This is a genomic window from Corynebacterium sp. S5S1, assembly GCF_001913985.1.
Lineage (GTDB): Bacteria > Actinomycetota > Actinomycetes > Mycobacteriales > Mycobacteriaceae > Corynebacterium > Corynebacterium marquesiae.
The window spans coordinates 34394-91434 of the sequence record NZ_MKXT01000001.1; the positions used below are offsets into that span (position 1 = coordinate 34394).

At 60.2% G+C, this 57041-nt stretch carries 53 protein-coding genes and 1 pseudogene (1 of these 54 cut by a window edge); 41 read left to right on the forward strand and 13 right to left on the reverse strand.

Annotation, left to right across the window (positions count from 1 at the left end; genetic code table 11):
- The 4 genes from nrdF to BKN05_RS00195 all read right to left on the reverse strand — a co-directional run.
- Positions 1–998: class 1b ribonucleoside-diphosphate reductase subunit beta (gene nrdF, locus BKN05_RS00180; protein ID WP_286687605.1), on the reverse strand; the 998-nt coding region annotated here is incomplete at its 3' end.
- Positions 999–1050: 52 nt separating this feature from the next.
- On the reverse strand, positions 1051–3246 hold the full coding sequence (gene nrdE / locus BKN05_RS00185; protein ID WP_286687606.1) for a class 1b ribonucleoside-diphosphate reductase subunit alpha: 2196 nt from the start codon (positions 3244–3246) through the stop codon (positions 1051–1053).
- A 50-nt stretch (positions 3247–3296) separates the two neighbouring features.
- On the reverse strand, positions 3297–3764 hold the full coding sequence (gene nrdI, locus BKN05_RS00190; RefSeq protein ID WP_005324049.1) for a class Ib ribonucleoside-diphosphate reductase assembly flavoprotein NrdI: 468 nt from the start codon (positions 3762–3764) through the stop codon (positions 3297–3299).
- A gap of 115 nt (positions 3765–3879) precedes the next feature.
- Positions 3880–4560 (reverse strand): metal-dependent transcriptional regulator, encoded by a 681-nt coding sequence (locus BKN05_RS00195; RefSeq protein WP_005324050.1) that lies wholly within the window; start codon positions 4558–4560, stop codon positions 3880–3882.
- Positions 4561–4698: 138 nt separating this feature from the next.
- Between BKN05_RS00195 and BKN05_RS00200 the strand changes: the two genes are divergently transcribed.
- From BKN05_RS00200 to BKN05_RS00225, 6 genes are all read left to right on the forward strand, one after another.
- The gene (locus BKN05_RS00200; protein WP_286687607.1) at positions 4699–5298 is read left to right on the forward strand and encodes an ATP-dependent Clp protease proteolytic subunit; all 600 of its coding nucleotides are present in this window, start codon (positions 4699–4701) and stop codon (positions 5296–5298) included.
- A 20-nt stretch (positions 5299–5318) separates the two neighbouring features.
- Positions 5319–5942: an ATP-dependent Clp protease proteolytic subunit gene (locus tag BKN05_RS00205; RefSeq protein WP_005324052.1), complete on the forward strand. Its 624-nt coding sequence runs from the start codon at positions 5319–5321 to the stop codon at positions 5940–5942.
- A 236-nt stretch (positions 5943–6178) separates the two neighbouring features.
- Positions 6179–7681, forward strand: coding sequence for a peptide MFS transporter (locus tag BKN05_RS00210; RefSeq protein ID WP_225746545.1), 1503 nt, complete (start codon positions 6179–6181; stop codon positions 7679–7681).
- A 316-nt stretch (positions 7682–7997) separates the two neighbouring features.
- On the forward strand, positions 7998–9296 hold the full coding sequence (locus BKN05_RS00215) for an inorganic phosphate transporter (protein WP_286687683.1): 1299 nt from the start codon (positions 7998–8000) through the stop codon (positions 9294–9296).
- A gap of 3 nt (positions 9297–9299) precedes the next feature.
- Positions 9300–9590: a hypothetical protein gene (locus tag BKN05_RS00220; RefSeq protein WP_049377224.1), complete on the forward strand. Its 291-nt coding sequence runs from the start codon at positions 9300–9302 to the stop codon at positions 9588–9590.
- A gap of 170 nt (positions 9591–9760) precedes the next feature.
- Complete coding sequence (locus BKN05_RS00225) at positions 9761–10009, forward strand: hypothetical protein (protein WP_286687608.1); 249 nt, start codon at positions 9761–9763, stop codon at positions 10007–10009.
- A gap of 95 nt (positions 10010–10104) precedes the next feature.
- On the opposite strand, the gene fabG is transcribed toward BKN05_RS00225, so the two are convergent.
- On the reverse strand, positions 10105–10872 hold the full coding sequence (fabG, locus tag BKN05_RS00230; RefSeq protein WP_286687609.1) for a 3-oxoacyl-ACP reductase FabG: 768 nt from the start codon (positions 10870–10872) through the stop codon (positions 10105–10107).
- A 227-nt stretch (positions 10873–11099) separates the two neighbouring features.
- Between fabG and clpX the strand changes: the two genes are divergently transcribed.
- Positions 11100–12395: an ATP-dependent Clp protease ATP-binding subunit ClpX gene (clpX, locus tag BKN05_RS00235; RefSeq protein WP_049377221.1), complete on the forward strand. Its 1296-nt coding sequence runs from the start codon at positions 11100–11102 to the stop codon at positions 12393–12395.
- A gap of 69 nt (positions 12396–12464) precedes the next feature.
- On the opposite strand, the gene BKN05_RS00240 is transcribed toward clpX, so the two are convergent.
- Positions 12465–13229: a TetR/AcrR family transcriptional regulator gene (locus BKN05_RS00240; protein WP_286687610.1), complete on the reverse strand. Its 765-nt coding sequence runs from the start codon at positions 13227–13229 to the stop codon at positions 12465–12467.
- Positions 13230–13602: 373 nt separating this feature from the next.
- Here BKN05_RS00240 and BKN05_RS00245 point away from each other — a divergent pair, with 373 nt between their 5' ends.
- From BKN05_RS00245 to ndk, 6 genes are all read left to right on the forward strand, one after another.
- Entirely contained in the window at positions 13603–14553 is a 951-nt protein-coding gene (locus BKN05_RS00245; protein ID WP_286687611.1) for a malate dehydrogenase, read from the forward strand.
- Positions 14554–14633: 80 nt separating this feature from the next.
- Positions 14634–17354, forward strand: a complete 2721-nt coding sequence (locus BKN05_RS00250; protein WP_286687612.1) for a valine--tRNA ligase — start codon at positions 14634–14636, stop codon at positions 17352–17354.
- Positions 17354–18889: a bifunctional tetrahydrofolate synthase/dihydrofolate synthase gene (gene folC, locus BKN05_RS00255; RefSeq protein WP_239273964.1), complete on the forward strand. Its 1536-nt coding sequence runs from the start codon at positions 17354–17356 to the stop codon at positions 18887–18889. The genes BKN05_RS00250 and folC overlap by 1 nt, the downstream gene beginning before the upstream one ends.
- On the forward strand, positions 18886–19398 hold the full coding sequence (locus BKN05_RS00260) for a DUF4233 domain-containing protein (RefSeq protein WP_049377216.1): 513 nt from the start codon (positions 18886–18888) through the stop codon (positions 19396–19398). The genes folC and BKN05_RS00260 overlap by 4 nt, the downstream gene beginning before the upstream one ends.
- Positions 19399–19452: 54 nt before the next feature.
- Entirely contained in the window at positions 19453–19764 is a 312-nt protein-coding gene (locus tag BKN05_RS00265) for a hypothetical protein (protein ID WP_049377215.1), read from the forward strand.
- 78 nt (positions 19765–19842) lie between these two features.
- The gene (gene ndk, locus BKN05_RS00270) at positions 19843–20253 is read left to right on the forward strand and encodes a nucleoside-diphosphate kinase (RefSeq protein ID WP_005324068.1); all 411 of its coding nucleotides are present in this window, start codon (positions 19843–19845) and stop codon (positions 20251–20253) included.
- Positions 20254–20522: 269 nt separating this feature from the next.
- On the opposite strand, the gene BKN05_RS00275 is transcribed toward ndk, so the two are convergent.
- A complete protein-coding gene (locus BKN05_RS00275; RefSeq protein ID WP_225746552.1) occupies positions 20523–20873 on the reverse strand; it encodes an ArsR/SmtB family transcription factor in 351 nt (116 codons plus the stop codon).
- 108 nt (positions 20874–20981) lie between these two features.
- Between BKN05_RS00275 and arsB the strand changes: the two genes are divergently transcribed.
- Positions 20982–22046, forward strand: a complete 1065-nt coding sequence (gene arsB / locus BKN05_RS00280; RefSeq protein WP_286687613.1) for an ACR3 family arsenite efflux transporter — start codon at positions 20982–20984, stop codon at positions 22044–22046.
- Here arsB and BKN05_RS00285 read toward each other — a convergent pair.
- The gene (locus tag BKN05_RS00285) at positions 22043–22810 is read right to left on the reverse strand and encodes a hypothetical protein (RefSeq protein ID WP_049377211.1); all 768 of its coding nucleotides are present in this window, start codon (positions 22808–22810) and stop codon (positions 22043–22045) included. The two genes, arsB and BKN05_RS00285, sit on opposite strands and share 4 nt — an antisense overlap.
- A 203-nt stretch (positions 22811–23013) precedes the next feature.
- Here BKN05_RS00285 and BKN05_RS00290 point away from each other — a divergent pair, with 203 nt between their 5' ends.
- The 18 genes and pseudogenes from BKN05_RS00290 (at position 23014) to BKN05_RS00375 (ending at position 41310) form a co-directional block, all read left to right on the forward strand.
- Positions 23014–26799 carry a translation initiation factor IF-2 N-terminal domain-containing protein gene (locus tag BKN05_RS00290; protein WP_286687614.1) on the forward strand — a complete coding sequence of 1262 codons (3786 nt, stop codon included), beginning with the start codon at positions 23014–23016 and terminating at the stop codon, positions 26797–26799.
- A 226-nt stretch (positions 26800–27025) separates the two neighbouring features.
- Complete coding sequence (rplU, locus tag BKN05_RS00295; protein WP_049377209.1) at positions 27026–27331, forward strand: 50S ribosomal protein L21; 306 nt, start codon at positions 27026–27028, stop codon at positions 27329–27331.
- A 42-nt stretch (positions 27332–27373) separates the two neighbouring features.
- Positions 27374–27652, forward strand: a complete 279-nt coding sequence (gene rpmA, locus BKN05_RS00300) for a 50S ribosomal protein L27 (RefSeq protein ID WP_005324079.1) — start codon at positions 27374–27376, stop codon at positions 27650–27652.
- Between the two features lie 237 nt (positions 27653–27889).
- Entirely contained in the window at positions 27890–29422 is a 1533-nt protein-coding gene (obgE, locus tag BKN05_RS00305; RefSeq protein ID WP_286687615.1) for a GTPase ObgE, read from the forward strand.
- A gap of 59 nt (positions 29423–29481) precedes the next feature.
- Positions 29482–30714, forward strand: a complete 1233-nt coding sequence (gene proB / locus BKN05_RS00310) for a glutamate 5-kinase (RefSeq protein ID WP_286687616.1) — start codon at positions 29482–29484, stop codon at positions 30712–30714.
- Positions 30715–30747: 33 nt separating this feature from the next.
- The gene (locus BKN05_RS00315; protein WP_286687617.1) at positions 30748–31677 is read left to right on the forward strand and encodes a D-isomer specific 2-hydroxyacid dehydrogenase family protein; all 930 of its coding nucleotides are present in this window, start codon (positions 30748–30750) and stop codon (positions 31675–31677) included.
- Complete coding sequence (locus tag BKN05_RS00320) at positions 31677–32582, forward strand: D-isomer specific 2-hydroxyacid dehydrogenase family protein (protein ID WP_286687618.1); 906 nt, start codon at positions 31677–31679, stop codon at positions 32580–32582. Before BKN05_RS00315 ends, BKN05_RS00320 begins: the two co-directional genes overlap by 1 nt.
- Positions 32582–32884 (forward strand): hypothetical protein, encoded by a 303-nt coding sequence (locus tag BKN05_RS00325; RefSeq protein WP_286687619.1) that lies wholly within the window; start codon positions 32582–32584, stop codon positions 32882–32884. The genes BKN05_RS00320 and BKN05_RS00325 overlap by 1 nt, the downstream gene beginning before the upstream one ends.
- 96 nt (positions 32885–32980) lie before the next feature.
- Entirely contained in the window at positions 32981–34249 is a 1269-nt protein-coding gene (locus tag BKN05_RS00330; RefSeq protein WP_286687620.1) for a glutamate-5-semialdehyde dehydrogenase, read from the forward strand.
- A 23-nt stretch (positions 34250–34272) separates the two neighbouring features.
- Positions 34273–34890: a nicotinate-nucleotide adenylyltransferase gene (nadD, locus tag BKN05_RS00335; protein ID WP_005329234.1), complete on the forward strand. Its 618-nt coding sequence runs from the start codon at positions 34273–34275 to the stop codon at positions 34888–34890.
- Between the two features lie 146 nt (positions 34891–35036).
- Complete coding sequence (rsfS, locus tag BKN05_RS00340; protein WP_179387589.1) at positions 35037–35480, forward strand: ribosome silencing factor; 444 nt, start codon at positions 35037–35039, stop codon at positions 35478–35480.
- Positions 35481–35486: 6 nt separating this feature from the next.
- Positions 35487–36185: a histidine phosphatase family protein gene (locus BKN05_RS00345; RefSeq protein WP_286687621.1), complete on the forward strand. Its 699-nt coding sequence runs from the start codon at positions 35487–35489 to the stop codon at positions 36183–36185.
- Complete coding sequence (locus BKN05_RS00350) at positions 36185–37060, forward strand: DegV family protein (RefSeq protein WP_286687622.1); 876 nt, start codon at positions 36185–36187, stop codon at positions 37058–37060. The genes BKN05_RS00345 and BKN05_RS00350 overlap by 1 nt, the downstream gene beginning before the upstream one ends.
- Positions 37061–37159: 99 nt before the next feature.
- The gene (locus BKN05_RS00355; RefSeq protein ID WP_198491919.1) at positions 37160–37858 is read left to right on the forward strand and encodes a ComEA family DNA-binding protein; all 699 of its coding nucleotides are present in this window, start codon (positions 37160–37162) and stop codon (positions 37856–37858) included.
- 18 nt (positions 37859–37876) lie between these two features.
- Entirely contained in the window at positions 37877–39289 is a 1413-nt protein-coding gene (locus tag BKN05_RS00360; protein WP_286687623.1) for a ComEC/Rec2 family competence protein, read from the forward strand.
- Position 39290: 1 nt separating this feature from the next.
- The gene (gene holA, locus BKN05_RS00365) at positions 39291–40268 is read left to right on the forward strand and encodes a DNA polymerase III subunit delta (protein WP_286687624.1); all 978 of its coding nucleotides are present in this window, start codon (positions 39291–39293) and stop codon (positions 40266–40268) included.
- 10 nt (positions 40269–40278) lie between these two features.
- Positions 40279–40668, forward strand: coding sequence for an ankyrin repeat domain-containing protein (locus BKN05_RS00370; RefSeq protein ID WP_286687625.1), 390 nt, complete (start codon positions 40279–40281; stop codon positions 40666–40668).
- Positions 40665–41310: pseudogene (locus BKN05_RS00375) on the forward strand (LysE family translocator). Before BKN05_RS00370 ends, BKN05_RS00375 begins: the two are co-directional and overlap by 4 nt.
- Here BKN05_RS00375 and BKN05_RS00380 read toward each other — a convergent pair.
- Both BKN05_RS00380 and BKN05_RS00385 read right to left on the reverse strand, forming a co-directional pair.
- Positions 41307–42581 carry a type II restriction enzyme gene (locus BKN05_RS00380; RefSeq protein WP_396334652.1) on the reverse strand — a complete coding sequence of 425 codons (1275 nt, stop codon included), beginning with the start codon at positions 42579–42581 and terminating at the stop codon, positions 41307–41309. The pseudogene BKN05_RS00375 and the gene BKN05_RS00380 sit on opposite strands and share 4 nt — an antisense overlap.
- Before the next feature lie 64 nt (positions 42582–42645).
- Positions 42646–43488 (reverse strand): DNA adenine methylase, encoded by an 843-nt coding sequence (locus BKN05_RS00385; RefSeq protein ID WP_286687627.1) that lies wholly within the window; start codon positions 43486–43488, stop codon positions 42646–42648.
- Between the two features lie 334 nt (positions 43489–43822).
- Here BKN05_RS00385 and BKN05_RS00390 point away from each other — a divergent pair, with 334 nt between their 5' ends.
- Entirely contained in the window at positions 43823–44401 is a 579-nt protein-coding gene (locus BKN05_RS00390; RefSeq protein ID WP_286687628.1) for a TetR/AcrR family transcriptional regulator, read from the forward strand.
- Between the two features lie 118 nt (positions 44402–44519).
- Here BKN05_RS00390 and rpsT read toward each other — a convergent pair whose 3' ends face one another.
- Together rpsT and BKN05_RS00400 are read right to left on the reverse strand one after the other, a co-directional pair.
- On the reverse strand, positions 44520–44783 hold the full coding sequence (rpsT, locus tag BKN05_RS00395; protein ID WP_049378501.1) for a 30S ribosomal protein S20: 264 nt from the start codon (positions 44781–44783) through the stop codon (positions 44520–44522).
- 269 nt (positions 44784–45052) lie between these two features.
- On the reverse strand, positions 45053–45589 hold the full coding sequence (locus BKN05_RS00400) for a type II toxin-antitoxin system PemK/MazF family toxin (RefSeq protein ID WP_049378502.1): 537 nt from the start codon (positions 45587–45589) through the stop codon (positions 45053–45055).
- Positions 45590–45607: 18 nt separating this feature from the next.
- Here BKN05_RS00400 and lepA point away from each other — a divergent pair, with 18 nt between their 5' ends.
- The 4 genes from lepA (at position 45608) to efeB (ending at position 52125) form a co-directional block, all read left to right on the forward strand.
- Complete coding sequence (gene lepA, locus BKN05_RS00405) at positions 45608–47458, forward strand: translation elongation factor 4 (protein WP_198491911.1); 1851 nt, start codon at positions 45608–45610, stop codon at positions 47456–47458.
- 258 nt (positions 47459–47716) lie between these two features.
- Positions 47717–49681, forward strand: a complete 1965-nt coding sequence (locus BKN05_RS00410; protein ID WP_286687629.1) for a phospholipase C — start codon at positions 47717–47719, stop codon at positions 49679–49681.
- A 3-nt stretch (positions 49682–49684) separates the two neighbouring features.
- Entirely contained in the window at positions 49685–50842 is a 1158-nt protein-coding gene (locus BKN05_RS00415) for an EfeM/EfeO family lipoprotein (protein ID WP_286687630.1), read from the forward strand.
- Complete coding sequence (gene efeB, locus BKN05_RS00420) at positions 50842–52125, forward strand: iron uptake transporter deferrochelatase/peroxidase subunit (protein WP_286687631.1); 1284 nt, start codon at positions 50842–50844, stop codon at positions 52123–52125. The genes BKN05_RS00415 and efeB overlap by 1 nt, the downstream gene beginning before the upstream one ends.
- Positions 52126–52201: 76 nt before the next feature.
- On the opposite strand, the gene BKN05_RS00425 is transcribed toward efeB, so the two are convergent.
- Positions 52202–53191, reverse strand: a complete 990-nt coding sequence (locus tag BKN05_RS00425) for an HNH endonuclease signature motif containing protein (RefSeq protein ID WP_286687632.1) — start codon at positions 53189–53191, stop codon at positions 52202–52204.
- Between the two features lie 156 nt (positions 53192–53347).
- Between BKN05_RS00425 and BKN05_RS00430 the strand changes: the two genes are divergently transcribed.
- The 4 genes in view from BKN05_RS00430 to BKN05_RS00445 are tightly spaced (at most 42 nt apart) and all read left to right on the forward strand, a layout consistent with a single transcriptional unit that may run on beyond the window.
- Positions 53348–54724, forward strand: a complete 1377-nt coding sequence (locus BKN05_RS00430) for a M20 metallopeptidase family protein (RefSeq protein WP_286687633.1) — start codon at positions 53348–53350, stop codon at positions 54722–54724.
- 42 nt (positions 54725–54766) lie between these two features.
- The gene (locus BKN05_RS00435; RefSeq protein ID WP_286687634.1) at positions 54767–56014 is read left to right on the forward strand and encodes a sensor histidine kinase; all 1248 of its coding nucleotides are present in this window, start codon (positions 54767–54769) and stop codon (positions 56012–56014) included.
- Positions 56011–56622: a hypothetical protein gene (locus BKN05_RS00440; protein WP_286687635.1), complete on the forward strand. Its 612-nt coding sequence runs from the start codon at positions 56011–56013 to the stop codon at positions 56620–56622. The genes BKN05_RS00435 and BKN05_RS00440 overlap by 4 nt, the downstream gene beginning before the upstream one ends.
- Positions 56619–57041 carry the 5' portion of a response regulator gene (locus BKN05_RS00445; protein ID WP_049378508.1) on the forward strand. The gene runs 243 nt beyond the window's last position, so 423 of the gene's 666 nt are visible here — the first part of the coding sequence; its start codon is at positions 56619–56621; its stop codon lies off the right edge, out of view. The genes BKN05_RS00440 and BKN05_RS00445 overlap by 4 nt, the downstream gene beginning before the upstream one ends.

A 57041-nucleotide genomic window follows, 5' to 3' on the forward strand; every position in this document is an offset into this window, starting at 1 on the left:
TCTTCAGCAGTACCAATGACATAGGAGGAACCAGATCCGGAGAAGAAGTCATGGTTCTCATCTGCTCCGGGGGCTAGGGCCGCGAGGATTTCTGGGTTCACTTCCGTTTCTTCGGGCGGGAAATAATCCGGGTAGCCCAAATTCATGAGTGCCTTATTGGCGTTATAGCGAACGAACACGGCTACATCATCCATGAGTCCCAAAGGCTCATATAGCTCGCCGGAATAGTCCAGCTCTAGTGCATAAAGCTCTTCGAGCAAAGAAATGGTGAAATCATGCATCTCCTTCTGCCGTAGCGGGGTCGTGGATTCCAGACCGCGCTGATATTTGTAACCCGAGTAGTAGCCGTGCACTGCCTTGTCACGCAGAATGAGGCGGATCATGTCTGCCGTATTTGTCAGGGTGGCGTGGACAGAAAAGTGCAAGGGAAGATAGAAACCCGCGTAGAGAAGCAGCGAGGAAAGCAACGTCGATGACACCTTGCGTTTGAGTGGATCCGGCCCAAAATAGTGCGCGAGAACTTTCTTGGCGCGTGCCTGGAGAAGGTCGTTATTCACCGCCCAGCGGTATGCTTCATCAATTTCCTTTGTACTGCTCAGGGTAGAAAACACTGAAGAGTATGAACGGGCATGGACTGACTGCATGAAGGCGATGTTGGTATACACGGCCTCCTCGTGTTCGGTGCGGGCATCTTGAATCTGACAGATTTCACCCACGGTGGCCTGGACAGTATCCAGGGTGGTGAGTCCCGTGAACACCCGCATGGTGAGGTTGCGTTCCTCGGGTGTCATCTTCTGCCACGCCGGGAGATCATTAGAAAGCGGGACCTTCTCTGGCAACCAAAAGTTGGCGGTTAGACGGTTCCACACTTCAAGATCCTTGTCATCGCTCACCCGGTTCCAATTGATGGCGCGGATGCGGGCTGAAGGATCATGCCGGTAGCTCGGCGGAGTAACTGAAATGCTGGTTAGTTCAGCACTATTCGATGTTGACGACATAGCTTCTTTCTTTCTGAGTGAATGGTTGTGGACAAGGGGGAGGACCGTGCTCCTACAAAGCACAGGAGACGCAGCCTTCGACCTCGGTTCCTTGGAGCGCGGATTGGCGTAAACGGATGTAGTAGAGGGTCTTGATTCCGGCTTTCCAGGCATAGATTTGTGCCTTGTTGATGTCCCGCGTGGTGGTATCAGCGGTAAAGAACAAGGTCAGGGAAAGCCCTTGGTCCACGTGTTGGGTGGCCATGGCGTAGGTGTCGATGATTTTTTCGTATCCCACGGCGTAGGAGTCATCGAAATACTCCAGGTTGTCGTTGGTCATTTCCGGCGCGGGGTAGTACACGCGCCCCAAGCGGCCTTCCTTGCGTATTTCAATTTTGGAGGCGATTGGGTGGATGGACGCGGTGGAGTCATTGATGTAGGAAATTGATCCAGTGGGTGGAACTGCCTGCAAGTAGGCGTTGTAGATGCCGTCTTGCATCACTTGATTCTTGAGCCGTAGCCAATCCTCGCGTTGAGGGATCTGCACGCCTGCTTCGTGGAAGAGCTGTTTTACGTGTTCAGTGGCTGGCGCCCAGTCTTGGTCGATGTATTTGTCAAAGTAGGCGCCAGTGGCATAGGTGGATTCTTCGAAGCCTGTGAATCGTTGACCTTTTTCAACCGCGAGTGCATGGGATGCGCGGAGCGCATGGTAGGTCACCGTGAGGAAATAGATATTTGTAAAGTCCAGTGCCTCGGCGCAGCCATAAGGAATACGCTGTGAAGCAAGGAAGCCGTGGAGATTCATTTGGCCCAGACCAATGGCATGCATGGAAGCATTTCCGTGAGCGATGGAGGGAACAGCTTCGATATTCGTCAGGTCTGAAACCTTCGTGAGGGCACGCACTGCGGTTTCGACGGTCTCCCCGAAGTCCGGCGATTCAAAAGCCTTCGCAATGTTGAGCGAACCTAGATTGCAGGAAATATCCTGGCCAACGGTGGTGTAGTCACCCGAAGCTCCGTAGGTCGATGGCGTGTTGACCTGGAGGATTTCGCTACACAGGTTGGACATATTGATATGTCCTTTGAGGGGATTAGCGCGGTTGACCGTATCCTCAAAGAGGATGTAGGGGTATCCGGATTCAAACTGAAGCTCAGCCAGCGTGGTGAAAAACTCGCGGGCCTTAATGGTCGTGTGAGAGATTCGCGGATTGGCAACCAGCTCGTCGTAGTACTCGGTGATGGACATGTCAGACATGGCTACGCCGTACTCGCGAGCGATGTCATACGGGCTAAAAAGATGCATATCCTTGTTCTCTTTGGCCAGACGGAAGGTTATATCTGGAATAACAACCCCCAGCGAAAGAGTCTTGATGCGGACTTTCTCATCGGCATTTTCCCGCTTGGTATCCAGGAAGCGAAGAATATCTGGATGGTGCGCATGCAGGTAGACGGCTCCAGCGCCCTGCCGGGAGCCCAATTGGTTGGCATAGCTGAAGCTATCTTCGAGAATCTTCATGACTGGGACCAGGCCGGAAGCCTGGTTCTCAATCTTTTTGATCGGGGCTCCGGATTCGCGCAGATTGCTCAGCAACAGGGCCACTCCACCACCGCGCTTTGATAGTTGCAGTGCAGAGTTCACGCAGCGGCCAATGCTCTCCAAATTGTCTTCGATTCGCAGGAGGAAGCAGGAGACCATTTCGCCGCGCTGGGCTTTGCCTGCGTTGAGAAAAGTAGGGGTGGCGGGCTGGAAGCGTCCGGTCATGATGTCATCCACCAGCTTTTCTGCGAGCTCTTCGTCGCCCTGTGCAAGGTATAAAGCTGTGGTGGCGACGCGTTCTTCGTAGCCTTCTAGGAATCGGGAGCCATCAAAGGTTTTCAGTGCATATGAAGTGAAGAACTTAAATGCGCCGAGGAAGGTGCGGAACTGATGCTTAACTCGATGTGCTCTGTCGTACATGGCGCACAGAAAGGCGTCATCATAAAGCTCAAGGAAATCCCGCTCGTAGTACTCGTTATCAACCAACCATTCCAAGCGTTGCTTGGTGGAATCGAACTGATGCATGCGGGGAGCGACATGGTGCGTGACATAGTCTTGTGCTGCCTGAATGTCCTTGTCAAACTGGATTTTTCCAGAAGCGTCGAACAAGTTCAGCTGCGCGTTGAGTGCGTGGTAGCTCTTGCGCTTGCCGACACCGCCGGCATTGTCTGCTGAAGCGGTGCGGGGCGTAGCGCCAATAGTCTGTGTGGGGGTGGCATCAAGAGGCCACATTGTGTTTTCCAATCTGTGTGATGCGGATGTGTTCTTCATCTTGTGGGGGATTAATGGGGTGTCATCGTTAGCTGCTTTTGCTGCTCCCAAAACTTCTGAAGGCCCTGCTTTACGGCGGCGATGTCCTTCTGGGTGCCGAGAAGCTCGAAGTGATACAGCTCCGGTACGTGGCACTTGGCGGAAATGATGCGTCCGGCGACGCAGTAAGCACTTCCGAAGTTGGTATTCCCTGAGGTAATAACGCCCCGGATAAAGGAGCGGTTGATTGGGTCATTGAGGAAGTCGATGACCTGTTTGGGGACTGCGCGTTTGAGCGAGCCGCCGCCGTAGGTGGGAACGATGAGTACGTACGGGTGTGAAACCTGGATCATCCCGGTTTTCTTGGGGCGCAGTGGAATGCGCACCGCGGGTCTATCTAAGCGTTCGACGAATCTTTTCGTGTTCTCTGAAACGCTGGAAAAGTACACCAAATCTGGTGAGTCTGACATGGCAATCCTGCTCATCCTGGCCTTAGCCATAAGTGGGGTAGGTGATATTCGAAAAGACTAACTACGCAATGCCGTAGTTGCAACTACGGTATAGCGTAGTTTTGAAAAGGGCAGGTGAGAGCAGGATTAATGCAAAGGGGAATGTCTAAAGGTTGTGGTGTGCTACAAACACTGCGTCGGTAGCTGGGCGTCCAAGTACTACCCACTGAGTGCCGCCGGCCACCTGTATTTCGAGAGAATCTGAAAAGGGCGCTCCCTCGCGCGTGCTAAGAACAGCCCCAGTGACAATGCCGCGCTCTTCAAGGAACTTCAGCAGTTGTGGGTCGGAATCAGAAATGCGTTCCACGGTCACCTGCGATTGTGCACCGCTGTCGGTGAGGCGATGCGCACTGGGGATGGTGATCTGTCCATCAACCGTAGGGATAGGATCGCCGTGCGGATCCCTAGTGGGGTAATCAAGGAACTTATCCACACGTTCTATGAGCATGTCAGACACCGCGTGTTCGAGATTTTCGGCTTCATTATGGACTTCGTCCCAGGTGTAGCCCAATGCTTGAACCAAAAAGGACTCAAGCAAGCGGTGACGGCGCACCATGACCAATGCGTACTGCCTGCCAAGTTCGGTTAACTCCACAGAGCCATAGGGCGTGTGTGACACGAGCCCTTGCTTCGCCATTTTGCGCACTGCATCGGAAACCGAGGAGAGCTTGAGTCCCAGCTGTTTCGCTATAAGCGTGGCGGTAACGGGCTCGGATGACCATTCCTTTAGCCCCCAGATAGCTTTCAAATAGTTCTGGGTACTGGTGGACAGCTCGGAAACAGACATGAGTAAATGTTAACCCAGCTTCCGTGTGCGCCTTTGGCGCTGTGGCCCAACGCTCATAGCGAACAGAGGCCAAGTTTGAGAGGAATGCCGGTAAGGTGGGGCCAGTTAAAGCATTCTTCACTTGAAGGAGAACCACTAATGTCTGAGAAGACTTCAATGAACTCGTCGTCTACGGGTATGAATCTGAGCGATAGCGTGTACGAGCGCCTGTTGCGCGAGCGCATTATCTTCCTGGGAACCCAGGTCGATGATGAGATTGCGAACAAGCTGTGCGCCCAGATCCTCCTGCTGTCCGCCGAGGACCCCACTCGCGACATTTCGCTCTACATCAACTCCCCGGGTGGCTCTGTCACTGCGGGCATGGCTATTTATGACACCATGAAGTACTCGCCGTGCGATATCGCCACCTACGGTATGGGCCTGGCCGCTTCCATGGGCCAGTTCCTGCTTTCCGGCGGCACCAAGGGCAAGCGCTTCGCGCTGCCGCACGCACGCATCATGATGCACCAGCCTTCTGCCGGTGTTGGCGGTACCGCTGCGGATATCGCCATCCAGGCTGAGCAATTTGCTCAGACCAAGCGCGAGATGGCCGAGCTCATTGCCGAGCACACCGGACAGACCTTTGAGCAGATCACCAAGGACTCCGACCGTGACCGTTGGATGACCGCCCAGCAGGCCAAGGACTACGGCATTGTTGACCACGTCATTGAGTCCGTCAACGGCCCGCTGAGCAACTAGGGAATAAGGAGAAAATCACTATGAATCAGTCCCAGATGCCAAGTTCCCGCTACGTTCTGCCGTCCTTCATTGAGCAGTCCGCACAGGGCACTAAGGAAACTAACCCATATTCCAAGCTTTTTGAAGAGCGCATTATCTTCTTGGGCACCCAGGTGGATGACACTTCCGCAAATGACATTATGGCCCAGCTGCTGGTTCTGGAGAGCCAAGACCCAGACCGCGATATCACCATGTACATCAACTCGCCCGGTGGTTCCTTCACCGCGTTGATGGCTATCTATGACACCATGCGCTACGTTCGTCCCGATGTGCAGACCGTGTGCCTGGGTCAGGCTGCTTCCGCCGCCGCTGTGCTCTTGGCTGCGGGTGCGCCGGGTAAGCGTGCCGCGCTACCTAACTCCCGTGTGCTCATTCACCAGCCGGCAACTCAGGGTACTCAGGGTCAGGTTTCTGATCTGGAGATTCAGGCCGCCGAGATTGAGCGCATGCGCAAGCTGATGGAAACCACCCTGTCTGAGCACACCGGTCGTACCGCTGAGCAGATCCGCATTGATACGGATCGCGATAAGATTCTGACCGCTCAGGAAGCCGTTGAATACGGCATCATCGATACGGTCTTTGATTACCGCAAGCTCAACGCTTAATTTGGAATAAACCATTCCAGGTAGCCCCTGCCGCTCAACCGAATTCCGGTTGTGAGGCAGGGGCTTTCAGCATTGTGGGGCAGGGAAGGGGCAATGCCCGGTAATTCTTGCTGCACCCGAATGGGGTAATTCTCTCTGCGCAATATCTGCAGGTCGTTAGGTTTATTTCTATCGTGCGACACTAAACTTATAATGACCGATTTGTGATTTAGACCTCCAAGTGGTCAGATATTTTTATGGAGAAACACACATCTGACGCGGCGGCCCAGGCTGCTACGCCCACGCCGCAGAGCGGCGAACGTACATTCTTTGGTCACCCTTGGGGTTTGGCAAACCTCTTCGGTGTGGAAATGTGGGAGCGCTTTAGCTTCTATGGCATGCAAGCTCTTGTCTTGCTTTATATGTATTACTCCACTACCGATGGTGGTCTCGGCCTCGACCGAGCGGACGCGACGTCTATTGTGGGAGCCTACGGTGGCTTGGTCTACATGGCCTGCTTATTGGCTTCTCTTGTTGCTGACCGTGTCTTGGGTGCAGAACGCACACTGTTTTACTCGGCCAGCATGGTGATGCTTGGCCACATTGCTTTGGCATTTGTTCCCGAAATAACTGGTTTGGCTATTGGCCTCGTCCTTATTGCCATCGGCTCCGGCGGTGTTAAGACCACCGCGCAGGTCGTGCTTGGTGCTATGTACAGTCGTGATGACCCGCGCCGCGATGGTGGCTTCTCCATCTTCTATATGGGCGTTAATATCGGCGCGCTTGTTGGTCCGCTGCTCACCACTGCCCTGTGGGGCTGGAAGGGCTTCCACTGGGGTTTTGGTATCGCGGCAATTGGTATGGCGCTTGGTCTGATTCAGTATTCCCTGATGCGCAAGACCACCATCAAGGATGCGGGGCATGAGGTTCCAAACCCGGCTAGCCCGAAGCAATTGCTCATGGGTGTGGTGGTAGTTGCAGCCATCATCGTGGTTATGGTGGTGGCAGTGGCTACCGGCGCTATTCAAGTAGATTGGCTGTCCAATATTGTCACCGCGGTTGCTCTGGTTGCAGCAATCTATCTGTGGGCGCAGATGTATACCTCGAAGTTGGTGACCCGGGAGGAAAAGAACCGCCTGTTGGGCTTTATTCCGATGTTTATTTCCGGTGTTTTGTTCTTCGGAATCTTCCAGCAGCAGTTTACGGTGATGACGATTTATTCGGATGTGCGCCTGGACCGCCACATGTTTGGCTGGGAAATCCCTCCATCACTCGTCCAGTCCATTAATCCAATCTTTATTGTTATTTTCTCCGCTGTCTTCGCAACGATGTGGACGAAGCTAGGGGATAGGCAGTGGTCCACCCCAGTAAAGTTCGGCGTAGCCAATATCGTCATCGGCATCTCCTTGTTCTTCTTCCTTCCTTTCTCGGGTGCGGAAGCGAACTCCACCCCGATGTTTGTCATCGTTTTCATCCTCTTCCTTTTCACCATGGCGGAGCTCCTTCTTTCGCCGGTGGGCAATGCGCTTGCCACCAAGGTGGCGCCGGTGGCATTCCCGTCCCGCATGATGGCGGTGTGGATGATGGCGGTGGCTATGGGTACCTCGCTGGCCGGCTCCTTGGCTAGCTTCTATAACCCGGATGATGCAGGCGCGGAGAATACCTTCTTCATCTCCCTTGGTGTTGTATCCATCGTGTTGGGTGCCATCCTGCTTGTTCTAAGCCGCTGGGTGGTAAAGAAGTTCTCTACCTTCCGCTAGGTGCTGTAAAACACCCTTAAAAGGGAGGTATGTCGGCGTGATGTTGGCATACCTCCCTAAGTGGTTTTTATCACCCGGGCTAAGTGGGGGAGGGGGGCATTTAATTAGCATTAGCTGGGGAAATTTTATCCCTTTGGAATCCTCTTGGGCTCGATTCTGAGTCTCAGCAGGTTAACAAAAGGTTAACCAAAGGAAATATTAAAGAAAAGCAATTGTCTGTGGATAGGCGCAGGAGTAATCTGCATTTCGTCCGCGACGTGTGAAGGCGCCGCAGATGCGTACCGTGTTCATCTTTTCTTTCCAAGGGGCCAACGCTGTGACAGCGACTCTGATTATCCTCGGCATTGTGGTGGTGACCGCCCTTGCCTTTGACTTTACGAACGGATTTCATGACACTGCCAACGCGATGGCTACGTCCATTGCCACCGGCGCTTTGAAGCCTTTTACTGCGGTAGCCATCTCCGCAGTGCTTAACCTTGTGGGTGCCTTCCTTTCGGTCAATGTTGCTGCGACCGTCGCAAAAGGCATTGTTAACCTTGATTCCTACGACCTGTCTGGCGCCGCCGCTGATACCGACGGCCAGGCACTGTTGATGGTCGTCTTCACTGGCCTTATCGGCGGCATCATCTGGAACCTGTTCACCTGGTTGCTGGGTATGCCGTCCAGTTCCTCCCACGCCTTGTTTGGTGGCCTTATTGGTGCCGCCTTCGCTGCGATGGGTTCGGCTGGCGTGGAGTGGTCCTCCATTGCCGGCAAGATCATCATCCCGGCCGTTGCCTCGCCTATCATCGCGGCGCTGGTTTCGGCGTGTGCCACGTTCCTTATCTACTGGGTAACCAACACCATCCCGAATAAGGCTAAGAACGAGCACTTCCGCCACGGTCAGATCGTCAGTGCGTGCCTGGTGTCCCTGGCGCACGGCGCTGGCGATGCACAGAAGACCATGGGCGTTATCTTCCTGGCACTGGTTGCCTCTGGGCATGCGGTTGCAGACGCCCGCATTCCAACCTGGGTTATCGTTTCTTGTGCTGTGGCTATCGCGGCCGGCACTCTGTCCGGCGGCTGGCGCGTTATCCGCACCCTGGGCAAGGGTCTGGTGGAGATTGAGTCCCCACAGGGCATGGCCGCTGAAGCTACTTCTGCAGCCATCATCCTCACCTCTGCTACCGGTGGTATGGCACTGTCCACCACCCACGTGTCCACCGGTTCCATTCTGGGTACCGGCCTGGGGCGCCGCGGTGCTGAGGTTCGCTGGGGTGTTGCCATGCGCATGGTGTCCGCATGGCTCATCACCTTGCCGTGCGCTGCGTTCGTGGGCTTTGCTACCTGGTGGTTGGCACACGGCGTCTCCTCCTTCACCAACGTCGCAACCGGTGCCATCGTGGACTTCGTCTTGCTGCTGGCAATGGCCGCGCTCATTGTCATCCGTTCCCGCATGAACCCGGTGGATGCTTCCAACGTCAACAATGACTGGGATCCAAACTCCGAGTCCGTGGATTCTTCCATGGGTGCGGGCTCTGACCGCAAGGAGCCAGTTGCTGCCGGCGCCGCACCAGTGTCCGCTACCAATGCGGAGGATGCCTCCGCGCCGTCTACTGTTCAAGAGGAGCGCTAAACCATGACTGCTGCAGAAATCTTCCAGTCCCTCATTCACGTTGCAGGCTTGGCGTTGGTCTTCGGCGCTGGCATTCCGCTACTTTTCTCCTTGGGCATGCGGTGTATGACCGGTGACCCCATTCGCGACGACAACGGCGTCGTTGTTGGCGATACCCCTGCAAGCCCTCAGATGAAGGTGCTTGGCTGGACTGTCTATGCGGTGCTGGCCGTAGTTATCCTGGTGGCCATCATGTGGATTGCCCGCGATACGCTGGACCACTACTTTGGCTTCACGCCGTTTGGTGACCTCTAAGTCATTGTCCTTCCTTGGGGGCAAACCTCTAATGTGTCGTGCGACACACTTTCTGTAAGTTAACAAAAGGTTAACTTAAAGCAACCAAAGGGTTGCCTAACGAGGGTATGTCGCGTATATTCCTCTGTATCAAACAGAGAGAAAGCCACATGGAGGTGTGAGAAATGAACATGATGCGTTCTTTGATGGACGGCATCGCTGATGCGTTCAAGGGCTCCACCACTGGTACCGGGCTGGACACTGTATCGGGTGCTCCGGTTCGTGCTTTGGTGGCAGAATCCCTGCTTGACGCTGATAAGACCCCTGCTACGACTAAGGACGTTGCAGAGGCGCTAGAAACCGTCACCGGTCATGCACCGGATGAACTTGAGATGCTCGATGCAGAACTTTTCCTGCTCGACTTCGACTGGCTGCAGTAGGCAGCAAATGAATGAAATCCCACGAGGCCCCTCGCCGCACACTGTGTAGTGAGGGGCCTCGGGCTTTGTGCACATGGGGGCGTCGGCAAGCGCGGCTAATCGCGCGGCGGCAGTATGGCCTCGGGAGTCTCGGGCAAGAGCTGGCCGCCATCTATGACGAGGGTTTGGCCGGTGATGTAGCCTGCCTCTTCCGAGGCCAGGAAGGCTGCCGCAGTGCCAATATCGCGCGGGGTGCCCAGGCGGTGCAGCGGTACTGACCGCGTCATTTGATCGAGGTACTCCTGGCCTTGGGCCTCGAGACCCTCGGTGAGGATATTGCCTGGGAGGACGCCGTTAATGGTGATGCCATCGCGGGCCACTTCCAGCGCGGCTGAACGCATAAACCCCTGCTGGGCGGCCTTGGAGGCGCCGTAGTGGGCCCAACCCGGAAAGCCCGTGTGTGAGCCGGTAATAGATGTGGTGATGACGATGCGCCCATAGCGGCGTTGCTTGAGGTAGGGGAGTGCCTCTTGGACCACCTTGAAGGTGCCGTGGGTGTTGATGGCAAACATCGCCTCCCACTTTTCATCGGTCATCTCTGCCAGCGGACAGTTGGGAAAGACCCCGGCATTGGAGCACACAATGTCGAAGCCGCCGTGCTCGGTAGTGACCTGGCGATACAGGTCCTTAACCGAAGCGCGGTCGGTGACGTCCACGCGAATGGCGCCGGCACCCAACTCCTCAGCGGTAGCGGTGGCGTGGTCGAGGTCGATATCGGCGATGACAACGGTGGCGCCGGCCTCCCGCAGCGAGGAGACGATGCCGCGGCCAATGCCGGAGGCGCCGCCGGTGACAATGGCTACTCGTCCTGTGAGATCGAACATTATGCTCCTGTTCCTAAAAGGGGTGGGATGAGGGTGATTTCACCTTCTAGTTTAGGCCGCAGGAGCAGGAAAGGCCTGGGAAATTCGCCACGCGGGAGGGAATGAATGAAGGGCCTGTCGGGTTGATTTACTAAGGTAGAAACAGATGAAGATTAAGCCGCTCGGAAGGGTAGAATCGTCCTTCCAACTGTGGATAGCGGTACGAAAAGCGAGTGTGAAAGAACTTAATGGCACGTATGCAAGAAAGCGCTGACCTGCTCAAGTGTTCCTTTTGTGGCAAGAGTCAGAAGCAGGTGAAAAAGCTCATCGCCGGCGGCGGTGTCTACATCTGCGATGAGTGCATCGAGCTATGCAATGAGATCATCGAAGAGGAACTGGGCCAAGAGCAGGCGCAGGAATCCTCCGATGCGGAGGTGCGCCTGCCTCGGCCCTCGCAGATTTCCGCCTTCCTTGATAAATACGTCATCGGCCAAGACAAGGCCAAGCGCGTCTTGTCTGTAGCAGTGTATAACCACTACAAGCGCATCAAGGCCGAAGAGTCGGCCGCCTTGGAGGCCCGCCGCAAGAAAGCCGAGGGCGATGAGGTGGAGATTTCTAAGTCCAATATCTTGATGTTGGGCCCCACCGGTTCCGGTAAGACCTACCTAGCGCAGACCTTGGCCCGGCTTCTCGATGTCCCCTTTGCCATCGCCGATGCCACCAGCCTCACCGAGGCCGGCTACGTGGGCGAAGACGTGGAAAATATCCTCCTGAAGCTGTTGCAGGCCGCGGACTTTGACGTGGAGCGTGCCCAGCGCGGCATCATCTACGTCGATGAGGTGGACAAGATTTCCCGCAAGTCCGAAAATCCGTCCATTACCCGCGATGTCTCCGGTGAGGGCGTACAACAGGCGCTGCTGAAGATTCTGGAAGGTACTGTGGCGGCCATTCCGCCGCAAGGCGGCCGCAAGCACCCGAATCAGGAGTTTATCCAGCTGGATACCTCCAATATCTTGTTCATTGTGGCCGGCGCCTTCGCAGGCCTGGATCAGGTCATTGCGGATCGCGTGGGCAAGAAAGGCGTGGGCTTTGGCGCCAACTTGGATACCAAGGACGAGCGCGAAAAGGTTGACCTTTTCTCCCAGGTGCGCCCCGAAGATCTAGTGAAGTTCGGCCTTATTCCAGAGTTCATCGGCCGCCTACCTGTCGTGGCCACGGTGGATAACCTGGACCGTGAATCCCTGGTGAAGGTGCTCACCGAGCCAAAGAACTCGCTGGTTAAGCAGTACAGCCGCCTCTTTGAGATGGATGACTGCGAATTGGAGATTGAGCCTGCGGCTTTGGATGCCATCGCGGAGCTCGCCTTGGAGCGCAAGACGGGTGCGCGTGGCCTGCGCGCCATCATGGAAGAGCTTTTAGTCCCGGTCATGTACGACTTACCGGACCGCGAAGACATCGCCACGGTGCATATCACCCCAGAGTGCGTGACCGAGGGCGCGGAGCCGCAGTTTAGCTATAAGGATGAGGCAAAAGAATCTGCCTAAGGGCTCTCCGCCTACATCCCTGCCACTGTCCGCAGGCAGGGTAGGGCGTGGGCCGGAAGGTCCGCGCTATTACTCCTCGCTGTAGATATCCTGCGGGGAGGCCTCGTCGCCTTCCTTGGTATCGAACGAGGACGAGGTGAGGTAGGACTCGTGGCCCGAGGCCGGAATATTGGCGGTTAAAAACGCCAGCACAGCATCAACGGTGAGCCTATGCATGCCGTCGATATTTTCTTGGGTATTGAAATTAACGCCCAGCATGTTTTCCACCATCACCTGGTTGGTTACGCGGTAGACCGTCAACGAGGAAATCAGGGTGAAGATGTCATTGGCGGAAATGCCGGGGCGGAAGGCGCCGGCATCTTGGCCCAAAAGCAGCAGGCGGTCGAGGTGGAGGGCTACCCCGGCGACGTCGGCAATAGCCTGCTGTGCCGGGTCCAGAATCTGCTGGTTAGTTTCCCACACCAGCATGCGGATGGCCTCCGGGTTGGCTACGCGCTCGCGAAAGAGCCAATCCACCAGCTTGCGTACGCCTTCGACCGGAACCGCGGTATCGATCTCCAAGGCATCCTCAGGCGGATTGAGGCGCTGCGCGGCGGTGCTCAGCGCACGCAGGTAAAGGCCCTTCTTATCGCCAAAGTGGTAATGGATCATGCGCTTGGACATGCCGGATTCTTGGGCGATGGATTCCAGCTTGGTTTCTGCAAAGCCAAAGCGAGAAAACTGCTTGATCGCAACGTCCACCACGGAGTCAATGCTGACGGACTCCGCGTGGGCCGCGTGAGCAGAATCTGCCTGGTCTGCAGCTTGCAGTGGGTCAGTATTCTCAGTGCTCATTGCGTAAGTCCTTAATCCTTGCGGCGCGGCGGTGGCGCGGTGAACTGATGTCTCATAGTGCGGGAGTAGGAAATCCCTAGGCATTCTGGGTGTGCAGCGTGGGGGAGTGTCCCGCATTTCCTTTTCCTATCATGCCCGATTAATCACCCCGTGCGGGAGTTTCTGGCCCATTGGGGGCGCTAATTTGGAGGTAAATGGGGGTAATTTAACGCAAGTGCTCTAGATTTTCCCTCCAAAAGAGGGGGCCAGATTCACAGCGCGGATGCTGGCAGTGGGGCTAAGCTCGGTGGTGGATTACATTCCGTGGCGGTGCGAGCACACTGGCTCGCGTGTGCCGCCCATGTCGCAGCCATTATTGAGGAGGCTTTATACCATGACCCAGCCCGTCAAAATCACTGTCACCGGCGCCGCCGGCAACATCGCGTATTCGCTGCTGTGGCGCATCGCTGCCGGTGATGTGTACGGAAAAGACACCCCGGTAGACCTAGCGTTGCTGGAAATTCCTGCTGCGGTGGAAAAGGCCCACGGCGTAGCCATGGAGCTCAATGACTCCGCCCTGCCGCTGGTTAACTCCATTACGGTTACTGATGATCTGAAAGAAGCCTTTGAAAACACCTCCGCTGCCTTCCTTGTCGGCGCTCGTCCACGCAGCAAGGGAATGGAGCGCGCCGACCTGCTGGAAGCCAATGGCGCCATCTTCACCAAGCAGGGCAAGGCCATCAATGACTACGCCGCGCGCGATGTCCGCGTGCTAGTTGTGGGCAACCCGGCAAATACTAATGCGCTCATCGCGGCGAATAATGCACCGGACTTGGATGATTCCCAGTTCACTGCCCTCATGCGCTTGGATCACAACCGCACCCTGAGCCAGCTAGCGCTAAAGACCGGCAAATCCACCACCGATTTCACCAAGGTGGCGGTCTGGGGCAACCATTCTGCTAGCCAGTTCCCGGATATTACCTACTCCAACGCTGAGGTGGACCAAGAATGGTACCGCGAGGAAATGATCCCCAAGGTGGCCAAGCGCGGTGCGGAAATTATTGAGGTACGCGGCAGCTCCTCGGCCGCTTCGGCGGCGTCGGCAGCCGTGGACCACATGCATGACTGGATCCATGGCACCGAGGATTGGCGCACCGCGGCGGTAGTATCGGACGGATCCTACGGCGTTGACAAGGGCCTTATTTGCGGATTCCCCACAGTCAGCCGCAATGGCCAGTGGGAGATTGTGCAGGGGCTCGAGCTCACTGAATTCCAAAAGGAGCGCATCGAGGCCTCTGTGGCCGAGCTGCGCGAGGAGCGCAAGGCCGTGGCGGGCCTGCTCTAAAACCTGCTCGGTGCGCACCTCATACTCGGTGCGCACCCTGCCTGGCTGAGCCGGTTGACGTGCAAGGTAGAATCGGCCAGGTGACTGAGCAAAATAATGAGCAATTAGTTGGCACCAACCGCGCCGATGCGCTGCCTAAGTCGTGGGAGCCGCAGGCCGTAGAGAAGGACCTCTATGAGGGCTGGGTAGAAAAGGGCTACTTCACTCCGGATGCGAATTCGGAGGCCGAGCCTTATTCCATCGTGCTGCCGCCGCCGAATGTGACCGGTCAGCTGCACATGGGCCACGCATTGGACCACACGCTGATTGATTCCATTATCCGCCGCAAGCGCATGCAGGGCTATGCCACCCTGTGGTTGCCCGGTGCCGATCACGCCGGCATTGCCACCCAGACCAAGGTCGAGGCCAAGCTCAAGGAGACCGAGGGCAAGAAGCGCTGGGATTATGAGCGCGAAGAATTCATTGGCAAGGTCTGGGAATGGAAGGAGCAGTACGGCGGCACCATCCAGGACCAGATGCGGGCCATTGGCGACTCCGTAGACTGGTCCCGCGAGCGTTTCACCTTGGATGATGGCCTCTCCCGCGCCGTCCAGACCATCTTTAAGAACCTCTATGATGAGGGCATGATCTACCAGGCCAACCGCCTGGTGAACTGGTCGCCGGTGCTAGAGACCGCAGTGTCCGATATCGAGGTAGTGTACAAGGACGTCGAGGGCGAGCTGGTGTCCATCCGCTATGGCTCGCTCAATGACGATGAACCGCACCTCATCGTGGCCACCACCCGCGTGGAGACGATGCTGGGTGACGTTGCCATTGCCGTCCACCCAGACGATGAGCGCTACGCCGACTTGGTGGGCAAGGAGCTGCCGCACCCGTTCCGCGATGACCTGACGCTCAAGATCATCGCCGATGACTACGTAGACATGGAATTCGGTACCGGTGCGGTGAAGATCACCCCGGCACACGACCCGAATGACTATGCAATGGGCACCCGACACGACTTGGAGATGCCTACCGTTATCGATACCACCGGCCACATTGCCAATACTGGCACCCGCTTCGACGGACTGACCCGCGAGGAAGCCCGCGTGGAGATCCGCGAGGCGCTGCGCGAGCAGGGCCGCATTGTTAAGGAAATCCGCCCGTACGTCCACTCCGTGGGCCACTCGGAGCGCTCCGGCGAGCCCATCGAGCCGCGCCTGTCACTGCAGTGGTTCGTGGACGTAGCCAAGATGGCCAGGGCCTCTGGCGACGCCGTGCGCGAGGGAGATACCACCCTGCACCCGCAGTCGCTCGAGCCGCGCTACTTCGAGTGGGTCGATGACATGCACGATTGGTGCATCTCCCGCCAGCTGTGGTGGGGCCACCGCATTCCTATTTGGTACGGACCGGAAGACGAGGACGGCCAGCGAGACATCGTCTGCGTCGGCCCTGATGAGGAACCGCCGGCAGGATACGAGCAGGATCCGGACGTGCTGGATACTTGGTTCTCCTCCGCACTGTGGCCGTTTTCCACCCTGGGCTGGCCAGAAAAGACCCCGGATCTGGAGAAGTTCTATCCCACCAACGTGCTGGTCACCGCCTATGACATCTTGTTCTTCTGGGTCGCCCGCATGATGATGTTCGGCACCTTTGCCGGCACCCACACCCCGGAGCTTTTGGGCGAGGGCACTGATGGCCGCCCGCAGGTTCCGTTCAAGGATCTGTACTTGCACGGCTTGGTCCGCGATGAGCAGGGCCGCAAGATGTCCAAGTCCTTGGGCAACGGCATTGACCCGATGGATTGGGTGCGCGATTACGGTGCGGATGCCCTGCGCTTTACCCTTGCCCGCGGTGCCAACCCCGGCGTGGACCTGCCGCTTGGCTCCGATGCCGCCGCGGCCGCCCGCAACTTTGCTACCAAGCTCTTTAACGCCACCAAGTTCGCGCTTATGAACGGCGCTGGAGTGTCCACGCTGCCGAACCGGGCGGAGCTTAGCGACGCCGACCGGTGGATCCTCGACCGCGCCGAAGAGGTTCGCGCCAAGGTGGATGCCTACCTGGATGACTACCAATTTGCCAAGGCCAACGAGCTGCTCTACCACTTCACCTGGGACGAGCTATGTGACTGGTACTTGGAGATTGCCAAGACCCAGATCCCGCGCGATGGCGTAAGCGAGCAGGGCCGCAATACCCAGATCGTGTTGGGCCGTGTGCTCGACGTTGTTCTGCGCCTGCTGCACCCGACCATGCCATTCGTCACCGAGGTGCTGTGGAAGGCGCTGACCGGCGGCGAGTCCATCGTCGTGGCACCATGGCCAACCGTTGCCGATACCAATGGTGGCGCCACCAAGGATGAGGTGGCCGCCCGCCGCATCGAGGACGCCGATAAGCTCATCACCGAGCTGCGCCGCTTCCGCTCCGACCAGGGCGTAAAGCCTTCCCAGAAGGTGCCGGGCCGCCTCGACTTTGCCGCAGCGGATCTCGCCGGCCAAGAGGAACTGGTGCGCAATCTGGCCAATACCACCGCCCCGGGCGAGGATTTCGATCCTTCCGCCTCCATCGAGGTACGCCTTTCCCAGGCCACCGTGGAGGTCACCCTGGATACCCACGGCGCCGTGGACGTAGAAGCCGAGCGCAAGCGCCTAGAAAAGGACCTGGCCAAGGCCAATAAGGAACTGGAGCAGACCGGCAAGAAGCTGGGCAACGAGAACTTCTTGTCCAAGGCACCGGAAGAAGTGGTCAATAAGATCAAGGAGCGCCAGCAGATCGCCCGCGAAGAGGTCGAGCGCATCACCAGCCGTTTGGAGGGCCTGAAGTAGTGGCGGATAAGGACAAGGAGACAGAGGACTTCGAAATCGTCGATGCCCTCAAAGAAGGCACCGATGGTGGCCCGGTGGAAATCACCGAGTCCGGCCTGACGCTCAACTTGGGCATGGGCAGCGAGGATGAGTACAACGAGGCCGCACCACAAGAGGTGTCGGCCGAGGAATTGCGCGCCCTTGCGGAGGTAGAAGAAGAACTCAACGAACGCTGGCCGGAGACCAAGATTGAGCCTTCCCTTGATCGCATCGAGATGCTCATGGATCTACTCGGCCACCCTGAACGTTCCTTCGATGTCATCCACATTGCCGGCACCAACGGCAAGTCCTCTACCGCGCGCATGGTGGATTCGCTCCTGCGGGCCTTCCACCGCCGCGTCGGCCTGGTCACCAGCCCGCACCTGCAGCGCGTTACCGAGCGCATCGGCATCGATGGCCAGCCCATCCATCCGCGCGATTATGTGCGCATCTGGCACGAGATCAAGCCTTTTGTGGAGATGGTCGATGCCCAGTCGGACGTTCCCATGTCCAAGTTCGAGGTCCTCGTCGGCTTGTCCTATGCCGCGTTTGCCGACGCCCCCGTGGACGTCGCCGTCGTCGAAGTCGGCCTCGGCGGCCGGTGGGATGCCACCAACGTGGTCAATGCGGACGTCTCCGTCATTACCCCGGTGGGCTTGGACCACACGGATTACTTGGGCGATACACTCGCAGAGATTGCTGGTGAAAAGGCCGGCATTATCAAGCCGCGCGAGGATGCCGATGATCCGCTGACCCCGAATGAAAACATCGTGGTCATCGCCGAGCAGGATCCGGAAGCAATGCGGGTTATCCTGCAGCAGGCCGTGGACGTGGAGGCGGGTGTCGCCCGCTCCGGCTCCGAATTTGCTGCCCTCGAGTCTCGCATCGCCGTCGGTGGTCAGCAGGTCAACATCCAGGGCCTTGGCGGCCTGTACGAGGATATTTTCCTGCCCCTGCACGGCGAGCACCAAGCCAAGAATGCTGCCGTGGCTCTTGCTGCGGTGGAGGCGTTCTTCGGCGCCTCGGCCGGCCACCCGCTGGATGTTGCGACCGTGCGCAATGGTTTTGCCCAAGCGATTTCGCCCGGCCGCCTGGAGCGCGTGCGCACCTCGCCGACGACGTTTATTGACGCCGCCCATAATCCACATGGCGCCAAGGCACTAGGTGCTGCACTGGACCGCGATTTCGACTTCGCCCGCCTCATCGGTGTGCTCTCGATCTTCGCGGATAAGGACGCTACCGGCATCCTTACCGCGCTAGAGCCGTACCTCACCGAGGTAGTCATCACCCAAAACTCCTCGCCGCGCGCCCTCGATGCCTACGACTTGGCAGAGACCGCCCGCGATATCTTTGGCGAGGAGCGCGTACACGTAGCCGATAACCTGCCGGGCGCCTATGCCCAGGCCGTGGAGCTTGCCGAGGACGCCGAGGTCCAGTCCGGCTCCGGCATCATCATCACCGGGTCGGTCGTCACCGCTGGTGATGCCCGCGCGATGTTTGGAAAGGAACCTGCATGAGTCGCGACAATCACCACCCAGGCGGAGAGCGCCAACCCCGCCCGCCCCGCAGCAGCCGTGCCCGCGGCCGCGAGGAACATATCCCTGAAAGCGAGATCGGACCCCTCGGCATGGGCCAAGCCCCAGTCAAGGACCCACTTAAAAGCTTCAACGGGATGGTCATTGCCAGCTCCCTGACCATGGAGGCGCTCGCCCTATCCTTCGCACTGCCGATGCTGTACAAGCTGTATGACGGTACCTTGTGGACCCCCTTCAACTACGGCTTTGTCATCGCCGCAGTGGTATTCCACCTCGTGATGATCGCGTTCATGAATAAGAAGTGGGCGCTGTCTGTCATCGTATGGGCGCAGCTGTTGTGCGTCATTGTGGGCTTTATGGTCCACTGGGCCGTGGCCGCCATCTTCATCATCTTTGGCATGGAGTGGCTGCTGGCCGTCTACCTGCGCAGCAACCTCATCGCCCGCATGAAGCGCGGATACCTCACCACGCAGCACCTCAACGAGAAATAGCACGGTAGCCTTGACGCCTTCGGCGAGTGGGCAAGACGCGATAGACTGGCGGCCATGCGCACTCTCTATCTCGTCCTTGCCGCACTCGCCTGCGTCGCCGCGGTGGTAGCCCGCGCCGCTACGGGAACGCCGTGGCTACCGCTAGTCGCCCTCATTATTGGCGGCGTTTTTCTGGTTTTGGCCCTGCGGAGCAACTTCGAGCCGGCCAAAGAAGCCACCTTCGAGGATTTGGATAAGGAACAGCGCGCGGAGCTGCAACGCCTGCTGACCAATGGCCAGTTTGGCGCCGCAGTAGGCCAAGTGCGCCTGTGGTTTCGGGGCACCTCGCAGGAGCGTGCCGAAGAGATAGTTAAACAACTCGCATAGCCCTGGACCCCATACTTTTACCCCAAAGGAATACCCCAGCGCGCGACGCATGCGTGCGGTTTCGGTACAGTGTGGGGCATGACTGAACGTACACTGATTCTCATCAAGCCGGACGGCGTAAAGAACGGCCACGTAGGCGAAATCATCTCCCGCATCGAGCGCAAGGGCCTGAAGCTGGCCGAGCTCGACCTGCGCGTTGCTGACCGCGAGACCGCGGAGAAGCACTACGAGGAGCACAAGGATAAGCCATTCTTCGGTGACCTCGTCGAGTTCATCACCTCCGCACCGCTTATCGCTGGTGTTGTCGAGGGCGAGCGCGCCATCGAGGCATGGCGCCAGCTGGCCGGTGGCACCGACCCGGTCTCCAAGGCCACCCCGGGCACCATCCGCGGCGACTTCGCTCTGACCGTTGGCGAGAACATCGTGCACGGCTCTGACTCCCCTGAGTCTGCAGAGCGCGAGATCGCTATCTGGTTCCCGAACCTCTAAACGTCTGCGCACTTAGCGCATCGTTCAGCCCGAGCCTGTAGGCTCGGGCTTTATTTATTGCTTGACCCATAAGCCCAGACGTAGAGCCGCAAACCGAGTATCCGGCCCTATCCTGAATAAATATTGCAACGGCAAAGCCGCAAATACGTAGAGAGGCAGAACTTAAGCAGGGGTTTGTTCTGGGAGTTGAAGGTGCCTAACGCGGCAGATCATTGCTGAGGATATTGCACGCGAGGTCATTCACTTCGCAGACTAGGACTGGAGTTCTCCTAATCGAAGGAGAGTAACTGGCGCAGTGTGCGGAAGGCTTCCTTTTGCACTCGATGGGTAACGGTACGGCCCGATTGTTGCTTGATTAAAAGACCGGATTTCCTCAACTTACCGAGGTGATGAGATACCGTCGGTTGGCTAAGGCCGGAAAGCGCGGTCAACTCCGTAACACTCATCGGGCCGCAGCCCTCGTCGCACAATATGGATAGCAGGCGCAGGCGGGCTGGGTCAGCAAGTACTTTAAATTGCTGGGAAAAGCGGAGGGAGTCGCCCTGGCTGAGCGGGCCACTGCTCAGGGAACAGCACTGTGCATCCGGGGTGTTGTCGGCATTGCTAGGGGAGGAGTCCATGCACACAGTATAAGGAGCCTTCCTCCCACTCCGTTATATTGACGAGTATCAATATGGGTGATTAAAGTACTGATCGAAAGTTGAATTCCTCGTCGCACAAGGAGAGCCATGGCCGTTACGCAACGCCCAAAGTTGTCATTTCTCGATAGATTCCTTCCCGTTTGGATCATCATGGCCATGGCTGTGGGGCTATTGATAGGCCACTTCCTGCCAGGCATTGGAGAAGCACTGTCTGCTCTAGAGGTTGGCGGTATTTCTCTTCCAATCGCGCTGGGCCTGCTAGTTATGATGTATCCGCCCCTGGCTAAAGTCCGCTATGAAAAGACCCGAGATATTGCTGCCGATGGCCGGTTGATGGTGGTATCGATTGTGTTGAACTGGCTGGTGGGGCCTGCAGTGATGTTCACCCTGGCGTGGATATTTCTTGCCGATCAGCCAGAGCTGCGAACCGGCCTGATTATCGTTGGACTAGCCCGTTGTATCGCAATGGTCCTAGTGTGGTCTGATCTCTCCTGCGCCGATCGGGAGGCCACCGCCGTTCTTGTCGCCATAAACTCTGTATTCCAGGTAGCCATGTTCGGTGTGCTGGGATGGTTCTATTTGCAGATTTTGCCAGGGTGGTTGGGGCTAGATACCACCTCTGCTGATTTCTCTTTCTGGTCTATCGTCACCGCGGTCCTCGTATTTTTGGGAGTCCCCCTGCTGCTTGGTGTGCTCTCACGGGTCTTGGGTGAGAAAGTCAAAGGCCGCGAATGGTTTGAAAACCGCTTCCTTCCGGCAGTTTCTCCCTTGGCGATGATCGGCTTGCTCTATACCATTGTGTTGCTGTTCTCCCTGCAGGGAGAACAGTTGGTAGCGCAGCCCACGGCGGTGATCAAGGTTGCGATTCCGTTGGTCATCTACTTTGTTGGAATGTTTTTCCTAGCTTTGGGTGTAGCAAAGGTAGTGGGAATGAACTACGCGCAATCCGCTTCCGTTGCGTTTACCGCAGCTGGTAATAATTTCGAACTAGCCATCGCGGTTTCCATTGGCACTTTTGGGGCGGCGTCGGCACAGGCTCTCGCCGGTACCATCGGGCCGCTTATTGAAATTCCGGTACTTGTCGGACTCGTGTACGTAATGCTCTGGATAGGGCCGAAGCTTTTCCCCGGAGACAAAAGCTTGCCAAATTAACGCCGGCCCACTTGATACAAACAGCGAACCCCAGTCGGCGTGATGGTGATGGTCCACTTTGCGGGCGCGGTGCGCAGGCCCATTCGGCTTAGCTTCACCAGGTCCGCCTTTGCCAAAGCATCGAGGTGCTCGCATAGAGGGTCGAGGTCTACCCGCATGAACTTCGAGAGGGCAGTGGAATTAATCGTGTTTCCCTGCACCGCGCCGGTGGCGACGAGGGCGGTGAGGATGTCCGAGTGGGCGTCGGCAAGCTGCAAACGAGCCTCCGTAACCCCGTCGAGCGGGTCCTTTTCCAAAATCTTGTTGATGCGGCGCCGGCCGATGCGGAAGGACTGAGAAAACATGCCCCATATGCCCAGCGGCAAGCCAAAGGCCCACCATGCCCCGGACAGAATTCCGGCAACGGGCGGGGCCAGCTCTACCTCTGGAAGCAGGTTGGCCGCGCTCAGTGGTGCCATGATCAATGGCGCAGCTATCGGGATAAACGGGGCGATATAGGCAATCGTGGGATAGTCGCCATCGCGGAATTCCTCTTGCGCAGCGTTGATGCCGCGCGGGTAATTGCGGATGAGGTGCACCAACCCCAGCACCGCAAAAACGGCAAAAACACCGGCTCCCATCAACATATAATCCACGCCTGTGTTGGCGAAGCCAACGGCAAAGCCGGCCGGCACGCCGAAGTAAAGTGCCGAGCGCACTGGGACTTCATTGCGGTGCCGATGCTGCGCCAGTTCGCGGGCGGGGATTCGTGCTAGTTCTGCCACGCTGCCAACATAACACCGCCTGCCAGCCTGGCCGCGTTTCTGTGACACAATGGGGGATAGCGCGTACGAGACGCGGCATAACTTCATATCCCACAAACTTTTATAGCGCACAGAAAACCTCGTGCGGCGGCGGTGCGGTCTCTGACCGTGCCTGCGCCCGAGGCCGCGCCCCATAGAGACGATATACAGGAGTAAGCCCGAACATGGTGGCACAGAACTCTCAAGAAACAACTGAAAGCCTCAAGGCAGCGGCGCTTTTGGCCCAGAACCTAGACCGCAGCCAACTCAAGGACAAGACCCGCGTGTATTCCCTAGCCAAGCAGCTGGGGCTTTCCTCGCGCGAGTTGGTGGCACAGCTTAAAGACATGGGCTTGAAAAAGAGCGCGCAAAGCTCTCTTTCCCGCGAGGAAGCAGGCCAGGTGCTCGATGCTGTGGCGAATGCCGCTGCGGTTGCCGACGCCCCCTCGGCCCAATCCTCCACCTCCCGCACCGCCGATTCCGCTGCGGAACCGGCCGAAGAGCCAGCCAAGAAGCCTGCGAAAAAGCGTGCCAAGCGCGCCCGCAAGGCCACCCGTAAGTCCGCTGCCGCAGCGCCTAAAAAGGCAGCAGATGTCTCAAAGGCAGCAGAGCAGTCCGCGGAAGAGGAAGAGCACCTGCGCCATCGCGTGCGCAAGAACGTGGACAATGAGATCTCCCAGATCGAAGACAAGGTAGAAGCTTCCCTCGCCCACGCTGCGGCCGAAACCGCTGATCCCGCAGATGAACAGGAAGAAAAGGCAGAGGAAGCACAGGCCGGCACGCTCGATACCGGCACGGTCGATGCGGCAAAGCTGCACGAGGCACTTGCAGAGGCAGGCGAGGATTTCGAGGATGACTACTATGCTCCGCACATCGTCCCGCGCGCTGAGTCCGAAGAAGACTCTGGTCACTATGACTTTGCGCCCATCTTCCTAGCCCCGCAGCAGGACGGCACGCCGGTCTCTGGAAGTGCCATTGAAGAAGTAGAGGAAGGTTCCTCTGATAGCGATGACAATGACGGCAGCGATACGGAGAACGACCACGCACAAGGCAACTCCGCGGCCAGCCGTGGTTCTAGAAAGTCCGAAGGTCGCCGCCGTGGCCGCCGCGGCGCGTCCCGCGGACGTGGGGCCGACTCCAACCAGGGCGAGCAGGTAGATGAGCCCGAGCACATCGAAGAACCTAAAGCCATCCGTGGTTCCACGCGCATCGAGGCTCAGAAGCGCCGCCGCGCGGAATTGCGCGAGAAGGGACGTACCCGCCAGCACATCGTCTCCCAAGCGGAGTTCCTTGCCCGCCGCGAAGCTGTGGAGCGCACCATGGTGGTGCGCGATAAGGAGCGCGAGGACGGCGCCGGCATTATCACCCAGGTGGGCGTGTTAGAAGATGACCTGTTGGTCGAGCACTTCGTGACTACCGAGTCCCAGGCCTCGCTCATTGGCAATATCTACTTGGGCCGCGTTCAAAACGTGCTGCCGTCCATGGAGGCGGCCTTCGTGGACATTGGACAGGGCCGAAACGGCGTGCTCTACGCCGGTGAAATCGACTGGCGCAAGACCAAGCTGCACGGGCGCGCCCGCAAGGTAGAAAACGCCCTGAAGTCTGGCGACCAGGTGCTGGTGCAGGTGGCTAAGGATCCCATCGGTCATAAGGGCGCGCGCCTTACCACCCAGATTTCCCTTGCTGGCCGCTATTTGGTCTACGTTCCCGGCGGCCGCAGCGCCGGCATTTCCCGCAAGTTGCCTGCCCCAGAGCGCAAGCGCTTGAAGGATATCCTCGGCCGCGTGGTGCCAGGCGATGGTGGAGCGATCATCCGCACCGCCGCCGAAAACGTACCGGAAAAGGCAATCGCTACCGACGTCAACCGCCTGCACAGCCGGTGGGAGGACATCGTGGCACACGCTAAGAAAGAAAAATCCTCCAAGGGCGCCAAGCCGGTGACCATGTATGAAGAGCCGAACATGCTCATCAAGGTGGTGCGCGATCTCTTCAACGAAGACTTCACTGAGCTCATCGTCGATGGCAAGCGTTCCTTTAACACCGTCCGTGCTTATGTGGATTCCATGGCGCCAGACCTTGCGGACCGCGTGGTGCGCTACCGTGCCAAGGACCACGGCGGGCAAGATGCCTTCGAGGCTTACCGCATTGATGAGCAGCTGCATAAGGCGCTCTCGCGCAAGGTATGGCTGCCCTCCGGCGGCACGTTGGTCATCGACCGCACCGAGGCCATGACCGTCATCGACGTCAATACCGGCAAATTCACCGGTTCCGGCGGCAACCTAGAGGAAACAGTTACCCGCAATAACCTCGAGGCGGCCGAAGAAATCGTGCGCCAGATGCGCCTGCGCGATTTGGGCGGCATGATCGTCGTGGACTTTATTGATATGGTCCTGCCGGAAAACCAGGATCTGGTGCTGCGCCGCCTGAAGGAAGCCTTGGGCCGCGATCGCACCCGCCACCAGGTCTCGGAGGTGACGTCGCTGGGTCTGGTGCAAATGACCCGCAAGCGCCTCGGCACCGGCTTGGTAGAAACGTTCTCCACCGAGTGCGAGTGTTGTAACGGCCGTGGCATCATCATTCACCAGTATCCGGTGGATGAGGCCGAGGACGAGCAGCGCTCCAAGCATTCTGGCCGCAAGCCCAAGGCGCACAAGAAGCAACACCACGATCCGCAGCAGCACCCGGCTGCGGTGGCGATGCATAAGCACGAGCTTGACGACGCCGCCGAAAGCTCCTCCAAACCTAAGCGATTCAAGAAGACCCAGGCACCGGTCTACGGTACCGAGAGCGAAGAGGCCGCACAGGAATCTGCGAAGACGTCGCTGGAAGATCTCGTAGCGAACGTCGTTGTAGATGAGCGCGGTCCGGCTCAGTCGCACGCTGGATCGGAAGAGCACAGCGGGGACCATGACCGCAACAAGGAGCGCGGACGTGGACGCGGTCGCCGCCGTGCGCGCAAGCACACCCAGACTGAGGTATCCGATATCGAGGCCATCGCGTACGCCGCGGCGGATAATGCTGCCGAGAGTGACGAGGTGCAGGAATTTAATTCCTACGTCCCCGATGCGGATACGGACGCCGACTCGGGCGCTATTGCGCAGGTACACCCAGGTGCCGGGGCGGGCTCCAAGCGTGGCAAGAAGCCGCGCCGGGCGACGCGCCGGTCTAAGGCCACGCGTGCAGCTGCAGGCGGCGAGCAGAAGATTACCGAGAAGGCAACGGCTACGGAGACGGCAATTGAAAAGACCTATGACGAGGCAGTAGCTGAGTTTGAGGCTTCCCCGCGCCGCAAGCGCCGCACCCGCGGAAATTCGCGCTCCGATAGGCGCCCGCAGCCGCAGGATTTCGCGGTCTCCGGTGAGCAGGACTCTGTCGACGCCGACGATAATGCCAACGGCGCTGAAGCCCAGCGCGGAGAGAAGAGCTCGCGCGAAGAGCGCAAGGCTCGCGGGCGTGGCCGCCGTCGTGCGGTGCGCACCCGGCAGGCCACGCATCGGACCACCTCGCGCGTGCCGCACGAGGTCAAGGAAAAGGCGCAGGAGCACGAGCACAAGCAGGCGGGCGGGTCCGCCGAGCAGCGCCATGAAAAGGCCGCTGGCGCCGCGCGTGCGGGGCGCGCCGGTGGCAAGGGCCGTGGGCGTCGCCGTGCCGTGCGACAGGCCGCTCCTAAAAAGGCGGTAGCAGAGAATCCGAAGGCAGCGAAGACCACACAAGGCCGTTCGACGCAGCAGGGTGGCTCGCCGGATCGTTCCGATGCTGGCCAGCGGGCGACCACGGGCGATACCAAGGTGCTGCGCCGCGGAAAGAAGAGGGCGGTGCGCAAGAAGGGGGCGTCGGCAAGCGTCAAGGCCCCAAAGGCGCAGGATAACGCAGGGCAGAAGCAGTCTTCTGCGAGCGGTGCGCACAAGGAGACGTCGCGCGCTAAGTCTGGGCGCGGCCGACGCCGCGTAGCACGGCGAAGCACGTCTTAGGGCTACGCCACGCGGGCACAAAAAGCGCGGTTTGTATTTTGTGCCCGCTACGGGGTAGTCTTTGACAGTCGCTGTTTAGTACTCACGACGCTGGATCAGTCCGACACTCACTTAGTGAGCTGTGCGGGCATGTTCGCGCGGGAACTAAACGCAATGTGTAAGTGTCCATTCGGAACGCGGCCTCCCCGGTTGCTTCCGAGCGAGTTTAGATAAGGGGTAACCCTCTATGTACGCGATCGTCAAGACCGGCGGCAAGCAGTACAAGGTTGCTGAAGGTGACCTCGTCAAGGTCGAGAAGATCGAGGGTGAGCCAGGCTCTGCCGTAGCTCTCACCCCGGTTCTGCTCGTCGATGGCGCCGATGTTAAGTCCAAGGCTTCCGACTTGGAGAAGGTTTCTGTCTCCGCAGAAATCGTTGAGCAGGGTAAGGGCCCGAAGGTCGATATCCTGAAGTACAAGAACAAGACTGGTTACAAGAGGCGTCTGGGCCACCGTCAGCCTGTGACCACCTTGAAGATCACCGGTATCAAGTAAGCCTTAACCGGCTGTAATTATCCCTAAAGGAGGGAAAACCACATGGCACACAAGAAGGGTGCTTCCAGCTCCAGCAACGGTCGCGATTCCGAGTCCAAGCGTCTCGGCGTCAAGCGCTTCGGTGGTCAGCAGGTTAATGCCGGCGAGATCATCGTGCGTCAGCGCGGTACCAAGTTCCACCCAGGTGAGAACGTAGGCCGCGGCGGCGACGATACCCTGTTCGCGCTTGCAGCTGGCTCCGTTGAGTTTGGTATCAAGCGTGGCCGTCGTATGGTCAACATCGTTCCGGCTGAAGAGGTTGCTGCAGAGGCAACTGCCTAATTAAGGCCGATGAGGTTAATCCTCGAGTCTGCCCCAGTGAGGGTGGCTCGAGGATTTTCTGGTTTTGTGGATACCGAAACGAGGCTCCACCCGGATAATAGATACACCACGCTAGCGGACACAACCGATGGGATGGTCGACTAGGTAGGCGGACTCAATCCGGTTGCGGTTGGAGTCCAGCCCAAGATACGCATTACACTGGCGGGGACAAAGATTTAACTAACGGAGGGTTTGACCATGGCACGTTTTATTGACCGCGTTGTCCTGCACCTGCAAGCAGGCGACGGTGGACACGGCTGTGTGTCTGTCCACCGCGAGAAGTTTAAGCCTTTGGGCGGCCCAGATGGCGGCAATGGCGGCCACGGTGGCGACATCATCCTCGAGGTAACTGAGCAAATCCATACGCTTATGGATTTCCACTACCGCCCGCATATTAAGGCGCAACGCGGCGGCAATGGCGCCGGCGATATGCGCAATGGTGCTCGCGGTGAAGACCTGATTTTGGAGGTCCCGGCTGGAACGGTGGTTCGCACCGAAAAGGGCGAAACCTTGGCGGACCTTACTGTTCCGGGAACGCGGTTTGTGGCTGCAGAAGGCGGGTTTGGCGGTCTGGGCAATGCCGCATTGGCCTCAAAGAACCGCAAGGCACCGGGCTTTGCTCTCCAAGGTGAGCCAGGCCAAGCACATGATCTGATCCTTGAGCTGAAATCTATGGCGGATGTAGGGCTGGTGGGCTTTCCATCGGCTGGCAAGTCCTCGCTCATCTCGGTGTTATCGGCCGCAAAGCCCAAGATCGGTGATTATCCTTTTACCACGCTGCAGCCGAACCTCGGCGTAGTGGATATGGGAGATAGCTCCTTTACTATCGCGGACGTGCCGGGGCTTATCCCAGGCGCGGCCGATGGCAAGGGTCTCGGTCTAGACTTTTTGCGCCATATTGAACGCACGGCGGTGCTTGCCCATGTGGTAGATACTGCCACCATTGAGCCCGGCCGTGATCCGGTCTCTGATATTGAGGCGATGGAAAATGAGTTGGCAAAGTACCAGGAGGCTTTGCAGGAAGATACTGGTTTAGGGGATCTGCGTGAGCGCCCGCGTGTCATCATCTTGAATAAGGCAGACGTGCCTGAGGCCGAAGAGCTGGCGGAATTTGTCAAGGATGATCTGGAAGATAAGTTTGGCTGGCCTGTCTTTATTATTTCGGCCGTCGCTCGCAAGGGTCTGGATCCGCTGAAGTTCCGGCTCATGGATATGGTGACTGAGCACCGCAAGGCCCAGCCGTTGCCAAAGAAGGATAAAAACCACACCGTTATCCATCCCAAGGCCCAAGGCCATAAGAAGCATACTGGCGCGTTTGCTGATTTCACCGTCAAGGCCGATCCGGATGTCGAAGGTGGCTTCATTGTTGAGGGTAAGAAGATTGATCGCTGGATTACCCAGACTGACTTTGAAAATGATGAGGCAGTGGGTTTCTTGGCGGACCGCTTGGCCAAGGCTGGTGTGGAAGATGAGCTGCGCGCGCAGGGTGCTGTAGAAGGCTGCCCGGTAACCATCGGTGGCATCACCTTCGAGTGGGAGCCGATGACCGGCGGCGATCCAACGATGGCTAGCCGTGGCGAGGACGCCCGCCTGAAGGGCACGGGCCGTGTCTCCGCCGCCGAGCGCAAGCGCGCCTCTCAGGCGCGTCGCGGCCTTATCGATGAATACGATTACGGCACCGATGAAGAGGTCACCCGCGAGGGCGCTAACCGCGATAGGTGGCAGGGCTAGTCCCCGGACCCCCTATTCTTGGGGTGTGCTGGAGGGTGGGCTTTGTAGACTCGGTTGGCATGTCTTCTGATGAACAGAAAGAACCCATCCTTCCGCTTCCGGTAGAGCCTTTTGACGGACCTACCGCGGATACCCCTTTCCCGGAACCGCTCGATGAAAATCCGGTGGCGTCCGGTTTTGAATCGGATCTCCGCCGCGACATCGCGCAGGCAAAGCGCGTGGTGGTCAAGATTGGTTCCTCTTCTCTCACGGATGAAAATTTCCGCGTTTCTCAAGAAAAGATCGATCACATCGTTGATGCCGTCCATGCGCGCATGGGCCGCTCCGATGTCATTATCGTCTCCTCCGGTGCGGTTGCCGCAGGTATGGGCCCGCTCGGCCTGCACCAGCGCCCTACCGATTTGGCTACTAAGCAGGCCTCCGCGTCCGTCGGCCAGGTGCACTTGGCCTCTGTGTGGGGCCAGTCCTTTGCGCGCTATAAGCGCACCATCGGCCAGGTCCTCCTCACCGCCTCCGATACGGGGCACCGCGACCGTGCCCGCAATGCGCAGCGCACCATTGATCGCCTGCGCCAGCTGCGCACCATCCCCATCGTGAACGAGAACGATGCGGTGGCGACGTCGGAAATGCACTTTGGTGATAACGATCGCCTCTCTGCGCTGGTGGCCAACCTGGTGGGAGCGGACGCGCTCTTCCTCTTCTCTGACGTGCCTGGTTTGTACGATAAGAACCCCGCCGAGCCGGATGCCAAGTTCATCGATGAGGTGCGCACCGGCAAGGACCTGAAGGGCGTTGTGGCTGGCGATGGCGGAAAGGTCGGCACCGGCGGCATGGCCACCAAGGTCTCCGCGGCCCGCCTGGCCACCCGCGGCGGCATTCCAGTTCTGCTGACCTCCACGGATAATATCGGCCCCGCGCTTGCCGACGCCTCCGTGGGCACCGTCTTCCACACCCGCGAGGAACGCCAGCTGTCCGCCTGGAAGTTCTGGGCGCTCTACTGCGCCGATACTGGCGGAGCCGTCCGCCTTGACGAGGGCGCCAAGGAGGCCGTCACCAAGGGCGGCACCTCGTTGCTCGCCGTCGGCATTACCGACGTGCAGGGCGAGTTCAATAAGGGAGAAATCATCGATATCCTGGGCCCGAATGGTGAGGTCATCGGCCGCGGTGAAGTCCGCTTTGACTCCGAGGAGCTCCAGGCCATTAAGGGCAAGAAAATGGAAGAGCTTCCTGAGGAGCAGCGCCGTTCCGTCGTCCACGCGGACTACCTCTCCAACTTCGCCTCCCGCATCTAAACCCAGGGCTGAAATTCCCCGTATGGTTGGGGCATGAAATATTTCATGGGACCGGAAACCTGGCAGCCGATGGTAGAAGACATCGAGGCTGCCGGGCACCAACGCGTAAGCAGCATCGAGGACGCCGAGGTCTATATCAATAATGCGCCTAACCCGCGCCGCATCCCCGAGATGCCGGCGAATATCGGCTGGGTGCAGCATTGTTATACCGGCGTCAATCAGCTCATCGATGCAGGCGTCATTACCCCAGACGGCGTGCCATGGTGCAATTCCGCGGGCGCCTTTGCCCAGCCAGTGGCCGAGTCCGCACTCGGGTTGGCCCTTTCCCAGGCGCACCACCACAAGGCCTTCGCCCAAGCCGCTACCTGGTCGGTGTCCAAGGAGCTGGATGAATCCCAGGCGTGGCTCTATGACCAGCAAGGGCCGAAGAAGGTGGCGATCTTTGGCGCAGGGGGCATCGGCAAGCAGCTCATTAAGCTCCTCAAGCCCTTTGGCGTGCACATTACTGCCGTCAATCGCTCTGGTCGCGCGGTGGAAGGCGCCGATGAGGTCGTGCCCATGGACCAAGCTGAAAGCGTATGGGGTGAGGCGGATTTCATTTTCTGCATTCTGCCGGCCACCAAGGACACCGAGAGGCTTATCGATGCCGCCACCTTCCGCGCCATGAAACCCTCCGCCATCTTCATCAACGTCGGCCGTGGCAGCACCGTGGTAACCGAGGATCTCGTGGCAGCCCTGCGCGAAGGCGAAATCGCCGGCGCCGGCTTGGAGGTTATGGATCCCGAGCCGCTGCCCGATGGCCACCCGCTTTATGACCTTCCTAATTGCACCATGACGCCGCACATGGCCGCCTCCGCGCACGTGGCGCAGTACCACCTGGGCGCTATCTTCAACACCAATGCCGCCGCGTGGGAGAGGGGAGAGGCCATGCCCACCCGCGTCGATGCGGAGGCTGGCTACTAATGAAGTACGCGATGGTGCCCACCCCGTGGGAGGAAACCCTGCAGGCCCTCGATGCTGCCGGCCACGAGCGTGCCCCGCTGGAGGAGGCCGAGGTGCTCATCTTCAACGGCGGTCCAGATGATTTCCCACAGCCCCTGCCGCCGAACGTGGGCTTGGTGCAGGTTCCTTTTGCCGGGGTGGACCATCTGCTCGGCGTCATGCGCGATACCACCGCCCGCTGGTCCAACGCGGCCGGGCTTTATGATGCCACCGTGGCCGAATCCACCATTGCGCTTCTGCTCGCGCAGTTGCATGCGCATAAGCGCGTGGGGACGAGCTGGAATAACCGCGATGAGGTGGAGGCGCACACCAGTTTCCTTTTTGAGGACAAGACGGTTGCGGTGGTGGGTGCTGGGGGCATCGGCAAGCGGCTTATCCGCATGCTAGAGGGCTTTGGCCTGCGCATCATTGCGGTCAATCGCTCCGGTAATCCGGTGGAGGGCGCCGATGAAACCTTCGCCACGGCCGACATCGAGCGCGTCTGGCCGGCCGCCGACTATTTTGTGGCGCTTGCGCCGCTCACGGACCAGACCCACCAGCTATTCGACGCCGCTGCCTTCCGCGCCATGCCCAGCCACGCAGTGGTAATTAACGTCGGCCGTGGATCGCTCGTGGACACCGAGGCCCTTGTTGGCGCTCTTCGCGCCGGCCATATCGCCGGCGCCGGCCTAGATGTCACCGACCCCGAGCCCTTGCCCGATGGGCACCCGCTGTGGGACATGCCCAACGTAGTCATCACTCCGCATCTGGCCAATCCGCCGTATTCGGTGCGCAGGCGTATCGGTTCGCATACAGCTAAGGTCATCGAGCGCTTCGCCGCAGGCGAGGCAATCCCCACGGAAGTAGATATTGAAGCTGGCTACTGATGGACAGCCCCGGTAACCGCGCTGACGATGGCCAGCTCAACCCGACCGCGGCTGAGGTTGCGGATATGAGGGAGCGCTGGAAGAAAGTAAAGACGGTCGATTATGCTGCCTGGGCAGCCACCATTCTTTCCGTTGTGCTCGGCTATTTCTTCTTCCACTGGACCTATTTCTGGGTTATCCCGATCATCTGTTTTGTATGCTCGGTCGGAGCCCGCCACGTTTATAATCTGAGCTATTTTGAGGAGGAATACCTCATGTTCGAGCGGAAGGACGAGAAGCGCCGCCGCCGTGCATCCGACTAGCGCCGCCGCGAGCTCGGCTAATAAGTAGGCCACCGCGCGAGTGCTTGCTGCCCAACCGGCTGAAATGCGCGTGGCCTTTCGTTAGGCTGGTATGACATGAGCAACACTGAACGCGAAGAAGTTCTGTCCAAAGCCCGTGCTGCCAAGGACGTAGCGCCCGTCGTAGCGCAGCTGTCCACGCCGCGCAAGAATGAGATCTTGCAGCGCGCAGCCGAAAACCTCATTGCCCACACCGAGGATATCCTCGCCGCTAATAAGCAGGACATCGAAGCCGGCCGCGAGCGCGGCATGTCCGAGTCCCTCATTGACCGCCTGTCCCTTGACGCCGCGCGTGTGGAGGGCATCGCCGGTGGCCTGCGCCAGGTAGCTGGCCTGCAGGACCCAGTAGGGGAGATCCTGCAGGGCCGCACGATGGATAACGGCATCCAGATGAAGCAGGTGCGCGTCCCGCTCGGCGTGATGGGCATGGTCTATGAGGCCCGCCCGAATGTCACCGTGGACGCCTTCGGTCTGGCCATTAAGTCCGGCAACGTGCCCCTGCTGCGCGGCTCTAAATCCGCACGCAACTCCAATGCCAAGCTGGTAGAAATCCTGCAGGATACCCTCGCCGAGTTTGACCTTCCGCGCGAGGCCGTGCAGCTCCTGCCGTGCGAGACCCACGATTCCGTCCAGGATCTCATCACCGCTCGCGGCCTGGTGGACCTGGTCATTCCGCGCGGTGGCGCCAAGCTTATTGAGGCCGTCGTCACCGGTGCCACCGTCCCAGCAATTGAGACCGGCACCGGCAACTGCCACTTCTACGTGGACGCCTCTGCGGACCTGAACAAGGCCATCGACATGGTCATCAACGGCAAGACCCGCCGCACCTCCGTGTGCAACTCCACGGAGTGCGTGCTTATCGACGCCGCCTTGGACGACTCCGCCAAGCTGCGCATCATCACCGCGCTGCAGGAGGCGGGCGTGACCATCCACGGCGACGTCGCCGAGCTCGAGGCCTTCGGCGTCCAGGATGCCGTACAGGCCACCGATGAGGACTGGCGCGAAGAGTCGCTGTCCATGGATATCTGCGCCAAGGTGGTCGACGGCGTCGACGGTGCCATTGCCCACATCGCCGAGTTCACCACTGGCCACACCGAGGCCATCGCCGCGCAGGATGCCGACGTCCTAGTGAAGTTCGGCAACGAGGTAGATGCCGCCGCGGTCATGCTCAACGCCTCTACCGCTTTCACCGATGGCGAGGTCTACGGCATGGGCGCCGAAATCGGCATTTCCACCCAGAAGCTGCACGCCCGCGGCCCAATGGCGCTGCCGGAGCTCACCTCTTCTAAGTGGATCCTGCAGGGTACCGGACAGACCCGCCCCTAGTGGTGCGGCTATAATCACCACCCATGACTAGCCCACAGCGCATCGGCATCATGGGTGGCACCTTTGATCCCATCCACAATGGCCACTTGGTAGCGGCCAGCGAGGCCGCCCACCGCTTTGCCCTCGATACCGTCGTCTTTGTTCCCACCGGCCAGCCGTGGCAAAAGTCCCACCGCGACGTCACTGCGGCCGAGCACCGCTACTTGATGACGATGGTGGCCACGGCCTCCAACCCGCGCTTTACCGTCTCGCGCGTAGACATTGACCGCGAGGGGCCCACCTATACCATCGATACGTTGCGCGACCTGCGCGAACTCTTCCCAGAAGCGGAGTTCTACTTCATCACTGGAGCCGACTCGCTGGCCTCCATCATGAGCTGGCATAACTGGGAAGAGATGCTGGAGATGGCGCACTTTGTGGGCGTGACCCGCCCCGGCTATGAATTAAGCGCCGATATGCTACCTGCCGATGCGCAGGAGGCTATCGATCTTATCGACATTCCCGCCATGGCCATTTCCTCCACGGCGTGCCGCGAACGCGCCGGGCAGGGGCAGCCCGTGTGGTACCTCGTTCCGGATGGGGTGGTGCAGTACATCACCAAGAACAATCTCTATGGGCCTAACCCAGATAAGCCCCTGTAGAAACTTCCGCGGCCTTCCCCAGATTTTGGGCACGGGCCTGCTAAACGTGCAAGAATAGACTCTCACTAGAGATAGTTCATACCGAATATACTCAGACGCGAAAAGGGAATTTTTACACATTGTCTACTTCTGATCTCGCCCGCCGCATGGCAGAAACCGCGGCCCACGCCGCGCAAGAAAAGCTGGCCACCAATATCGCGGCCATTGATGTCTCCGATGTCCTCGCTATTACCGAGGTCTTCGTGCTCGCATCTGCAGATAACGAGCGTCAGGTCGGCTCCATCGTGGATGAAGTCGAAGACGAAATGACTAAGCAAGGCTTCGAGCCGCAGCGCCGCGAGGGCAACCGCGAGAACCGTTGGGTGCTGCTGGACTATGGCAATATCGTCGTCCACGTTCAGCGCAATGACCAGCGTGAGTTCTACGGCTTGGACCGCCTGTACCACGATTGCCCAGCACTGGAGATCGAGGGCATCGAGGCCCCAGAGCGCCCGGGCGAATGGACCAATGGCGTCAACCCGCGCGAAGTTGATTCCATCGACGAGCTCCCACTGGCCGATAAGGTCCCTGGTGAGGACGAGGAGCTTTAAACTCGCATGAGCCGCCGCCTGATCCTGATCCGCCACGGGCAAACTACCTATAACGCCACTGGCCGCATGCAGGGCCACTTGGACACCGAGCTGTCCGAGCTGGGCTATGAGCAGGCCCGTGCCGCCGCGCGCCTGCTGCAGGATCAGGGCGTGTCTAAAATCGTTGCCTCTGACCTCATCCGCGCGCGCGAAACCGCGCGCGTGGTCGCCGAGGCCCTCGGCATGGATTTCACCACGGATGCCCGCCTGCGCGAGACGCACCTAGGCCAGTGGCAGGGCAGAACCTCCGCCGAGGTAGATACCGAGTTCCCTGGCGCGCGCGCCATCTGGCGCCACGACCCCACTTGGGCCCCGCCGCAGGGCGAATCCCGCGTGGACGTGGCCGAGCGTGCCCGGCCTGTCGTCGATGAGCTCATGGCAGACTTCGGTGGCTGGGACCAAGGCCCCGTCCTCATCGTGGCCCATGGCGGCGCTATCTCGGCGCTGACCTGCCACCTGCTGGGCCTTGACCATGCGCAGTACGGGATCCTTTCCGGATTGAAAAATACCCACTGGTCGCAGCTGACGGCCCGCCCGGACTTTAATCCGGAAACGCCGCTATCCTCGCTGGAGTTCACCCCAGATAATGTGGGCAGCGCCCAGTGGTATTTCGACGGCTGGAATATGGGCGGCGAGGTCACCGGGGACGGCGGGGCGGATATCTAGTGACGATTCGCGTCATTACGGATTCCTCCGCGGGCCTGCCGCCAGAGTTGGCGGAGCAGCTATCCATCACGGTCATTGACCTCCACCTCATGGAAAGCCACGGCAAAGATGGTCTGGAGCGCTCCACCTCGGGCTTGAGCGCGCTGGAGCTGGCCGCCGCCTACGGCCGCGAAATGGAGCGCGCCCAAGATGAGGGAGTGGTGGCCATTCACCTGTCCAAAGAGCTATCTTCCACTTATTCCGCCGCGGTATCGGCCTCCGGCGTCTTTCCGCACACGGTGCGGGTGATTGACTCCGGTTCGGCCGGCATGGCCATGGGTGCGGCCGCGATGTCCGCGGCTAAGTTGGCCTCCCGCGGCGCCAGTCTGGACGAGTGCTACGCAGCGGCCATCGATACCCTCAAACGCGCGGCTACCTGGGTTTACCTGCATTCCACGGAGGACCTGCGCCGCTCTGGCCGCCTTTCCCCGGCCACGGCTGTGTTGTCTACGGCGCTGTTGGCTACCAAGCCGATTATGTCGATTACCCGTGGCAAGCTGGAGCTGGTGGGCAAGACCCGCACCCAGACCAAGGCTTTTACCAAGCTGGTGGACCTCATCGCCTCCCGCGCGGACGGTGAGCCGGCCTTTGTCGCCATCCAGCACAACCAGGCCGAGGACGCGGCCGCCAAGTTGGAGGCGCTCCTTGCAGTAGCGCTGCCGCAGGGTTCGTCCTTTATTTGCATTCCGCTTAACGACGTCCTCTCTGTCCACGCCGGCCCCTCCGCCATCGGCGTCTCCGCCGTGTTTAGCTCCGAGCCGCCCGCGGAACCTGTGCATTCTCACACACGTGGTCGACCTCGCGCCTTCCCGCCGCGCCGATCTGTGGATAACTAGACCCATCGCGCCGGGTTAGTTGACGCCCACAACAAGTTATCCACAGCCCACCTTCGCTCGACCTACCACTTGTTTGCGCCCGCGCTTAGTCTCAGCGCCATGGCGGCACCCAAGATCAGCGAACGACTCCGCGAGTTTACCCAACCCACCGGCGAGGAAGAGCTCCTCGCCGTCGATTACCCGCGCCCGCGACTGCGCATCAGCCCCTGGCAGGCCTGCGCAGTGGCGGTCATTCTCGTTATCTGTGTGGTGGTCTGGCTCGGCATCAATGCGCGCTCCGAAGAATCCTCCGGCATGCCCGAGCCTGCGGCTATGAGCCCAGGCGTGGCCCCGAGCGACGAACCCAGTGAAATCATCGTTTCGGTCATCGGCGAGGTGGCTGAGCCCGGACTGAAAACGCTCGAGCCCGGCGCGCGCGTGGCCGATGCCCTTGACGCCGCCCAGCCGCTACCAGGCGCCGAGACTCTGGCTCTCAACCATGCCCAGCGGCTTTCCGACGGCCAACAGCTCCACATCCTGCCCTCCGGCGCCGCCCCGCCTCCCGCACCCGGCGAGCCCGCCCCAGCCGGCGGCAACTCCAGCGGCCCCGGCGGTGGCGCTAGCGGCAGCGGCGTGAGCCTCAATAGCGCCACCGCCGAGGAGCTCACCGAACTCAAGGGGGTCGGCGAGGTGACCGCGCAAGCCATCGTGGCCTACCGCGAAGAGCACGGCGGTTTCAAGAACGTAGAAGAGCTCCTCGAGGTCTCTGGCATCGGGCCGGCGAAGCTGGCGCAGCTTAAAGACCAGGTCCAGCTCTAGCCCGTACTCGAGCGTGCGATGCGAGAACTGCGGCTCGTCCCCGGCGCGGCTACCGCCTGGCTGGCCGTCATTGCCGTGTTGCTCGCCGGCCGCGGCTGGGCCATCGCACTCATCGCAGTCGTCGTTTCGCTGTGCCTGGTTGCCCGCCAGTGGGGCCAGGCGCTCTTCTGTGGGGCAGTCGCTGGGGGTGCGGCGCTCGTCGCCGTGGTGCGCCAGGCCCGCGCCGCCGCCTTCGATCTCGGCACCGAAGTCACCGGACGACTCGTTACCGCACCGACGCAGACCAGTACGGGCGGCTGGCTGCTGCGGCTGAAGGTGCCGGGGTATCCCACCCAGTTGCCGGTCTTTAGCCCGGATCCGGTCCCGGCTGCCGCGGGTGCCGAAATTACGGCGAGGGTGAAGGTAGGGGAGTCGGATAGGACGGGCGTCGGAAAGCTCAGTGCCAATGCCACTGACGTGCAGGTAACCGCCGAGCCCGAAGACCTGGACGGTTGGGCGGCCGGCGTGGCCGAGAACTTCCGCGCGTTGGTCCTCGATACCGTCGGGCCCTCCAGCCAAGGCCTGATTCCCGGCATGGTGCTCGGCGATACCGCGCTGCAAGAGACCGCCGAGCGCGACCTGTATATCGCCACCGGGCTCTCACACTTAAGCGCCGTATCCGGCGCCAATGTGGCCATAGTCTGCTCCGCCGCGGCCGTGGTCTGCGCCGCCTTCGCACTCGGGCCCCGCGCCCGCGTGGCCGCCTCCCTGTGCGCCCTCGCCACCTATGTTCTGCTCGTGGGCTTCGAGCCCTCCGTCCAGCGCGCGGCCGTCGCTGGGGCAGTCGGGCTGCTCGCCGTGCTCAATTCCACCCGCATGGAGCCCATCCATGCGCTCAGTCTCGGCATCATCGCGCTGCTCTTTGTGGATTCCGACCTCGCCGTGCACTTTGGTTTTGCCCTATCCTGCGCGGCGACGCTCGGCATCGTGGCGCTGAGCCCGCTCATCTACAAGCACTTGGCCGTGACCGGCTGGCCCGCCATCTTCCTGCGCGCGGTCTCCGTGGCCATCGCCGCCGATATCGTCACCCTTCCGCTGGTGGCACTCATGTCCGGCGAGGTCTCCGTGGTCTCCGTGCTGGCCAATATTCTGGTCGAGCCCGCCACCGTGCCGATTACCATCGTGGGGCTTATCGCCGCCATCTTCGCCCAGCTCGGCCCTCTGGACGTGCTGGGCGCCGGCTTGCTGCGCCTCATTGAGCCTTTCTCGTGGTGGATTAATACCATCGCCCACGGCGTGGCCCACCTGCCCGTGGTCACCGTCCCCGCCAATCCGCTTTTTACGCTGCTTGCCTACGCCTGGATCATCGCCGGCCTCCTCTATCACCGCCCGTGGCTCACCTTGGCGCTGACGCTGGCGGGCATCGCCTGGCTCGGCCTGGCCGCAGGCTAGAATGGCGGGCATGCCTCCAGTACACCTCATCCTCGGCGACGATGAATTCCTCACCGAACGTGCCCGCCTACAGATCCAGCGCGCCGCGGCCGAGGAGAGCGGTCCCACCGGTACCCGGCCCGAGCTGACCAAGCTCAAAGCCTCCGAGGTCTCTGAGGGCGAGATCCTCGAGGCCACCAGCCCATCGCTGTTTGGTGATAACCGCGTCATCGTCATCAGCGACTGCGAGCGCGCCGGCAAAGAAGTAGTCGATATCCTCCTGCGCGCCTGCGCCAATCCCGCACCGGGCATGACCATGGTCATTATCTACTCCGTGACGGCCAAGACGCTGAAGAAAAAGAAGAAACAGCCCGAGCTCGTGGCCAAGCTGCGCAAGATTGCGGAGGTCCACGAGGTCTTTTCGCTTTACCCCAATGAGCTGGGACAGTGGGCCACCCGCGAATTTTCCAGTCACGGCGTGCGCCCGACCCCGGACGTTATCCACGCCGTGCTCGAGGGCGTGGGCTCTGATCTGCGCGAGCTGGCCTCAGCCATCTCCCAGTTGGTCTCCGATACCGGCGGCAATGTCACCCGCGAGGCCGTGCAAAACTACTACGTCGGCGTGGCCGAGGTAGCCAATTGGGACATTGCCGACGCCGCCGTCGCCGGCCGCGTCGAAGCCGCCGTATCCACCTGCCGCCGCGCTCTCCAGCTTGGCGCAAGCCCCGTGGCGATCGCCGCGGCGCTGGCCAATAAGGTCGGCGCCGTCGCCCGCCTTTACTCCGCGCGCGGGGACCAGTACTCGCTGGCGAGCCAAACCGGCCTAGCGCCCTACGTGGTCAAGATGACCCAGCCCGTGGCCCGCCGCTGGTCCGCCGATAATGTCACCAAGGCGGTTATCCTCGTCTCCGAGCTCGATGCCGCCGTCAAAGGACAAGGCGGCGAGCCTGAATTCGCCATAGAGGCGGCCGTCAAACGCGTCGCGGAACTGGCGCGATAAGCTAGAAACTATGTCTGAGACGCAAGTGCAAGAATTCGCCGGTCGACTCTTTGACATGGCGCGCGAGGGCAACCTAGACCTCCTCGCCTATATCGACCACGGCGTGAATATCGACCTAGTCAATCAGGAAGGACAGTCCTTCCTCATGCTCGCCGCCTATCACGGCCACGCCGAGCTAGTTTCCGCACTTGCCCGCGCCGGCGCCGACGTCAACCTGCTCAATGACCGCGGCCAGTCCCCGCTGGCCGGTGCCATCTTCAAGAAGGAAGACGCGGTTATCGACGCCCTCCTTTCCGCCCACGCCGACCCCACCGCCGGCCAGCCCTCCGCGCTGGATTCCGCCCGCATGTTTGGCCACGACGACCTTCTCCCGCAGCTCGAAAGCGAGGCGGGGGAGTGACCTGGACATCCTTTTTCACCCTCTTGCTGATGAACCTGGTGGGCGTCGCCTCGCCGGGACCGGACATCATTTTGGTGACCCGCTACGCCACCCGCTCGCGCCGCCACGCCATTGCCGCGGCCGCCGGCATCCAGATCGGCGTGCTCTTTTGGAGCGCCGCCACCGTCTTTGGCGCCGCCGCGCTGCTGACCGCCTTCCCAGAAATCCTCGGCGCGGTCCAGGCCGTCGGTGGCTGCTTCTTGGTGTTTATGGGAACGCGCGCTGCGCAGCGGCATCGCCCAGCGCGCCAATCCGCCCGTGGACCTAGAAGACGCCGCCGCCCAGCTCGGCCGCCTGCGCACCGCCTTCAAGGTCGGCCTGGCCACCAATATGTCCAACCCAAAAATCGTGCTCTTCCTCGCCGCGATGATCGCTCCGCTGCTCCCGGCCAGCCCACCCGTCTGGCTGGCGATTGCGCTGACCCTCTCGCTTTCGCTGTCGGCCTTCCTCTTCTTCCTCGTCGTCGCCACGGTAATTTCCACCAATGCCGTGCGCCGCAAGCTCATCGCCGCCGGCCCGTGGATCGACATCGGCTCGGGCCTGTTCTTCATCATCGCCGGCATTGTTCTCATCATCTCCGGCGGGCAGAACCTGCTGGCTTAAAATAGGCGCGGCGTGCCCTCGGCCACCGTGTCCAGCACCCACTGGGTCCAACGGGCGACGGTGGAGGCGCGCCGCTGGGACGTCGCCAAGCTGAGCCCCAGCCCATCCATGGCCGCACAAATCTCCGCGGTGCTAGCCACCGCGCCGCGGTCCAGGCTGAGCTCAAGCACCTCGCGGAAAACCCGCCGCGCCGCCAGCGCCCGTATGAGCGCCCCATTCCGGGCGTCGCGCTGCGGCTGCTCAATAACCCGTCGCCCGCGCTCCGTCGGCTCCCACGTGTCCTCCACCGGCTCCGCCAGACCCAGGTAGCGCGCGGCGTTGGCATAGTAATCCGCCTGCCGCGGGTCGAAATCATAGCGCTGGGTAATCTCCGCCTTGCTTAACGGCTGCAGCGCTATCAGCTCAAGCAGGTTGACCACCCGCTCAAAGCTATTGGCCTGTGGGAAGGGCACGGCCGGCTCGGGTTCGGGCGCTACCGCCCGCACGATGTCGAGCGCCGCCTGCGCATCCAAGTGCGAGGAGGACAGTGCGTATCGGGCGCTATCGACCAGCGCAATGCTGCGAAAATCCGCTGGGTCCCGAAACTCATAGCGGTACAGGTGGAAAATGCCATTGGAATACACCAGGTAGACCGGCACCACATCCTTGGCCAGGCGCTGCTGGAAACGCCGATACGGAAAATACAGCTGCCGGATATTGAAATCCTCCGACAGGTGGTTCTTCGCCTCCACCAGCACTAGGTGCTCGAGCGATTCAAAGCCGCCGTCGATTTCCATCTGCGCGCGGTCCACCGCCACATCCACGCCCAAGTCCGGCAGCCGCACCTCAATGCCGCGCGTAGACATGCGCCCCGCCACCGTGGCCTGCAACGGCGCACACCCGAGGAAGTCCTCGAGCATCCCGCTTGCCGACGCCCCATTTAACGCCACCGCCTCCGAGCTCACCCCCTCCAACGAGAGGGTGTCCAGTCCTGCCGGCAGCTCCAGCGTGCGCACCTCGCCGCGCTGCGTTTCTGGAAATCGTTCGTAGAGGTTGAATCGTCCCACCAGGTATTCGCTCCGGCTGACCGGCACGATTCCCAGGCGGAGACGCTGAAAAATCCACGGCCGCGACGTAGAAAAATCATGCTTGGCCATCAGCCGTGGCTGCCGGCCCGAGAGCCGTTCTAGCTCCCGCGCGCCGATATAGAAATATCCGCGCCGCTCCAGCTCCGCGTCGTATCCCGCCGCCAGGATGCGCAGCCAGCCACAGTCATTGACGCCGAGCTTCATCGACTCCGGCACGCCAAAGCGCGTCCGCAACTCCTGCTCCCGCAACCCCTGCGCCTGCGACCCGCTAGTCACCGCGGACCTCGTAATTGCGTACCAGGACTTCGTCGACCTTGCCCCGCTTCGAGCCAACGGAGTTAATCGCCCGCGTCGCCCCCACGATGCCTACTTCATAGTCCGCGTACAGCTCCCGGATGAAATCGGTAGCTGAATTCGACAAGAGGAACTTCACCCCGCGCCTATCCAAGTCATCGCAGACCTCTTTGAGCCGCTCTTGCTCCGCTCTATCAAAGCCGCCCTTTTGGTAGCCGGTAAACGAGCTCGTCACGTTCACCGGGTCATAGGGAGGGTCGAAGTACACAAAGTCTCCTTCGCGTGCCTCTGCCACCGCCGCGGCGAAATCGCCCTGCGAGAAGGCCACATCATTATCCGCAAAATAGCGGTGCACCGCGCGCAGCGTGTCTTCATCGCAGATGGTGGGATTCTTATAACGCCCAAACGGCGCGTTGAATTGCCCCGCCGCGTTCACGCGATACAGGCCGTTATAGCAGGTGCGGTTGAGATACAACGTCCGCGCGGCGCGCTCAACAGGGGAGAGGGCGGCAAACTTTCGGGCATCCCGGTCCACTGCGCGCAGCGCATAGAAAAACTCTGCCTCATTGGGGTAGCCCGCGAGCTCGGCAATGAGCTCATCGACGCCGTCGCGCACCACCTCATAGAGGTTGATGAGTTCACCATTGAGATCGTTGACCTGTGCGCTGGCCGGTTCGAGAGAGAAAAGCACCGCGCCGCCACCGATGAAGGGTTCATAAAAACGCCGCGGAGTCTCCGCCGGCAGGGCGGCGTGGATATGCGGCAAGAGCTGGCGCTTCCCGCCCGCCCATTTCACCAGTGGCTTAACGTTTTTCATCGTTGACTCATCTTAGCCGCCCCACCGGACACAAGTACCATCGGGCTTTCGAACGCGTGATCGGATAAATCGGGTGCGCGGCCGGGCGGGCTTAGCGCGTTTGGTTGTCTAACGTCACAGTTTTCCCAAATAGTGCCATGACGGGCGAAAATGTGCAGACGCACCGGCGGGGAATTTCCATGACGCGCATGGTGGTTTCCCTGACCGAATATAAGGTAATAAAATCGCCTCAAAATCCCTTAGTTTGTAGACAAAATAGAATTTCCGCGCAATTCCTTGGGGCGAAAGAAAAGATACTGAAGCTTGTAGAGCGTCGGGACAGAAAGGGGCATTCATGCCGCGTATATCAAGAATCCGAGTCGCTGCGCTCAACCTCGTCATTGAGAATGGTTATGACGGGTTCACCATGGAGGAGCTCGCTCACAAAGTGGGCGTTTCCCGCCGTACCCTATTTAATTACATTAAAGACAAAGAATCGGCAGTTTTAGGCCCCGAAATGTCGGAGGAAGTGGAGAACCAATTCCAAAACTTCGCCGCTGGCTTGCCTACCGGAAGCCTGCGCGAAGATTCCGAAATCATAGCCATGGCCGAGTTTAACCGTGCCGTAGGCGATGAGTTCTTTCCCGAAATTTCTCAGCTTACGGCCCAGGCGCTGGCTAAGGACACGAAACTGCGTGCCCTGTACTGCCAGCGCAATGGCCGCATCATTCAGCGCGTCCGCCAGGCTGTGCAGGCCCGCGAGGGCTGGAAGTCCTCCGATCCGCGGCTCACGCCGACCGTCAACATCATCTACATCCAGTTCCTGACCGCCTTCGAGACCTTCGTGGAAACCCGCGGCGGCACTTCGCTTGCCGACGCCTTCCGCAACGCCGGCGTCATCTTCGAAGACTATTTCAACGACGAACTGGCCTAAGCACCCCGCTTAAGTCCCGCCCGGCCTTGCCTGCCGGTTCCGCGGCCTAAAGTGGGCCAAGAAAATCCCCCGGCGCGCTCCGTAGAGTGCGACCGGGGGATGATCTGTGCAATGGCTCTTAGTCCATCTTGTTGAACGCGGAAGCCATGCCGGACTTCTTGTTGGCTGCGGTGTTGCGGTGGAAGACACCCTTGGACACGGACTTGTCCAGGGCGCGGGATGCCACGCGCAGCTGCTTCTCAGCAGCAGCCTTATCGCCAGCGGCAACGGTCTCGCGGAACTTGCGGATCTCGGTGCGGACGGCGGAGCGAACGCCCTTGTTGCGGCGGCGTGCCTTCTCGTTGGTGATAACGCGCTTCTGTTTGGACTTGATATTTGCCATGAAAAATACCTCTTAGTAATCGAAAGTGATTGACATAGAAACCGACCTACTCGGACTACTCCCGCGGCCAGCAATCACTGACGCTCGGCGCTGGTATTCGAAGAGCGAACCCAAGGTCCTGCCCGCCCCGACCAGCGCGCCCGGCAAGTAAGTAACCAACACACAATAGCAGTGCCGAACCCGACCTGCCAAAACCCTCCCTGCGGCCGTCGTCTCCCAGGCTGTTGGCTCCCAGTCCGATGGCTCCCTATCCGCCGGCCGCGCGGCGGCTAGGCCCAGTGGTAGCGCGCCCGCAACCTATTCGCGATTCGTTCGAACCTGCGTTCCGGAAAAAGCGTGCCTTGCCGGCGCACCTGCTCCTCGGACACCTCGAGCAGACGGTCGAGGCGCACCCAGCAATCGCAGCCGGACTCGTCCCACTCGCCGGAGCCGATTTCCAGCCAGGCGTCGTCAAGCGCGTGCTTTGGGTTGGGGGAGATAAGCAAACCCAACACCGTGGTGCGGGTGCGGCCGACGACCAAAATGGCGCGCTCGCGCGGTGGCGCCTGCTTGCCTTCGGCCGGCACCCACACCCAGACCACCTCGCCGGAATCAGCCTGGCCGTCCATATCGGGGGTGAAAAATATGGACCGGGGGTGGGAGGCGGTGGCCTCGACCTGGATATCGGCGGCCTTGCGCGGCTCGTGGAACTCATCCGACCTATCCAGCCCCAACCGGGAATTAATGCGGCTCAGGCCGGTGTCTATTGGCTCGCGCTCGCTGATTCCCAGCGCCTGGCGCAGACGGGTGAGCATGCCGCTTTTCATGTCGACTATTGTAGACGTATGTCTGAAAACTTTGCGGCCACGACGTTTACGGATCCCGCCCGAATCCGAAACTTCTGCATTATTGCTCACATCGACCACGGCAAGTCGACGCTGGCGGACCGCATCCTGCAGCTATCCAAGGTGGTTGCGGAGCGCGATATGCGTGACCAGTTCCTCGATAATATGGACATCGAGCGCGAGCGCGGCATCACCATTAAGGCGCAGAACGTGCGCCTGCCCTGGGTGCCCCAGTCCGGCACCGCGCAGGGGGAGCAGATCGTCCTACAGATGATCGACACCCCCGGCCACGTGGACTTTACCTACGAGGTCTCCCGCGCCCTCGAGGCGTGTGAGGGCGCTATCCTGCTTGTCGACGCCGCCCAGGGCATCGAAGCCCAAACCCTCGCCAACCTCTACCTGGCGATGGAAAACGACCTGGAAATCATCCCGGTCCTCAATAAAATCGACCTGCCGGCCGCCGATCCGGAAAAATACGCGCTGGAAATCGCCAATATCATCGGCTGCGAGCCGGAAGAGGTGCTGCGCGTGTCGGGCAAGACCGGCGAGGGCGTCGTCGAGCTGCTGGACAAGGTCTGCGAGCTAGTGCCGCCGCCGTCTTCTGAATTCGACACCGATGCGCCGGCCCGCGCCATGATTTTTGACTCCGTCTACGACACCTACCGCGGCGTTGTCACCTATATCCGCATGGTGGACGGCAAGCTCACCCCGCGCCAGAAGGTCACCATGATGTCAACCAACGCCAACCACGAGCTGTTGGAAATCGGCATCGTCTCGCCCACAATGCAAAAGTGCGAGGGTTTGGGCCCGGGCGAGGTGGGCTACCTCATTACCGGCGTAAAGGACGTCCGCGAGACCAAGGTGGGCGATACCGTCACCTGGTCCAACGGCGGCGCCGAGACCCCACTCAAGGGCTACAAGGATCCGGACCCGATGGTCTACTCCGGCCTTTTCCCCATCTCCCAGGCCGACTTCCCGGACCTGCGCGATGCCCTGGAAAAGCTGCAGCTTAACGACGCCTCCCTAACCTTCGAGCCCGAAACCTCCGTCGCCCTCGGCTTTGGTTTCCGCTGCGGCTTCTTGGGGCTGTTGCACATGGAAATCACCCGCGACCGCTTGGAGCGTGAGTTCGGCCTCGACCTGATTTCCACCGCGCCTTCGGTGACCTACCGAGTGGTGGCTGAAGACGGCGAGGAAAAGTGGGTCCATAACCCGTCTGACTGGCCGGAAGGAAAACTTAACGAGGTCTATGAGCCCGTGGTGAAGATGACCGTCATCGTGCCCGAGCAATTCGTCGGCCCCACCATGGAGCTGTGTCAGTCCAAGCGCGGCCAGATGGGCGGCATGGACTACCTTTCCGAGGACCGCGTGGAGCTGCGCTACACCATGCCGCTCGGCGAAATCATCTTCGACTTCTTCGATATGCTCAAGTCCCGCACCAAGGGCTACGCTTCGCTGAACTATGAAGAGGCCGGCGAGCAGCTCGCGGACTTGGTAAAGGTCGACATTTTGCTCAACGGTGACCCCGTCGATGCCTTCTCCGCCATCGTCCACCGCGATTCCGCCCAGTGGTACGGCAATAAGATGACCAAGAAGCTCAAAGAGCTCATCCCGCGCCAGCAGTTCGAGGTGCCCGTCCAGGCGGCTATCGGCTCGAAGATCATCGCCCGCGAAAACATCCGCGCTATGCGCAAGGACGTGCTGGCCAAGTGTTACGGCGGCGATATCTCCCGTAAGCGCAAGCTGCTGGAGAAGCAGAAGGCCGGTAAGAAGCGCATGAAGACGCTGGGCTCCGTCTCGGTGCCGCAGGAGGCCTTCGTGGCCGCGCTGTCTACCGACGCCGACGATTAACCTCGCACCCCCTATTGGCAAAGCGAATCCAAATAGATTCTTAATTCTTCGTTAACAACCCCCGGGGTGCGGCCGTCAAAAATTTCAAGGTGAGCTGCCCCTTTAGGGCGTCCTCTCGGCTGGGGCGCCCTTTTTAACTAGTTGCGGTTTATGTTTTAGCGGCGTTAAATCTCGACTCGAAAGCGACCGATGACTCGCCGGTGAGCCACAGCCACTTTCGACCTGCCCCGCTAATTCTCGACCAAGGTTGGATTTTTCATGAAGCTTCGCTCTCGCGCTGTGGCCGTCTGTGCTACCGCAGCCGCCACCACTTCACTCGTCCCCGGCATCGCCCAGGCGGCCACCACCACCCCGATTGAACACGTTGTAGTCATTTACTCGGAGAATATCTCCTTCGATCACTACTTCGGAACCTATCCGAATGCCTTAAACAAGGACGGCGAGAAGCTGCAGGGCAGCGATAAAGAAGCCCCAAAGTTCACTGCCAAAAAGGACACCCCTAAAGCAAACAACCTCGAAAACGATGGCGTAATGGGGGAGAAGAACCCCAACTCCGTCAAGCCCTTCCGCATCGGGCCAGACCACGCTGTCACCACGGATCAGAATCACCACTACGGCGATGAGCAGGCCGCGTACAACGGCGGCAAGATGGACAAGTTCCCAGAGACCGTGTCTACCGACATCGATAAATCCTCCAACGGTTACTACGCCGTGCCAGGCATGACCATGGGTTACTACGACGGCAATACCGTCACCGGTATGTGGAACTATGCGCAGAACTTCGCGATGAACGACAATAGCTACTCCACCATCTTCGGCCCATCCACCCCTGGAGCACTGAATCTGATTTCCGGAACTGTGGCCGGCGGGACCATGCATGACCCAGCCACTGGTGAGCAAAAGAAGATCGAACCTGGCAAGAACCACGCCCTCGCTGGGGTATCCGAAGATGGCAAGACCGCCACTGTTGTCGGCGACCCAGATCCGCTTTACGACGACTGCTCGAATAACTCTTCCGCCGGCACCAACCAGGTCACCGCGATGCACTCCAAGAACATCGGTGACCAGCTCAATGACAAGGGCGTCACCTGGGGCTGGTTCCAAGGCGGCTTCCGGCCAACCGAGGAAGCTACAGACGACGCTCGCGCACGCTGCGGCGCCTCCCACACCACGCTGACCGGCCAGAACAAGACGGACTATAACCCGCACCACCAGCCGTTCCAGTACTACGCTTCCACCGCGAATCCGCACCATTTGGCGCCGTCGAGCGATGACATGATTGGCAAGACCGATCGTGCCAACCATCAGTACGACTTGAAGGATTTCGACACCGCAGTCGAACAGGGCAATCTGCCGGCCGTGTCGTTCTTGAAGGCCGCGAACTACCAGGACGGCCACGCCGGCTACTCCAATCCGTTAGACGAGCAGGCTTTCATTACTCACTACATCAACGAGCTGCAGAACTCCCCAGAGTGGGACTCCACCGCAGTGGTCATCGCCTACGATGATTCCGACGGCTGGTATGACCACAAAGCCCCAGAAATCCTAAACGGTTCTAACGATCCGCACCAGGATAAGGAAATCTGTACCGCTGCCGCAGCGAAGGTCGGCGTCGCCGGCGATAAGCATGGCCAGTGCGGTCCAGGCACCCGCCAGCCTCTGTTGGTCATTTCCCCGTACGCAAAGACCAATCACATCGATTCCACCTACACCGAGCAGACCTCCGTCACTAAGTTCATCCAGGACAATTGGGGCCTCGGCCGCCTGGGTGGAATCGCCTTTGACGAGCGTGCCGGAGAGCTGAACAACATGTTCGACTTCAACGCCGGCGAGAAGGCACCGAAGCTCTTCCTGAACGAGACCGATGGCACCGTTGCTAAGGATTACGCATCTATCGAAAAGGTGGATAATTCCTCTCGCGCTGGCACTAACCTCAAGGACGTTGTTGAGGACATGAATGACCCGAAGGTTACTGAACAGGGCGTGCCTTCCATCACTAAGTTGTACCAAGAGTCCAAGCCGCGGCCTGACACGAACAAGCCTGCCGACTCGGGCTCCAATTCTTCTGCTGGTTCTTCCAAGGGCGGCGTCATTGCGGCCATCCTTACTGCCCTAGGAGTAGGCGCTGGCATCGTAGCTTGGTACATGAATGGCCACCCCGGCCTGGACCTGAAAAAGCTGCAGGATTTCAAGCTCCCACCACTGCCTAACCTCCCGTTCTAACCCATGAAGACATTCCACATCGCCACGGCCGCGGTGCTTGCCATCGCGGCCGTATCCCCAAATGCTGTAGCCCAAAGCTCCCTAAGCTCCTTCGGCTCCAGCTCCCGAGACTCGCAGTCGGCGGCGCCATCGACAAGCAAAAGCGCGAAGCCGAAAGAACCGCAGCTAAATGTGCGCGACGTGTATTCGTGCCCTACCCCCGACAAAGTCCAGAGGCAAGCGGAGTGGAAGGTCTATAACACCTCTGGACTGGCGCTTACCGTCTACGTTGCAGACGATGCGGGCAATGCCTACCAAGTTCTAGAGCGCGTGGGTACTCCAGCCAAGCGCGCGTGGGCCCCGAAGCTGCAGGACGGCACCTACCACCTCACCTGTGTCTTCCACAATGATTCGGCCGTGAAGTCTGATGATTTCACGGTCACTGGTTCCACCTTCACCGAAGCCCCCAAGATGGTTCCTATTACTGACCGCGAGGTCGCAGCCGTTGCTATCCAGCAGGCAGCTGAGCAGAAAAAGCGCGTTCCTGAGCTGCAGAAAAAGGCTCATGCTCTTGCCGATGCCACCTCTAAAGACCGTCCCACCGCCCGAGCGGCCTACCTCGATTATCTCGAGACCTACCGCTCCTTCGACGATTCCAGCGAAATGTGGCCTGGGCCGGACTTGGAGGGGTACGCGGAGGTTGAAAAGCTGCTGTGGTCCAAGCGTCCTGTCAAGGATGCGGCCAAGCCTGCCCGCGCGCTTGCCGACGCCGTCGATAAAACCGCCCGTGCCCTCGAGACCTCCCACTTCGCCATTCCCGCACCCGATTACGGCCTGCGCACCCACGAGGTGATGGAGGAATTTGAGCGCTTCGACATGCGTGGCGAGCGTGACTTCGGCGCTCATGCTCTGCCCACCGCGCTGCGCGGCGATGTTACTTCCACTCGGCTGACACTGGATGCCGTCCGCTCCCTCGTTGAGGGCCGTGGGTTGGATACCGCGCCAATCTATGACCAGCTGGATGAGCTCGACAAGATCGCCGGTGAATTCGATGAAAAGTATGACACCGCTTTTGACAAATGGTCGCAAAAGGATCAGATGCGCCTGCAGTCGGCCGTTGCCCGTGCTAATGAGTTGCTTGCCCCGGTCGCCACGATGACCGTTATTAGAAGGATGGATTAGTGCCCTGCCCGTTTAATTTTTCCCGCCGCTCCTTTCTCTCTGGCCTTGCTGCAACCGCCGCGCTTACCGGCCCAGCCGCGGCAGCCAACGCGCAGTCAAGCTTTGCTGGTTCCTCCTTCGGCTCCTCAAAGCATGGCAAGGATTCTTCGGCCGATCCCGCTGTGCCTTCGCCGCGCACCAATGCGGATGACCCGCTCGATCTTCCTTTCCATGGCGAGCACCAGCAGGGTATTGTCAACCCAGCCCAAAAGTATTCCGAGGTCGTCGCCCTCGACATACAGTTCACAGGAAAATCGCGCCTGGAAGAGCTGTTTCGTACCATCACCGAGCGCGCCCGCGTTCTTACCACCGGCGGAGCCACCGCGGCCGATGGCATAGCCTATCCCGCCGGTGATTCCGGCGAGCTGGGTCCAAAGCTTCCCACCGATAGCCTATCCATAACCCTTGCCGTGGGCGATTCGCTTTTCGACGACCGCTTTGGCCTAAAACCCCACAAGCCTAGCCACCTGAGCTCTATGCAGGCTTTCGCTGATGACACCTTGAAGGACGAGCTGTGCCACGGCGACCTAGCTTTGCAGATTTGCGCCGATCAGCACGATACCGTCATTCACGCGTTGCGCGATATCCTTCGGCACACCCGCGGCGACGTCGCTGTGCGCTGGCGCCAAAACGGCTATATGAACGAGCCGCGGCCTTCTGGTACCCAAAGAAATCATCTTGGGTTCAAAGATGGCATCGTCAATCCGGCCGAAGAGGATCAAGACAAGCTGGTGTGGGCCGGCGCGGACGAGCCAGACTGGGCCGCCGGCGGCAGTTATATGGTGGTTCGCCTGATTGCTATGTATACCGAATTCTGGGATCGCATCTCCATTGCCGAGCAGGAACAAATCTTCGGCCGCGACCGTGCTACCGGCGGCCCACTTTCCGGTGGTGACGAGTACGCTGAGCCGAACTACCTCGACGATGCCACCGGTGACGTCATCCCTACCGATGCGCATATTCGCCTCGCCAATCCGCGCACGCCAGAAACCTCCGACCAGCTCATGTTGCGTCGCGCTTATAATTATGACAACGGAGTGCGTGACAACGGCACCCTCGATGTCGGCTTGGTCTTCATCTGTTTCCAGCAGGACTTGGAGCGTCAGTTCATCACGGTGCAAAAACGCCTCGAGGGCGAACCGCTCGCGGACTATATCCGCCCCTACGGCGGCGGCTATTTCTATGCTTTGCCCGGCGTTGCCGACGACTCCGACTTCTTCGGCCGCTCGCTCCTCCAAGCCTAGGCAAGCTTCGCTGCCCTGCAGTATATGCGAAAACTGTGCAGGGTGAGCTGAGTTCGTAAATAGCGAGGCAGGGCGCTCAGCTTGAATTGGTCCACGGCGGGACCCAGACTATTCGGCCCTGCCGGCGCTCGAGCCGGCCGCGCACCGGCGGCGCGTGCGGATCGTCGTCGTTGACGCCGTTGTGATACGGGCACGCCACGCTGAGATTCGCCATATTGGTCTCGCCGCCGTGTTTCCATGCCTGCAGGTGGTGGATTTGGCACTTATCTGCCGGATAGTTGCACTCGGCCCACGGGCAGATGGGGTTTTCCGCGCCCGCCATGAGCCGCTGCTTCTCCGAGGCATGCCGCGAGGTGCGATACAGGTTTACCGCTCCCTCATAAGGATGAACGAGGGTGACGAGCCCGCATTCAGCCAAGCGCTTTTCTACCAGCTGGGCGCCGCTGATTTCGGCTCCATTAGTCAGCCGCAGCGTGATTTCCTCGCCTCCACCGCTTAAGATTTCATCCAATTCATCGAGCTGGATGATGATATCCGTCGTGGCAGTAGGCCGCGCCGTAGCCCCGCCGCGGAAGAAGATATTCTCCACGGAATCAAGCGGCTTTTCCTCATTGATGCTGGCGTGCAGGTCAGCAATGAAATCGGAATCGCCGGTAATCGAAAGCGTCGACGGGCCGCCCTTGCGCCGCGTCATCCGCACGCCCTTTTCCGGCTGTCGCGGCGGATACATCTCCTTCAATCGCGTGCGCGCGAGCCGCTCCACGTCCTGGTTGGTCGCGCATAATTCAGCGCGCAGCGCCCACGCATCCCGCTTGGATTTCGTGCGCGAAACGTATTTTTCAATGATCTTCAACGTCGCCAAGCAATGCTTGGTCGCCCGGCACGAACGCTGCCGGCGGGTGAAGGAGGTGGGGCCAAAGTAGACGTCGGCAAGCGCAAGCAGGCTCCGGGCCTCCTGCCGGGGAAGTCCCAGCCGGCGCAGGTCGGCCTCGCGCGCGCCAGAGACCTCGCCGAGAAGCTCCATCGGCGAGGCAAGTTGGCGGGCGTAGTCCTGCAAGCGGGTCATGCCGGTGAGCCTAAGTCACCCCGCAAGACCGTGGTAGCCCACCCACGCCAGCCTGTGGATAACTCGCCCCACCTGTCACACCAACCCCGAACCCGCCGGGCGGCCTGTGGATAACCTGCGGTACCCTCGAATGCGAAAGCGAGAAAAGGAGCCCCCATGACTGACCCGACCAAGCGGACTCGCCCCACCACCCCCGGACGTCTGGCCGCCCCGCGCCAGGCTCAGCAGCTGCCGCCCCTGCCGGTGACTCGGGCGCGCATTGGCGAGCGGATGGCCACCGAGGTCTTCCAGGAAATGGGCGAGGAGATGCTCGAGGAGCTGCAGAACTTCCGCCGCGACCTGCACCGCAATCCGGAAATCGGCTTGGATTTGCCGCGCACGCAGAAGAAGGTCCTGGAAGCGCTCGAGGGCCTACCGCTGGAGATCCACGTGGGCCAGGATCTGAGCTCGGTGGTGGCCGTGCTGCGCGGCGGTCAGCGCGGCGAGCGGCCGGTGTCGGTGCTTTTGCGTGCGGACATGGACGCCTTGGAGGTGCGCGAGCAGACCGGCAGCCCGTTTGCCTCGACGAATGGCTATATGCACGCCTGCGGCCATGACCTGCATACCGCCGGACTGGTGGGCGCGGCGCGGATTCTGTGCGAGCACCGCGAGGAGCTGCACGGCGATGTCACCTTTATGTTCCAGCCCGGGGAAGAGGGCCCAGGCGGCGCGTTGCCGATGATTGAAGAGGGCGTTCTCGACGCCGCTGGCCGACGCCCCATTGCCGCCTACGGCCTCCACGTTGGCCCGCAGGACCGCGGCACCTTCCACTACGTGCCAGGCCCGATGATGGCTAGCTCGTCCAACCTGACCATTACTGTGCTGGGCAAGGGCGGGCACGGCTCCCGCCCACACGATGCCATCGACCCGGTGGCCGCGCTGGCGGAGATTCAGATGTCTTTGCAGACCGCGCTGACTCGCCGCTTCGATGCGCTCGAGCCCATCGTTATTACCGTGACCAACCTGTGGGCGGGAGACGGCGCGTATAACGCCATACCGGAGCGTGCGGCCTTGGGTGCTACGGTGCGCGTGCTGCGCGATGAGAAGATCGACGCCGTGCGGCAGATGATTACGGAGGTCTCCAGCTCCGTCGCTGCTTCGCACCGGTGCACCGCACAGGTGGATTTCGAGGTTTTGTACCCGACCACCAAGACGAATCCACGGGAAAATCAGTTCGCCGCCACCTTGTGGAGCCAGATGTTTGGCACTGAAAACGTCCAGCCGTTCGATGCCCCGATGATGGCCTCCGAGGACTTCGGCTATGTCCTCGCGCAGGTGCCGGGCACGTTTATGTGGATGGGCACGGCCAATCCGGACAAGCCCGAAAATCAGCGCGAGTGGAACCACTCACCGATGATGCGTTTCGATGACTCGGTGTTGGGAATGCAGTCCGCGGCGCTAGCGGCCGTGGCATTTGAACGCTTGGCCACCGAAAATGAGCATCCGTCCGCGCAGACGAAGGCCATGCGCGATGCGGCCGGGGTGCAAAAATAATTCATCCCTAGGGACTATGGCCGCCGGCTTAAGCTTGAGGCCATGATCAGAACGAAGTGGAGCACGGCGGGCATTGTGGCTGCCTGCGCGGTGGCGAATTGGCTCATCGGCATGGTGCTGATGAACCTCGACATTGAGGAGTATTCGCCGTCGTTTGCGGAGTATGGGCCCTATATCTGCACCGGGTTTGCGGTGGGCGTGCTGGGTATTATTGCCCTGCCCTTTGCCCTGGAGCACCAGCCGCGCGAGCTTTCCGACGTCGACTATGCCGGCTCCACCCGCAGCTTCATCGCTGGCTGCATCGTGCTGCTGGGGTCTAGCTCCTATTTTGGCGCGGCAAGTGGACTCGTGGCTTTTATTTCCATGGTCTCGCGCCGCTCGACCTCGCGCTCGGTGGCCGCAGTGGCGTGCTTCGTGGCGGCATTTGCGATTGATACCATCTTCAACCCCTATATGAGCTGGGACGAGATCGGGTGGGTTGGTGCCATCTTCGTCGTGGTCGTGATGGTCGCGGGGTTATTGGTGGGCCAAAAGCGCGCCAAATCGCGCGAAAAGCGGTGGCGAGTGGAACAACAAGCCCGGATGAATCGCGAAGAGATGCGCGCCAAGGTAGAACGCGGGCGGCAAGAGGAGCGCGAGAATATCGCGCGGGATATGCACGATTCGCTCTCGCATCGGCTGAGCCTTGTGGCCATTCATGCGGGTGCGTTGAGCTATCCGCGTGAGGGCGTGCCGGCCGAGTTCACAGACGCAGCGCGCACCATCCGCACGGAGGCCCAGAACGCGGTCGAGGATTTGCGCACCGTCCTAAGCGCCTTGCGCGAAGATCTTTCCCAGGATCCACGCAGCGGCTTAGAGGAGCTGGTCGCGGCCGCGCGCGAGGCCGGCACGGAAGTGAAGGTGACCTACGCTGACGGTGCCGGCCCGGATGTTTTTACTGGATTGTCCACGATGGCGCAGCACGCCGTGCACCGCGCAGTACAGGAGGGCCTGACGAACGCACGCAAGCACGCGCTCGGCCAGCCGGTAAGCATCACGGTGCGCGAGACGTCCGGCGCGGTGGACATCGAGATGCGAAACCCAGTGTCGCGCGGGACCCCAGGAGCCGACACGGGCTATGGCGCGGACACCTCAGGTGGTTACGGACTGGTGGGCCTGCGCGAGCGTGTGGAGCTTTCTGGCGGGCGCATGAGCATCGCGGCTAACCAGGGAAGTCCGAAAGGAAAGGAAGGCGAGGAATTCGGCTGGAGTATCCAGCTACCGCTAACGCACAAGGAGGCTGCGCAATGAGCGAGATGAGCTGGCAACTGCGCCATCCCGAATACGGGCTCATGCGCATCGACCTAGAAGAAACCACGGCCCGTGAGGGGTGGACGGGAAAATACTTAGACTTTCAGCGCAGTCTTTTTACCTCCACCGTTGACGGAACTTCGCGCAAGCTCAGCTATACCGATACCGATGACTCGGCCTATAGCCTGGAATTCCTGCGCGGGCACAGCGACGATAACGCGCCCGAAGACACAGACCGCATCGAGCTGGTGGAGCGCCGCGGTTACGTCGTGCCGGAGTTTCGCGGGCAAGGCGCGAGGGTGATGTTTGCGGCGGTGGGGAAGCCGGACATCGATAAGCAGCTGCACCGGATAAGCCTGTGGACGTTGTTCCTGCAGGCTGCGCTGACATTCATTGCGGCCACGCTAGTCATCGAATTTTTCCCCAAATTCTTCGAAAAGCTAAACGATATTCTCGTGCCCTCGTTCCTCAACGGCGTAGTGGTGGGCCACGCCAAGATAGTGCCGGTAGCACTGGCAATGTTCATGGCACTTACAGTGGCATATACGTCCGTTGCGTCGAAGTTCTGGCGCGCACGGTGGAATCAACCAGTAGGAAAGGGAGCATGATGGCCGATGCCCTGCGCGTAGTGCTCGTTGATGACGAGGCTCTAGTCCGCAGCGGGCTGCGCCTGCTGCTATCCAACGCGCCCGATATCGAGGTCGTGGCCGAGGCGAGCAATGGCCGAGACGCGGTGGCTACCGTCCTCGATACGCAGCCCGATGTGGTGCTGATGGATATTCGCATGCCGGTCATGGATGGCATCGCCGCCGTGGAGAAGATTCTGTCCGTCCAGACAGTGCCGATCATCATGCTCACGGCCTTCGATACCGATTCCTTCATCCTGCGGGCCCTGCGCGCCGGGGCGGCCGGGTTCTTGCTCAAGTCAACGCCACCGGAATCGCTCATGGCGGCTGTGCGTGCGGCCGCGGCGGGGCAGCCGCTGTTGAGCCCAGAGGTCGTCGACAAGCTGGTGGGCATGCAAAGC

What these genes read in the sequence shown, in the direction of transcription:
- BKN05_RS00415 (WP_286687630.1), top strand. Translation starts at nt 49,685, where the DNA reads ATGAAGACATTCCACATCGCCACGGCCGCGGTGCTTGCCATCGCGGCC.
- holA (WP_286687624.1), top strand. Translation starts at nt 39,291, where the DNA reads ATGGCGGGCATGCCTCCAGTACACCTCATCCTCGGCGACGATGAATTC.
- BKN05_RS00225 (WP_286687608.1), top strand. Translation starts at nt 9,761, where the DNA reads ATGATGCGTTCTTTGATGGACGGCATCGCTGATGCGTTCAAGGGCTCC.
- fabG (WP_286687609.1), bottom strand. Translation starts at nt 10,872, where the DNA reads ATGTTCGATCTCACAGGACGAGTAGCCATTGTCACCGGCGGCGCCTCC.
- BKN05_RS00240 (WP_286687610.1), bottom strand. Translation starts at nt 13,229, where the DNA reads ATGAGCACTGAGAATACTGACCCACTGCAAGCTGCAGACCAGGCAGAT.
- rpmA (WP_005324079.1), top strand. Translation starts at nt 27,374, where the DNA reads ATGGCACACAAGAAGGGTGCTTCCAGCTCCAGCAACGGTCGCGATTCC.
- nrdE (WP_286687606.1), bottom strand. Translation starts at nt 3,246, where the DNA reads ATGTGGCCTCTTGATGCCACCCCCACACAGACTATTGGCGCTACGCCC.
- BKN05_RS00390 (WP_286687628.1), top strand. Translation starts at nt 43,823, where the DNA reads ATGCCGCGTATATCAAGAATCCGAGTCGCTGCGCTCAACCTCGTCATT.
- proB (WP_286687616.1), top strand. Translation starts at nt 29,482, where the DNA reads ATGTCTTCTGATGAACAGAAAGAACCCATCCTTCCGCTTCCGGTAGAG.
- BKN05_RS00220 (WP_049377224.1), top strand. Translation starts at nt 9,300, where the DNA reads ATGACTGCTGCAGAAATCTTCCAGTCCCTCATTCACGTTGCAGGCTTG.
- BKN05_RS00425 (WP_286687632.1), bottom strand. Translation starts at nt 53,191, where the DNA reads ATGACCCGCTTGCAGGACTACGCCCGCCAACTTGCCTCGCCGATGGAG.
- BKN05_RS00325 (WP_286687619.1), top strand. Translation starts at nt 32,582, where the DNA reads ATGGACAGCCCCGGTAACCGCGCTGACGATGGCCAGCTCAACCCGACC.
- BKN05_RS00345 (WP_286687621.1), top strand. Translation starts at nt 35,487, where the DNA reads ATGAGCCGCCGCCTGATCCTGATCCGCCACGGGCAAACTACCTATAAC.
- BKN05_RS00200 (WP_286687607.1), top strand. Translation starts at nt 4,699, where the DNA reads ATGTCTGAGAAGACTTCAATGAACTCGTCGTCTACGGGTATGAATCTG.
- BKN05_RS00265 (WP_049377215.1), top strand. Translation starts at nt 19,453, where the DNA reads ATGCGCACTCTCTATCTCGTCCTTGCCGCACTCGCCTGCGTCGCCGCG.
- obgE (WP_286687615.1), top strand. Translation starts at nt 27,890, where the DNA reads ATGGCACGTTTTATTGACCGCGTTGTCCTGCACCTGCAAGCAGGCGAC.
- BKN05_RS00260 (WP_049377216.1), top strand. Translation starts at nt 18,886, where the DNA reads ATGAGTCGCGACAATCACCACCCAGGCGGAGAGCGCCAACCCCGCCCG.
- BKN05_RS00315 (WP_286687617.1), top strand. Translation starts at nt 30,748, where the DNA reads ATGAAATATTTCATGGGACCGGAAACCTGGCAGCCGATGGTAGAAGAC.
- BKN05_RS00275 (WP_225746552.1), bottom strand. Translation starts at nt 20,873, where the DNA reads ATGGACTCCTCCCCTAGCAATGCCGACAACACCCCGGATGCACAGTGC.
- BKN05_RS00355 (WP_198491919.1), top strand. Translation starts at nt 37,160, where the DNA reads ATGGCGGCACCCAAGATCAGCGAACGACTCCGCGAGTTTACCCAACCC.
- BKN05_RS00370 (WP_286687625.1), top strand. Translation starts at nt 40,279, where the DNA reads ATGTCTGAGACGCAAGTGCAAGAATTCGCCGGTCGACTCTTTGACATG.
- rsfS (WP_179387589.1), top strand. Translation starts at nt 35,037, where the DNA reads ATGGCAGAAACCGCGGCCCACGCCGCGCAAGAAAAGCTGGCCACCAAT.
- lepA (WP_198491911.1), top strand. Translation starts at nt 45,608, where the DNA reads ATGTCTGAAAACTTTGCGGCCACGACGTTTACGGATCCCGCCCGAATC.
- BKN05_RS00330 (WP_286687620.1), top strand. Translation starts at nt 32,981, where the DNA reads ATGAGCAACACTGAACGCGAAGAAGTTCTGTCCAAAGCCCGTGCTGCC.
- BKN05_RS00195 (WP_005324050.1), bottom strand. Translation starts at nt 4,560, where the DNA reads ATGTCTGTTTCCGAGCTGTCCACCAGTACCCAGAACTATTTGAAAGCT.
- nrdI (WP_005324049.1), bottom strand. Translation starts at nt 3,764, where the DNA reads ATGGCTAAGGCCAGGATGAGCAGGATTGCCATGTCAGACTCACCAGAT.
- rplU (WP_049377209.1), top strand. Translation starts at nt 27,026, where the DNA reads ATGTACGCGATCGTCAAGACCGGCGGCAAGCAGTACAAGGTTGCTGAA.
- BKN05_RS00205 (WP_005324052.1), top strand. Translation starts at nt 5,319, where the DNA reads ATGAATCAGTCCCAGATGCCAAGTTCCCGCTACGTTCTGCCGTCCTTC.
- BKN05_RS00440 (WP_286687635.1), top strand. Translation starts at nt 56,011, where the DNA reads ATGAGCGAGATGAGCTGGCAACTGCGCCATCCCGAATACGGGCTCATG.
- BKN05_RS00410 (WP_286687629.1), top strand. Translation starts at nt 47,717, where the DNA reads ATGAAGCTTCGCTCTCGCGCTGTGGCCGTCTGTGCTACCGCAGCCGCC.
- BKN05_RS00290 (WP_286687614.1), top strand. Translation starts at nt 23,014, where the DNA reads ATGGTGGCACAGAACTCTCAAGAAACAACTGAAAGCCTCAAGGCAGCG.
- BKN05_RS00385 (WP_286687627.1), bottom strand. Translation starts at nt 43,488, where the DNA reads ATGAAAAACGTTAAGCCACTGGTGAAATGGGCGGGCGGGAAGCGCCAG.
- BKN05_RS00430 (WP_286687633.1), top strand. Translation starts at nt 53,348, where the DNA reads ATGACTGACCCGACCAAGCGGACTCGCCCCACCACCCCCGGACGTCTG.
- BKN05_RS00245 (WP_286687611.1), top strand. Translation starts at nt 13,603, where the DNA reads ATGACCCAGCCCGTCAAAATCACTGTCACCGGCGCCGCCGGCAACATC.
- BKN05_RS00210 (WP_225746545.1), top strand. Translation starts at nt 6,179, where the DNA reads ATGGAGAAACACACATCTGACGCGGCGGCCCAGGCTGCTACGCCCACG.
- BKN05_RS00380 (WP_396334652.1), bottom strand. Translation starts at nt 42,581, where the DNA reads ATGAAGCTCGGCGTCAATGACTGTGGCTGGCTGCGCATCCTGGCGGCG.
- arsB (WP_286687613.1), top strand. Translation starts at nt 20,982, where the DNA reads ATGGCCGTTACGCAACGCCCAAAGTTGTCATTTCTCGATAGATTCCTT.
- nadD (WP_005329234.1), top strand. Translation starts at nt 34,273, where the DNA reads ATGACTAGCCCACAGCGCATCGGCATCATGGGTGGCACCTTTGATCCC.
- BKN05_RS00435 (WP_286687634.1), top strand. Translation starts at nt 54,767, where the DNA reads ATGATCAGAACGAAGTGGAGCACGGCGGGCATTGTGGCTGCCTGCGCG.
- BKN05_RS00320 (WP_286687618.1), top strand. Translation starts at nt 31,677, where the DNA reads ATGAAGTACGCGATGGTGCCCACCCCGTGGGAGGAAACCCTGCAGGCC.
- BKN05_RS00400 (WP_049378502.1), bottom strand. Translation starts at nt 45,589, where the DNA reads ATGAAAAGCGGCATGCTCACCCGTCTGCGCCAGGCGCTGGGAATCAGC.
- ndk (WP_005324068.1), top strand. Translation starts at nt 19,843, where the DNA reads ATGACTGAACGTACACTGATTCTCATCAAGCCGGACGGCGTAAAGAAC.
- clpX (WP_049377221.1), top strand. Translation starts at nt 11,100, where the DNA reads ATGGCACGTATGCAAGAAAGCGCTGACCTGCTCAAGTGTTCCTTTTGT.
- BKN05_RS00360 (WP_286687623.1), top strand. Translation starts at nt 37,877, where the DNA reads ATGCGAGAACTGCGGCTCGTCCCCGGCGCGGCTACCGCCTGGCTGGCC.
- rpsT (WP_049378501.1), bottom strand. Translation starts at nt 44,783, where the DNA reads ATGGCAAATATCAAGTCCAAACAGAAGCGCGTTATCACCAACGAGAAG.